The organism is Kitasatospora sp. NPDC088134 (assembly GCF_044741705.1).
Taxonomy (GTDB): domain Bacteria; phylum Actinomycetota; class Actinomycetes; order Streptomycetales; family Streptomycetaceae; genus Kitasatospora.
The window spans coordinates 229,659-285,449 of the sequence record NZ_JBIUTD010000007.1; the positions used below are offsets into that span (position 1 = coordinate 229,659).

General features: G+C 75.3%; 51 protein-coding genes (1 of these 51 cut by a window edge). 28 read left to right on the forward strand and 23 right to left on the reverse strand.

All coding sequences use genetic code 11. The features are described 5' to 3' along the window. Positions 1–595: the final stretch of a serine/threonine-protein kinase gene (locus ACIOHG_RS14385; protein ID WP_400949659.1), read on the forward strand. The gene continues 932 nt to the left of window position 1, outside the view; only the last 595 of its 1,527 coding nucleotides appear in the window; its start codon lies beyond the left edge, outside the window; its stop codon occupies positions 593–595. 7 nt (positions 596–602) lie between these two features. On the opposite strand, the gene ACIOHG_RS14390 is transcribed toward ACIOHG_RS14385, so the two are convergent. Next, a complete protein-coding gene (locus ACIOHG_RS14390; protein ID WP_400949662.1) occupies positions 603–2,159 on the reverse strand; it encodes a sensor histidine kinase in 1,557 nt (518 codons plus the stop codon). After that, positions 2,149–2,826 carry a response regulator transcription factor gene (locus tag ACIOHG_RS14395; RefSeq protein ID WP_400949664.1) on the reverse strand — a complete coding sequence of 226 codons (678 nt, stop codon included), beginning with the start codon at positions 2,824–2,826 and terminating at the stop codon, positions 2,149–2,151. Before ACIOHG_RS14395 ends, ACIOHG_RS14390 begins: the two co-directional genes overlap by 11 nt. 128 nt (positions 2,827–2,954) lie before the next feature. On the opposite strand from ACIOHG_RS14395, the gene ACIOHG_RS14400 reads away from it, so the two are divergent. Together ACIOHG_RS14400 and ACIOHG_RS14405 are read left to right on the forward strand one after the other, a co-directional pair. Beyond that, positions 2,955–4,355 (forward strand): DUF2079 domain-containing protein, encoded by a 1,401-nt coding sequence (locus ACIOHG_RS14400; protein ID WP_400949667.1) that lies wholly within the window; start codon positions 2,955–2,957, stop codon positions 4,353–4,355. Positions 4,356–4,506: 151 nt separating this feature from the next. Then, entirely contained in the window at positions 4,507–5,502 is a 996-nt protein-coding gene (locus ACIOHG_RS14405; RefSeq protein ID WP_400949670.1) for a hypothetical protein, read from the forward strand. Positions 5,503–5,568: 66 nt separating this feature from the next. Here ACIOHG_RS14405 and ACIOHG_RS14410 read toward each other — a convergent pair whose 3' ends face one another. The 6 genes from ACIOHG_RS14410 to ACIOHG_RS14435 all read right to left on the reverse strand — a co-directional run bounded on the left by ACIOHG_RS14410 (position 5,569) and on the right by ACIOHG_RS14435 (position 11,678). Next, positions 5,569–7,230 carry a condensation domain-containing protein gene (locus ACIOHG_RS14410; protein WP_400949673.1) on the reverse strand — a complete coding sequence of 554 codons (1,662 nt, stop codon included), beginning with the start codon at positions 7,228–7,230 and terminating at the stop codon, positions 5,569–5,571. A 4-nt stretch (positions 7,231–7,234) separates the two neighbouring features. After that, entirely contained in the window at positions 7,235–8,188 is a 954-nt protein-coding gene (locus tag ACIOHG_RS14415) for a hypothetical protein (protein WP_400949676.1), read from the reverse strand. Beyond that, entirely contained in the window at positions 8,185–8,952 is a 768-nt protein-coding gene (locus ACIOHG_RS14420; RefSeq protein WP_400949679.1) for a 4'-phosphopantetheinyl transferase family protein, read from the reverse strand. The genes ACIOHG_RS14415 and ACIOHG_RS14420 overlap by 4 nt, the downstream gene beginning before the upstream one ends. Positions 8,953–9,358: 406 nt before the next feature. After that, positions 9,359–10,246, reverse strand: a complete 888-nt coding sequence (locus ACIOHG_RS14425; protein ID WP_400949682.1) for a hypothetical protein — start codon at positions 10,244–10,246, stop codon at positions 9,359–9,361. 5 nt (positions 10,247–10,251) lie between these two features. Next, positions 10,252–10,605: an acyl carrier protein gene (locus tag ACIOHG_RS14430; RefSeq protein ID WP_400949684.1), complete on the reverse strand. Its 354-nt coding sequence runs from the start codon at positions 10,603–10,605 to the stop codon at positions 10,252–10,254. Positions 10,606–10,745: 140 nt separating this feature from the next. After that, on the reverse strand, positions 10,746–11,678 hold the full coding sequence (locus ACIOHG_RS14435) for a 3-oxoacyl-[acyl-carrier-protein] synthase III C-terminal domain-containing protein (protein ID WP_400949686.1): 933 nt from the start codon (positions 11,676–11,678) through the stop codon (positions 10,746–10,748). 224 nt (positions 11,679–11,902) lie between these two features. On the opposite strand from ACIOHG_RS14435, the gene ACIOHG_RS14440 reads away from it, so the two are divergent. From ACIOHG_RS14440 to ACIOHG_RS14450, 3 genes are all read left to right on the forward strand, one after another. Beyond that, complete coding sequence (locus ACIOHG_RS14440; protein WP_400949687.1) at positions 11,903–13,108, forward strand: glycosyltransferase; 1,206 nt, start codon at positions 11,903–11,905, stop codon at positions 13,106–13,108. Positions 13,109–13,366: 258 nt separating this feature from the next. Next, on the forward strand, positions 13,367–14,326 hold the full coding sequence (locus ACIOHG_RS14445; RefSeq protein WP_400949690.1) for an ATP-binding cassette domain-containing protein: 960 nt from the start codon (positions 13,367–13,369) through the stop codon (positions 14,324–14,326). 48 nt (positions 14,327–14,374) lie between these two features. After that, positions 14,375–15,139 carry an ABC transporter permease gene (locus tag ACIOHG_RS14450; RefSeq protein WP_400949692.1) on the forward strand — a complete coding sequence of 255 codons (765 nt, stop codon included), beginning with the start codon at positions 14,375–14,377 and terminating at the stop codon, positions 15,137–15,139. Positions 15,140–15,210: 71 nt separating this feature from the next. On the opposite strand, the gene ACIOHG_RS14455 is transcribed toward ACIOHG_RS14450, so the two are convergent. The 4 genes from ACIOHG_RS14455 to ACIOHG_RS14470 all read right to left on the reverse strand — a co-directional run bounded on the left by ACIOHG_RS14455 (position 15,211) and on the right by ACIOHG_RS14470 (position 20,102). Further along, a complete protein-coding gene (locus ACIOHG_RS14455; protein WP_400949695.1) occupies positions 15,211–16,518 on the reverse strand; it encodes a PLP-dependent aminotransferase family protein in 1,308 nt (435 codons plus the stop codon). Beyond that, positions 16,515–18,032 (reverse strand): alpha/beta hydrolase fold domain-containing protein, encoded by a 1,518-nt coding sequence (locus ACIOHG_RS14460; protein ID WP_400949697.1) that lies wholly within the window; start codon positions 18,030–18,032, stop codon positions 16,515–16,517. The genes ACIOHG_RS14455 and ACIOHG_RS14460 overlap by 4 nt, the downstream gene beginning before the upstream one ends. After that, positions 18,032–18,919 (reverse strand): methyltransferase domain-containing protein, encoded by an 888-nt coding sequence (locus tag ACIOHG_RS14465; RefSeq protein ID WP_400949699.1) that lies wholly within the window; start codon positions 18,917–18,919, stop codon positions 18,032–18,034. Before ACIOHG_RS14465 ends, ACIOHG_RS14460 begins: the two co-directional genes overlap by 1 nt. A gap of 91 nt (positions 18,920–19,010) precedes the next feature. After that, positions 19,011–20,102: an alpha-hydroxy acid oxidase gene (locus ACIOHG_RS14470; protein WP_400949702.1), complete on the reverse strand. Its 1,092-nt coding sequence runs from the start codon at positions 20,100–20,102 to the stop codon at positions 19,011–19,013. A 190-nt stretch (positions 20,103–20,292) separates the two neighbouring features. Between ACIOHG_RS14470 and ACIOHG_RS14475 the strand changes: the two genes are divergently transcribed. The 15 genes from ACIOHG_RS14475 (at position 20,293) to ACIOHG_RS14545 (ending at position 35,924) form a co-directional block, all read left to right on the forward strand. Further along, a complete protein-coding gene (locus ACIOHG_RS14475) occupies positions 20,293–21,702 on the forward strand; it encodes a class I adenylate-forming enzyme family protein (protein ID WP_400949704.1) in 1,410 nt (469 codons plus the stop codon). Positions 21,703–21,910: 208 nt separating this feature from the next. After that, complete coding sequence (locus tag ACIOHG_RS14480) at positions 21,911–22,177, forward strand: acyl carrier protein (protein ID WP_400949706.1); 267 nt, start codon at positions 21,911–21,913, stop codon at positions 22,175–22,177. Next, entirely contained in the window at positions 22,177–22,503 is a 327-nt protein-coding gene (locus ACIOHG_RS14485; protein WP_400949708.1) for an acyl carrier protein, read from the forward strand. The genes ACIOHG_RS14480 and ACIOHG_RS14485 overlap by 1 nt, the downstream gene beginning before the upstream one ends. Beyond that, positions 22,500–23,612 carry a beta-ketoacyl synthase N-terminal-like domain-containing protein gene (locus ACIOHG_RS14490; protein WP_400949711.1) on the forward strand — a complete coding sequence of 371 codons (1,113 nt, stop codon included), beginning with the start codon at positions 22,500–22,502 and terminating at the stop codon, positions 23,610–23,612. Before ACIOHG_RS14485 ends, ACIOHG_RS14490 begins: the two co-directional genes overlap by 4 nt. Continuing rightward, a complete protein-coding gene (locus ACIOHG_RS14495; RefSeq protein WP_400949714.1) occupies positions 23,609–24,181 on the forward strand; it encodes a hypothetical protein in 573 nt (190 codons plus the stop codon). The genes ACIOHG_RS14490 and ACIOHG_RS14495 overlap by 4 nt, the downstream gene beginning before the upstream one ends. 104 nt (positions 24,182–24,285) lie before the next feature. Then, positions 24,286–25,917, forward strand: a complete 1,632-nt coding sequence (locus ACIOHG_RS14500; RefSeq protein ID WP_400949716.1) for an AMP-binding protein — start codon at positions 24,286–24,288, stop codon at positions 25,915–25,917. Beyond that, positions 25,914–27,215, forward strand: a complete 1,302-nt coding sequence (locus tag ACIOHG_RS14505) for a beta-ketoacyl-[acyl-carrier-protein] synthase family protein (RefSeq protein WP_400949718.1) — start codon at positions 25,914–25,916, stop codon at positions 27,213–27,215. The genes ACIOHG_RS14500 and ACIOHG_RS14505 overlap by 4 nt, the downstream gene beginning before the upstream one ends. Then, a complete protein-coding gene (locus tag ACIOHG_RS14510; RefSeq protein ID WP_400949721.1) occupies positions 27,212–28,213 on the forward strand; it encodes a VOC family protein in 1,002 nt (333 codons plus the stop codon). Before ACIOHG_RS14505 ends, ACIOHG_RS14510 begins: the two co-directional genes overlap by 4 nt. A gap of 20 nt (positions 28,214–28,233) precedes the next feature. After that, entirely contained in the window at positions 28,234–29,211 is a 978-nt protein-coding gene (locus tag ACIOHG_RS14515) for a phytanoyl-CoA dioxygenase family protein (RefSeq protein WP_400949723.1), read from the forward strand. Beyond that, on the forward strand, positions 29,208–30,185 hold the full coding sequence (locus tag ACIOHG_RS14520; protein WP_400949726.1) for a thiamine pyrophosphate-dependent dehydrogenase E1 component subunit alpha: 978 nt from the start codon (positions 29,208–29,210) through the stop codon (positions 30,183–30,185). Before ACIOHG_RS14515 ends, ACIOHG_RS14520 begins: the two co-directional genes overlap by 4 nt. Further along, the gene (locus ACIOHG_RS14525) at positions 30,182–31,144 is read left to right on the forward strand and encodes an alpha-ketoacid dehydrogenase subunit beta (RefSeq protein WP_400949728.1); all 963 of its coding nucleotides are present in this window, start codon (positions 30,182–30,184) and stop codon (positions 31,142–31,144) included. The genes ACIOHG_RS14520 and ACIOHG_RS14525 overlap by 4 nt, the downstream gene beginning before the upstream one ends. A 68-nt stretch (positions 31,145–31,212) precedes the next feature. Further along, positions 31,213–31,995, forward strand: a complete 783-nt coding sequence (locus tag ACIOHG_RS14530; protein WP_400949731.1) for a DUF3050 domain-containing protein — start codon at positions 31,213–31,215, stop codon at positions 31,993–31,995. Positions 31,996–32,232: 237 nt separating this feature from the next. Then, positions 32,233–33,693, forward strand: a complete 1,461-nt coding sequence (locus ACIOHG_RS14535) for a carboxyl transferase domain-containing protein (RefSeq protein WP_400949734.1) — start codon at positions 32,233–32,235, stop codon at positions 33,691–33,693. A 255-nt stretch (positions 33,694–33,948) separates the two neighbouring features. After that, positions 33,949–35,070 carry a DUF6183 family protein gene (locus tag ACIOHG_RS14540; RefSeq protein WP_400949737.1) on the forward strand — a complete coding sequence of 374 codons (1,122 nt, stop codon included), beginning with the start codon at positions 33,949–33,951 and terminating at the stop codon, positions 35,068–35,070. Between the two features lie 122 nt (positions 35,071–35,192). After that, positions 35,193–35,924, forward strand: a complete 732-nt coding sequence (locus ACIOHG_RS14545) for a DUF6193 family natural product biosynthesis protein (protein ID WP_400949740.1) — start codon at positions 35,193–35,195, stop codon at positions 35,922–35,924. A gap of 37 nt (positions 35,925–35,961) precedes the next feature. Here the strand turns inward: ACIOHG_RS14545 and ACIOHG_RS14550 are convergent, their stop codons facing one another. Continuing rightward, positions 35,962–36,615, reverse strand: coding sequence for a DUF6518 family protein (locus ACIOHG_RS14550; RefSeq protein WP_400949743.1), 654 nt, complete (start codon positions 36,613–36,615; stop codon positions 35,962–35,964). 164 nt (positions 36,616–36,779) lie between these two features. Beyond that, positions 36,780–37,304, reverse strand: coding sequence for an HAD domain-containing protein (locus ACIOHG_RS14555; protein ID WP_400949746.1), 525 nt, complete (start codon positions 37,302–37,304; stop codon positions 36,780–36,782). Positions 37,305–37,540: 236 nt separating this feature from the next. Here ACIOHG_RS14555 and cbiE point away from each other — a divergent pair, with 236 nt between their 5' ends. Together cbiE and cobM are read left to right on the forward strand one after the other, a co-directional pair. Continuing rightward, on the forward strand, positions 37,541–38,809 hold the full coding sequence (gene cbiE / locus ACIOHG_RS14560; protein WP_400949749.1) for a precorrin-6y C5,15-methyltransferase (decarboxylating) subunit CbiE: 1,269 nt from the start codon (positions 37,541–37,543) through the stop codon (positions 38,807–38,809). Next, entirely contained in the window at positions 38,806–39,546 is a 741-nt protein-coding gene (cobM, locus tag ACIOHG_RS14565; RefSeq protein WP_400949752.1) for a precorrin-4 C(11)-methyltransferase, read from the forward strand. Before cbiE ends, cobM begins: the two co-directional genes overlap by 4 nt. 71 nt (positions 39,547–39,617) lie before the next feature. On the opposite strand, the gene ACIOHG_RS14570 is transcribed toward cobM, so the two are convergent. The 4 genes from ACIOHG_RS14570 to ACIOHG_RS14585 all read right to left on the reverse strand — a co-directional run bounded on the left by ACIOHG_RS14570 (position 39,618) and on the right by ACIOHG_RS14585 (position 44,084). Further along, entirely contained in the window at positions 39,618–40,016 is a 399-nt protein-coding gene (locus tag ACIOHG_RS14570) for a hypothetical protein (RefSeq protein ID WP_400949754.1), read from the reverse strand. Positions 40,017–40,378: 362 nt separating this feature from the next. Then, a complete protein-coding gene (locus ACIOHG_RS14575) occupies positions 40,379–41,008 on the reverse strand; it encodes a bifunctional 4-hydroxy-2-oxoglutarate aldolase/2-dehydro-3-deoxy-phosphogluconate aldolase (RefSeq protein WP_400949757.1) in 630 nt (209 codons plus the stop codon). A 74-nt stretch (positions 41,009–41,082) separates the two neighbouring features. Then, positions 41,083–42,705, reverse strand: a complete 1,623-nt coding sequence (locus tag ACIOHG_RS14580) for an amidohydrolase family protein (protein WP_400949759.1) — start codon at positions 42,703–42,705, stop codon at positions 41,083–41,085. Next, positions 42,705–44,084, reverse strand: a complete 1,380-nt coding sequence (locus ACIOHG_RS14585; protein ID WP_400949761.1) for an amino acid deaminase — start codon at positions 44,082–44,084, stop codon at positions 42,705–42,707. Before ACIOHG_RS14585 ends, ACIOHG_RS14580 begins: the two co-directional genes overlap by 1 nt. Before the next feature lie 244 nt (positions 44,085–44,328). Between ACIOHG_RS14585 and ACIOHG_RS14590 the strand changes: the two genes are divergently transcribed. From ACIOHG_RS14590 to ACIOHG_RS14605, 4 genes are all read left to right on the forward strand, one after another. Further along, entirely contained in the window at positions 44,329–45,429 is a 1,101-nt protein-coding gene (locus tag ACIOHG_RS14590) for a sugar kinase (protein WP_400949764.1), read from the forward strand. Next, positions 45,426–46,184 carry an IclR family transcriptional regulator gene (locus ACIOHG_RS14595; RefSeq protein ID WP_400949766.1) on the forward strand — a complete coding sequence of 253 codons (759 nt, stop codon included), beginning with the start codon at positions 45,426–45,428 and terminating at the stop codon, positions 46,182–46,184. Before ACIOHG_RS14590 ends, ACIOHG_RS14595 begins: the two co-directional genes overlap by 4 nt. Positions 46,185–46,216: 32 nt before the next feature. Then, positions 46,217–46,645, forward strand: a complete 429-nt coding sequence (locus ACIOHG_RS14600) for a RidA family protein (protein WP_400949768.1) — start codon at positions 46,217–46,219, stop codon at positions 46,643–46,645. Positions 46,646–46,881: 236 nt separating this feature from the next. Then, positions 46,882–48,042 (forward strand): serine protease, encoded by a 1,161-nt coding sequence (locus ACIOHG_RS14605; RefSeq protein ID WP_400949770.1) that lies wholly within the window; start codon positions 46,882–46,884, stop codon positions 48,040–48,042. Between the two features lie 74 nt (positions 48,043–48,116). On the opposite strand, the gene ACIOHG_RS14610 is transcribed toward ACIOHG_RS14605, so the two are convergent. Beyond that, entirely contained in the window at positions 48,117–49,910 is a 1,794-nt protein-coding gene (locus ACIOHG_RS14610; RefSeq protein ID WP_400949772.1) for an IPT/TIG domain-containing protein, read from the reverse strand. Positions 49,911–50,260: 350 nt separating this feature from the next. Next, positions 50,261–51,385 (reverse strand): cobalt-precorrin-5B (C(1))-methyltransferase, encoded by a 1,125-nt coding sequence (locus tag ACIOHG_RS14615; protein WP_400949774.1) that lies wholly within the window; start codon positions 51,383–51,385, stop codon positions 50,261–50,263. Between the two features lie 133 nt (positions 51,386–51,518). On the opposite strand from ACIOHG_RS14615, the gene ACIOHG_RS14620 reads away from it, so the two are divergent. Continuing rightward, the gene (locus ACIOHG_RS14620; protein WP_400949777.1) at positions 51,519–52,259 is read left to right on the forward strand and encodes a cobalt-precorrin-6A reductase; all 741 of its coding nucleotides are present in this window, start codon (positions 51,519–51,521) and stop codon (positions 52,257–52,259) included. Between the two features lie 18 nt (positions 52,260–52,277). Here ACIOHG_RS14620 and ACIOHG_RS14625 read toward each other — a convergent pair whose 3' ends face one another. The 3 genes from ACIOHG_RS14625 to ACIOHG_RS14635 are packed head-to-tail and all read right to left on the reverse strand — an operon-like array spanning position 52,278 to position 55,764. Continuing rightward, positions 52,278–53,885, reverse strand: coding sequence for a precorrin-2 C(20)-methyltransferase (locus tag ACIOHG_RS14625; RefSeq protein WP_400949780.1), 1,608 nt, complete (start codon positions 53,883–53,885; stop codon positions 52,278–52,280). Then, positions 53,882–54,508, reverse strand: coding sequence for a precorrin-8X methylmutase (locus tag ACIOHG_RS14630; protein WP_400949783.1), 627 nt, complete (start codon positions 54,506–54,508; stop codon positions 53,882–53,884). Before ACIOHG_RS14630 ends, ACIOHG_RS14625 begins: the two co-directional genes overlap by 4 nt. After that, positions 54,505–55,764 (reverse strand): cobalamin biosynthesis protein CobG, encoded by a 1,260-nt coding sequence (locus ACIOHG_RS14635; protein WP_400949785.1) that lies wholly within the window; start codon positions 55,762–55,764, stop codon positions 54,505–54,507. The genes ACIOHG_RS14630 and ACIOHG_RS14635 overlap by 4 nt, the downstream gene beginning before the upstream one ends. Positions 55,765–55,791 lie beyond the last annotated feature (27 nt).

Sequence of the window (55,791 nt, forward strand, 5' to 3'; positions counted from 1 at the left end):
GGGCCGGGCCGAGGACCTGTACTGGACGGCGCTGGACCTGGCGATCCGGCGCCACGCCCGGGGGCAGCAGGGCTGGGCCTGGGACGGTCTCGGCTCCTGCCGCTGGCGGGCGGAGGACCACGAGACGGCGGCCCGGTACTTCGGCATGGCCGAGCGGATCGCCGAGGAGACCGACGACCCGCTGCTGCGCACCTGGTGCCTGCACAACCTCGGCCTGTACCGGCACCGGAAGGGCGAACACGCCCGGGGCGCCGACCTGTTGGCGCAGGCGCTGGCCCTGGCGGAGGCGCACCGGTACGCCACCCCGGCCGGCTGGGTGCACTACCAGCTGGCCAAGGTCGCGGCCGAGGGCGGTGACCCGGCCGGGGAGCGCGCGTCCTACGCGGCCGCGGCCCGGGCCGGTCGGGACGCCGGCAACGACTCGCTGGCCGGCTGGAGCCTGGTCCGGCTGGGCGGCTGCGACGAGCGGGCGGGCGACGTCCGGGCGGCGGTCGAGCACTACGCGCTCGCCCGGGAGGCGGGTGGGCGGACGGCCAACCGGTGGCTGGTCCAAGAGGCCGAGGAGGCACTGCGGCGGCTCGGCGACGCGAGCTGACGTTCCGTCAGACTGCTTTCCGGGGAACGGTGTGCGGGAGGCGGACGACCAGGCGGGCGCCGGGGAGCCGGCCCGGGGGTTCGGCGGTGGCGGTGCCGCCGAACCGGTGCGCGATGGTGCGGACCAGGGCGAGGCCGAGGCCCGCGCCGCCGCTGTCCCGGTCGCGGGCGGCGTCCAGGCGGACGAACCGTTCGAAGACCCGTTCGCGGTCGGCGGCGGGGATGCCGGGTCCGTCGTCCTCGACGGTGAGGACGGCCCGGCCGTCCTCGACGGCGAGGGTGACGGCGACCCGGTGGCGGGCGTGCCGGGCGGCGTTGTCGAGCAGGTTGCGCACCAGGCGGGCGGGCAGCACTTCGCGGCCGGGCAGCACCACCTCGCCGAGCCGCCCCTCGAAGGTCAACTCCGGGTCGGTGTGGGCGCGTTCGGCGAGCTGTTCGGCGATCAGGTCGTGCAGGTCCACGCCGCCGCCGGAACCGCCCGGGTGTCCGGTGTCCTGCTCGACCCGGGCGAGCAGCAGCAGGTCGTCGGCGAGGTCCTGGAGCCGCTGGGTGTCGGTGAGCGCCCCGGCGACCACGCCGGGCCAGTCGGCGGCGGCGGGGTGGGTGAGCGGCACTTCGAGCGAGTTGCGCAGCGCGGCGAGCGGGCTGCGCAGTTCGTGCGAGGCGTCGGCGACCAGGCGGCGCTGTTCGTCCAGGGCGTGCTGGAGCCGGTCCAGGGTGTCGTTGGTGGTGCGGGCGAGCCGGTGGACGCCGTCGCGGGCCCGGGGCACGGGGACGCGTTCGTGGAAGGCGCCGTCCCGGACGGCGGCCATCTGGCGGCGGATCGACTCGACGGGGCGCAGCGCGAGTCCGGTGGCGAGCCAGGCGATCAGGGCGACGAACAGCGAGGCGGCGGGGGCGGCGTACTGGAGCAGCAGGCGGGTGACGGTGCTGCCGGTGCGGGCGGCGGTGAGCGGGTCGATCAGGACGTAGACGGTGAGCTGCTGGTCGGGCAGGTTCGGCCGGACGAACCCGCCGTTGCGGAACCCGTCGGCGTACCGGGCGAGTTGCTCGCCGGTCAGCTGCTGGGTGAGGGTCCGCACGAAGCGGTAGGGGCCGGGGCCGAGTTCGGCGAGCTGGTGGTTCGGGGGGTGCCCCTCGGGGTAGCGGACGGTGACGATGTCGTTCCCGAGCGACAGCGATCCCTCCTCGCCGGCCTGGTCGGGCCGGACCGGCGGCAGCCGCAGCGAAGGGTCCCAGGTGCGCGGGTCGGCGAGGTTGGCGGAGCGGAGCCACTGCCCGTCCTCGGTGGCCACGGCGTAGGAGATGCCCTGGTACTGCTCGTCGGGGGCGTCGGGGACCTTCGAGGTGACGTTCTCCATGGCGGTCCAGGCCCGCTCCAGGGCGACCCGGTCGAGCCGGCCGCGGACGGCGGCGCCGATCAGGGGCGCGGCGACGGCGAAGGCCAGCGCGGAGGCGAGCAGGGCGGCGAGCGCGGCGCGGGCCCGGATGCCGGGGGCGGGCCACCGGGGCCACCGGCGCCACCGGAAACGGCGGGGGCGGGGGCGGGGGCGGTCAGCGGGCATCGGGGGCCAGCCGGTAGCCGATGCCGCGGACGGTCTCGATCCGGGCGTGCGCGCCGGCCCGGTCGAGCTTGCGGCGCAGCGCGGCGACGTACACCTCGACGATGTTGATGTCGCCGCGGAAGGCGGAGTCCCAGACGGCGTCCAGGATGTCGCCCTTCGGGACGGCCTGGTCGGGGCGGCGCAGCAGGCACTCCAGGACGCCGAACTCCTTGACGGTGAGCCGCAGTTCGGTGCCGTCGACGGTGCAGCGGCGGGCGGCGGGGTCGATCCGCAGGTCGGCGGTGGCGAGGACGGCGGGGCGGCCGGCCGCGCCGCGCCGGAGCAGGGCGCGCAGCCGGGCGGTGAGCACCACGTAGGAGAACGGTTTGGCCAGGAAGTCGTCGGCGCCGCAGTCCAGGGCCTCGGCCTCGTCGTATTCGCCGTTCTTGGCGGTGAGCATCAGGATCGGGACGGAATTCTCCTCGGTGCGCAGCTGCCGGCAGATCCGGAAGCCGTTGAGGCCGGGCAGCATGAGGTCGAGCACCAGCAGGTCGTAGTGGCCGGAGCGGGCCAGTTCGAGCCCGGTGAGGCCGTCGGCGGCCACGTCGACGGCGTAGCCCTCGGCCCGCAGCCCCTGGCCGAGCGAGCGGGCCAGGCTTTCTTCGTCCTCGACCACGAGTAGGCGCACCGGACGAGGATAGGGCCTTTTCCGACGGCGGGAGAATCCCCTGGGCGTTGTGCCGGTTTTATCCGGGCTGAAGAAATCCTCAGGTTCTTTCAGAAGCGTTTCAGGGGCATTTTCCTAGCGTCGGCCGGATGCGATTCCCTTTCTCCGCGCCCGTGGTGGCGCTGCCGGTCCTGCTGTTCCACCTGGCGTTGTCGCTGCCCCGGCAGTGGCGGGTCGAGACCACCGGGTTCGACCTGGGGATCTTCGAGGAGGCGGTGCGCGGGTACGCGGGCGGCGGGCGGCCGGTGGTGGCGTTGAAGGGCGCCGGGTTCGACCTGCTGGGCGACCACTTCAGCCCGGCGCTGGCGGTGCTGGCGCCGTTCTACCGGCTGTGGCCGGCGGCGGAGACGCTGCTGGTGGCGCAGTCGGTGCTGTTCGCGCTGTCGACGCTGCCGGTGACGGCGCTGGCCGTCCGGCGGTTCGGCCGGGCCGCCGGGGTGGCGGCCGGGTGGGCGTACGGGCTGTCCTGGGGGCTGTGGCGGGCCTCGCAGTTCGACGTGCACGAGGTCGCGCTGGGGGTGCCGCTGGCGGCGGCCGCGACGGTGGCGCTGGCGGAACGGCGCTGGCGGGCGGCGGTGTGCTGGGCGCTGCCGCTGCTGCTGGTGAAGGAGGACCAGGGCCTGCTGCTGGCCGGGGTCGGCGGGTACGTGCTGCTGGCGGGCCGGCGGCGGGCGCTGGGTGCGGCGACGGTCGCGGCGGCCGTCCTGGGCACGGCGCTGGCGGTACTGGTCCTCGTCCCGGCGGCGAACCCGGTCGGCGAGTACGCGTACGACTCCTGGGCGGCGCCGGACGGCGGGAACCCGCTGGCGCGCCTGCTGCTCCCCGCGGAGAAGTGGAGGACGGTGGCGGCGCTGCTGGCCCCGACGCTGCTGCTGGCGCTGCGCTCACCGCTGGCCCTGCTGGCGGTGCTGCCGCTGGCGGCCCGGTTCTGGTCGCCGGTCGAGGCGTACTGGGGCACCGGGTTCCACTACAACGCGGTGCTGATGCCGGTGCTGTTCGTCGCGGGGCTGGACGGGCTGTGGCGCCTGACGGTCCATCAGGGTGGACGCCTGCTCTCCCCGCTCCGGGCCGTCCGGCCGGTGTGCGTGCTGGTCGGGGCGGTACTGCCGGCGCTGCTGACGGTGCCGGCGCCGGAGCTGTCCGGGGCGGGGCCGGAGGCGTCGGCGGTGCGTCGGGTGCTGTCGGTGGTGCCGGACGGGGCGCGGGTGGCCGCCGCGAACCGGCTGGCCCCGCAGTTGACCTCGCGCTGCACGGTCTCGCTCTTCCCGTACCTGGGACATCCGGACGGGGGCTCGACGGGGCTGGCGCCGGACGGCCGCGACCCGCTGTTCCGGCCGGTCGCGGAGTGGGCCGCCACGCTGGACGCGCCGGAGGACTTTCCGGTGCCCCGCGCGCGCGAACTGGAGGTCCAGCGGGCGCTGCCCGCCGCCGGGTACCGGCCGGTCGCGCGCGGCGGCGGGGTCACCGTCTGGCACTGGCAGCGCGGTTGAGGGGCGCGGCTGAGGGGGGCGGTCGGCGGGATCGGCCGGCGGCTGTTCCTCCGGCGTTGACCTCCTGGTGGTGGCCGCGTTCCTGCGCACTGGCTAGGCTTCGCGCTGACGCGGGCAGGTGTGCACCGCACCTTTCCACACGGGGGTTCACATGGCGCGGGGCGTCATCCGCGGGGCGGCCTCCACCGCCGTGCCGCTGCTCTTCGCGCTGCTGCTGGCCGCCCTGCTCACGGGTGCCTCCGCCGGGGTGTCGGCGGCGGCCCGGGGCACCGGGGCCTCGGCGGCGGCCCAGGGCAACGGGACGGTCGTCATCGGCATCTCCGGGGTGCCCGCCCGGGTCGCACCGGGCGAGGGTTTCACGGTCGCGTTCACCCTGGACTCGACCTCCCGGTACCGGGTGCTGGTGCGTTCGCTGGCGGTGGAGCTGGCCAACGGCACCGGTCCGGCGGCGGGGCCGGACGACCTCGCGGTGCAGTGGTGGGACGCCGCCACCGGTGCCTGGCGGGATTCCGACCGCAGCGGGTCGCAGTGGTGGAGCCCCGCCCCGGCCGCGCCGCTGGTGATCGCGCCGCACGGGAGCCTGACCGTCCGGGCCCGGGTGTCCCTGGGGCCCGCCGCCCCGGCCGGGACGTACCTGCTGGCGATGGACGGCCCGGCCGCGTACACGGTGGTCGACGGCGCGGGCCGGGACGTCGGCCCGCTGGACGGCCACAACCGCCCGCAGGCGGCGTTCCGTTGTGCCGTCCCCGGCCCGTCGGCCTCGGCCGCGCCGACGCCGAGTGGGCCGGCCGCGACCCGGCCCGGGCCGTCCCCGTCCGCTCCCGACACCGCCGGGCCGTCCGCCCCGGTGGCGGCGCCGAGCCCCGTCGTCCCGTCACCGGTCACCGGCGCCGACTTGGCTCTGCTGCCCGCCGACGACACCGGGGCGCCCGGGCCGAGCAGTGCCCCGGGCCCGTCGGCGCCCGCGCCGGAGCGCTCCCCCGCCGCGGCCGCCCAGCGGTTCCCGGAGGCGGCGGCGGTCTCCGTCGCCGGCCGCGGCTCGACCCTGCGGCTGGTCTTCGGCGTCGCCGCGATCGTGCTCGGCTGCTCGATGGGCACCGCCCTGCTGGTCCGCCGGCACTCGCACGCGCAGCACGGCGACCGCTGACCGGTGCCCCTCCCGGGCGGCCCCGGTCAGTCGCGTCCGGTGCCGGTCAGTCCCGTCCGGTGCCGGTCAGTCGCGTCCGGTGCCGGTGCCGGCGGGCAGGACGTAGCGCTGCGGGGCCATCACGGTGTCGCGCCAGGAGAGGTCGGCGACGATCGCGGCGTGCGCCCCGGTCGGCGACAGCTCGCACCCGGCGGGCACTGTGGCCGTCAACTCCCCTCCTTCGAAGGTCACTTCGACGTCCTTGACGCCCAGGACGGCGCGCACCCGGTCGGCGACGGCGTCCAGGTCGACCCAGTTGCTGCCGACCTGGTGCCAGCGGCCCTTCTCCCGGCGGCCGACCGGCAGGCCGCTGAGTTCGGCGAGTTCGCCGTCGGGGCCGAGGGCGACGGTGCGCCGCCCGGCCAGCTCGATCAGCCGGAGCAGGGCGCGGGCGAACTGCTCGGTCTCCTCCCGGTCGAGCACGTCGGGGTGGGCGTGCAGGCTGATCTCCAGGCAGGTGCCGGTCCGCCAGATGTTGATCATCAGTCGGGTGGGGAGGGGTTCGGTCGGGTACCAGGTGAGTTCGGGGTCGACCGGCGGGTCGGGGCGCAGGGCCGCGATCTCCTCGGGGACGGTGCCGCTGACGTCGTTCAGCACGACGTCGCGGACGAACCGGGCGCCGCGCCCGATCGAGGCTTCGTCGAGGATGCGCCAGAGCTGTTCGGTCTCGAAGGTGGCGTGCCAGTAGCCGGACAAGGCCTGGGCCTGGGTGCGGCCGATCAGGGTGTCCAGGTCGGGGCAGTCGGTGTCGAGGACGAGCAGCGCGTCCTGGGCGAGGGTGCCGATGTGCTCGGCCAGCGCGGAGCGGTGCCGGTTGGCGGAGAGCGCGGCCAGCACCACGGTCGGGCGGGCCGCCCGGTGCGCGGCGAGGACGGCGTAACAGGCCAGCAGGACGGCCGACTTGGAGCTGCCGGTGCGGCGCACGGCACGTTCCAGGGCGGCGGCGCCGGACGGGCTGCGGACCGCCAGGGTGTGCAGCATGATGTCGCCGGAGCGGACCCGGTCGTCGGCGAAGACGGCGGAGGGCTCCTCGTACAGGATGCGCTCCCAGTGCCGGAGGGCGGCCCGGGCGCGGCGCTGCCCGCCGGTGGAGCGCTCCTGCTCGGCGACCTCGATCGGGGTGGGTGCGGCGGGCGGCGGCAGTGCGGCGCCGGAGGCCAGCGCCATCCACTCCTGGAACAGCAACCCGGTTGCCACGCCGTCGAGTTGGGCGTGCGAGACGACCACGGCGAGCAGCACGGGGTGGCCGTCGCGGGTGAGCAGGCCGAAGCGGAGCGGGAAGTCGGCGGTGAGGTCGAACGGGTCGCAGCGCCGGTCCCAGCCGTAGGCGTCGGCCCGGGCGGCGGCGTCCTCGTCCGGGTCGAGGGCGATCACGTCCACGGTGAACTCACCGTGCTGGCGCTGGCGTTGCGTGGTCGGGAGCCGTTCGTCCGCGCCGGGGAAGACGGTCCGCAGGGCGGCGTGCCGCTCGGCGAGGGCGCGCAGCGCGGCCAGGCAGGCGGGCAGGTCGGCCTGCTCGGGGACGATCCAACTGGCCTGCTTGTTCAGCGAGGAGGGCTCGTTGCGCTCGCGCGAGGGGGTCTCGTTGCGCAGGCAGCGGAGCATGTTGTCCTGGCCGAGGGTGACCGGCCCCTCGGCCTCGGGCGCCTCGGCGTGGAACCGGACGGTGGTGGCTCGTTCCTTCGACACTCCGTCAGTCTCCGTTCGAGGTGGTGCTGTTCGTGGCAGTGCTGTTCGTGGCAGTGCTGTTCGCGGTGGTGCTGTTCGCGGTGGTGCCGTTCAGGGCGGCACCGATGGGCTGCGGCCAGTCGGCGGGGCGGGAGCCGTGGGCGTGCAGCAGGGCGAGGGCGATCCGGTCCAGGCCGAAGGCGGTGCAGGCGGTGTTGCCGGTAGCGCCGTCGGCGGTGAACGCGAACGCCTCGCCGAAGTGGTCCTTGTGGAGGTTGGCGGAGGCGATCGCCTGCGGCAGGCCGTCGGCCACCGGGACGCGCAGCTCGAACTTCAACTCCTGGGCGCGCTGGGCGGCCTGGTAGATCCGGCGGCCGCCGCCGAAGAACGGGTCGTCGGCGAGTTCGACGGACGGCTTCAGTCCGAGCGCCTCCAGCCAGTCGGCGACCCGGTCGAGCCAGTGCTCGCGCCACTGCTGGCAGTGCTCGGCGGTTCCGGCGGTGACCAGTTCGGCCATCCGGAAGGTCCGCAGCCGACCGGGTTCGGCGGTCGCCTCCTGCCGGAAGCACTGCGCCTCGACGCTGAAGCGGACCGGCTCGGCGAGGTCCCGGCCGTCCAGGGTGGCGTAGACGGGGTAGCAGGCGGCGGGGAGCAGCACCAGGTCGGAGATGCCCTGCTGGGTGTGCCAGTCGCCGCCCTCGGCGATCAGCGGGGAGAGCCGGCGCCAGTCCGCGGCGGTGCCGGTGTAGCTGTGCACGGTGCCGAGCAGGTGCGGGAAGGAGGCGGCGAAGCCGGCCCGTTCGATGGTGGCGCGGGAGATCACGGGCGGCACGACGAGCCGTTCGAAGGGTTCGTCGGCGGCCAGCCGGGCGATCGAGTCGCGGAGCGCGCCGAGCAGCTTCTCATAGGCGGCGGGCTGGAGTTGGACGCCGGGGGCGGCGGTGGGCAGCGGGGTGGCGTCGTCGGGGTGGCGGGTCATGGTCGGTCTGCCTCGGGGTCGGGGGCGGCGGGCGCCGGGGAGCGGGCGGGGTCGGTGGTCCGGGCCTGGGGCGCGAGGGGGGCGGGCTGCGCGAGGCCGGGGGCGTCGCCGGGGTAGCGGCGCAGGTCGGGCGGCGGGAGCGGTCGGGTGCCGGTGCGGGCGAGGGCGGCGCGGTAGCCGGACGGGGCGGGGAGGTCGCGAACGGTGCACGGGCCGAGCGGTCCGTGCAGCCGGTGCGGGCCGGGCCGGTCGACCGGTCCGGCGGGGGTGCGCAGCCCGTCGGCGAGCCGGCCGCCGCGCGCCTTGGTGTAGGCCTCCTTGCGGGTCCAGCGCCGGGTGAACTCCTCGGCGTCGCCACCGGTTTCGGGCTCCGGGTAGTAGCGGTGGGCGAGCCGGCGGGCGACCTGCTCGGCGGGCACCGGCTCCAGGTCGACGCCGATCGCGCCGCCGCCCGCGGGCCGGTGCTCGATGGCGAACAGCGCCCAGGGCCCGGCGGTGCTCAGGTTGACGGTCAGCCTCCCCTCCAGCCCGTCGGGTTCGGGACGGCCGTGCGGCCCCCGCCGCCACCGGACCCGCTCCGGCGGCAGGCCCGCCGCAGCGGCGGTGAGCAGCCGGGCGGCGGCGTGCGCGACCACGAAGCGGTACCGCTCCGGCCCGTCCGGCGCGGCCCTGGCCCGGGCCAGCTCGCCCGGATCGAGCAACTCCAGCAGGACCCGGGCCTGTTCGGCCCCGGTGTCGGTGGGGATCAGCCAGACCTCGGTCACGCCCGCCCACCTCCGGCCCGACGACCGACGGCGCCCGCCCCGGGGGCAGCACCGACGCCTTGCGGGCGCCGCACCCGGCCGCTCCGGACCACCGCCGGGCCGGAACCGGCAGCGACGGCGGCACCGTGCGGGGCAGACGGCACGGCCCCCTGCAACGGAGCGGGGACACCGGGCCTCCTACCCACCGTCCTCCGCACCACGGCCCGCGCCCCACTGTGCCGGACCGCCACCGGGCCGGAACCGGCAGCGGCGCCAGCACTGTGCGGGGGGCGCGGCAGCGGCGTGGGGGCGCCGGGCCTCCCGTGCACCGTCCTCCGCTCCCGGCCACGCCGGACCGCCGCCGCCGTGCCGCGTGCCCGGCGCGTCCCGAGGCTGTCGCGGACTGCTGCCCGCCCGGAGCCGCCCTTCACTCCGCTCCCCCCTCCGCCTGCGGGTCGCGGCCCCAGCAGGCCAGGTCGAACCGGCCGGTCTCCGGCTCGAAGTCGGCCAGGGCCAGCGGACGTTCGACGTGCCTGGGGTCGGCGAGGGCGGCGGACAGGGCGGACCAGCCGCCGGTGTACGGGTTGCCGGGGCGGGCGCGCAGGGCCGGTCTGCCGTCGGGCGGGTCGGTCGCGGCCAGTCCGGGGCCGAGCACCAGCAGGGCGTCGGCGGGCAGCTCCCCACACAACTTCCCCAGCACCTCGCCGACCTGATTACTCGTCAATCTACCTTCCTGCACAGTGAGTTGCAGTGGACGACCAGCGCCGTCCGACTCCCAGAGCAGCGCGGCGGCGGAGTGCCGGTCCGACAGCCGGGCGGGCCGGTGCGGGCGGTGGTGCAGGTCGGCCTGTTCGACGGCGATCAGCAGGGCGCGCCGGGCGCCGCCGGTACGGGCGTAGGCGTCGGCGATCCGGAGCGCGCTGAACGTGCCGCCCGCGCCCTCGTCGCAGAGGGCGAAGGCCAGCGGTTCGCCCGGGCACAGGTCGCTGAGCCGGTTGGCGGTGGACTGGCCGGGGCGGACATCGGGGCCGGCGTAGACCAGGACGACCAGGTCGACCGGGCGGGTGGCGTCGACCAGGTGCTCGACGGCGTGCCGGGCGAGGGTCAGGTAGGAGTGGCCGCGGGCCCCGGTCAGCGCGTCCTCGTCGAGTTCCAGGCCGTAGGGGCGGACCAGGTCGGCGGTGAAGGTGCGCAGGTCGGGGTCGGCGGCGAGCGGGGAGTGCCCGTCCAGGTCGAGGGCGTGGGCGGCGGTGAGGCGCAGCGGGGAGGCGGCGCGCGGCAGGGTGGTCGGGGGGAGCGGTCCGCGGACGCGCACGGTCGTCAGTCCTCGGCGATGACGTGTCCGGCGACGAAGCCCGCGAGGGTGCCGACCGAGCGCAGGTCGTCCTGGTCGATGCCTTCGACGTCGATCTGCACGTCGAGGTGGTCCTCGAGTTCCAGGATGAGTTCGAGGGTGGCGGCGGAGGTCAGCCCGACCTCGTCGAACAGGCAGGCGTTCTCGGTGACTTCGGACAGTTCGCGCTTGAGCACCCGGGGCAGCAGCAGCAGGATTCCGTCGAGGGCCCGGCCGCGCAGCTCGGGGTCGACAGCGGCGTCGGCGGCGTCGGCGGTATCGGCAGCGTCGGCGGTCGCAGTGTCCGCGATGGAGTTCTCGGTCAGGGCGGATTCGGTCATGGCGATGTCCTGTCTGGCCGCGCGGCCCGACCGGCGGGCCGCGCACGGCGGTTGACTGGGTGGCGAGGGTGGGCAGGGAGGGGCGGTCGGCACCGCCGCGCCGCCGGCCGTCACCGCCGAGGGCGTCGGCGGCGCGGGCCTCAGTGCTGGAGCACCATGGCGGCGAAGGTCGCGCCGATCCCGGCCGCGGCGACCAGGTAGCGGTCCCCGCGGCGGAGCAGGCCGCGGGCGGTGGCGGTGCGATGGTTGATCAGGACGTCCGCGGCGAAGCTGTGCCCCACCGCGGGGACGTTGTCCAGCACCACGCGTTCGGGCGGGTACCCGACCTCGCGGCAGATCCGTTTCCAGGAGATCTGGTTGACGTTGTGCGGGAGCAGCAACCGGATCGAGTCCCAGCTCTCGCCGGCCTCGTCCAGGGCCGCCCGCATCACGCCGACCATCAGCTCCGGGTAGCCGCGCTGGTAGCGCAGCAGCAGGTCCGGATCGTCGGCGAGCCGCCCGTCGAACTCGCCGTGCTGGTCGACCGCGTACGACAGCACGCGGTCGTGTTCGCCTTCGGCCCGCACCAGGCAGGCGGCCGCCCCCTCGCCGAACAGGGCGGTGTCCGGGACGATGCGGGCGTCCCGGGTGAAGGTCTTCTCGCCCGCCAGGATCAGCGCCATCGCCTCGGGGTCGGGTTCTGCCGCCAGCAGTCGACCGGCCACGTCCAGTGCCAGCAGGGTGCCGGCGCAGGCGTGGTGGGTGATGGTGAAGGCACGGGCGTGGCTCAGCCCCAGACGGCCGAGCACGTCGTGCAGCGGGTTGTGCGGGTAGGGCGCCGCGACCGGCAGGCTGCGCGCGTGCAGCACGTACTTGACGCGGTGTTCGTTGCCGCGCAGCGGGGCCAGGGCCTTCGCCGCGCCGATGAGCAGATCGGTCAGGTCTCCGTCACGGTCCACCCGCACCTGGTCGAGGCCGTGGAACCGGCGGAAGAGCCTGATCTGACGGTCCGTCAACCCCAGGTGCTCCCCGACCAGTTCGATCGGTTCGGCGGTGGGCGGCAGGTGAACGGCGACTGCTTCCAGAGCGGTCACGCGGGCTAGTATTCCGTCGCCCGACCGGCCCGCACAAGGGATCTCCGCCGCTTGGTTCGGACCAACCCCCAATGGTCTGCACCAATTCTCCGTCGTTGGCACACGACTCGTTCGAAATTCGCCCGGCCCGCGTCCGGCTCCGGCTCTCCCCGCCTCCTCGCCTCCTCCGTCCTCGCCTCCTCCGCCCTCCGTCCTCCGTCCTCCGTCCTCCGGAAGGAACCGCCATGCCTCCTGCCGTCCCCGATCCCCCGCTGCGCCTGCTGCTGGTGGTCCCGCCGCTGGCCGGGCACCTGCTGCCGGCCCGCGCCCTGGCGCTGGCCTGGGCGGCACGCGGCCACCGGGCGGCCTGGACGGGGCCGGAGTCGGCGCTGCGGCCGGTGCTCGGCCCGGACGCCGAGGTGCACCCGACGGGGGCCCGGGTGTTCCGGGAGCAGGCGGCGGGCGGCGCGGCGGCGGTGCGCTCGCTCTGGGAGGGCTTCGTGGTGCCGCACACCCGGTTCACGCTGGGCGCGGTGCGGCGGGCCGTCGAGCAGTGGCGGCCGGACGCGGTGCTGGTGGATCAGCACAGCCCGGCGGGTGCGCTGGCCGCGCACGGCGCGGGGGTGCCGTGGGCGACCTTCGCCCCGTCCACCCTGGAGATCGGCGATCCGCTGGGCGGCGACGGGGAGTTGACAGCCTGGCGGGACGCACTGCTGCGCGGGCTGTGGGAGCGGGCGGGGCTGCCGGCCGACGGGTTCACCGACCCGTGCTTCTCGCCCGGCCTGGTGGTCGCGGCGGGCAGCGCGGCCCTGTTCGGGCTGGACACCGTCCCGGAGCACTACGCGACGGTCGGCCCGCTGCTCGCGCCGCGTCCCGAACCCACCTTCCCCTGGGAGCGGTTGGACCCCCGGCGGCGGCGGGTGCTGGTCACCATGGGCACGCTGTCCGCCGAGGTGGCGGGCGGGTTCCTGGACCGGGCGGCCGCCGCGCTGGCCCAACTGCCCGACGTGCAGGCGATCGTGGCCGCGCCCGGCGGGAGCGCGCTGCCGCCCGGGGCGATCGGCCTGGAGCGGGTACCGGTGCTGGAACTGCTCGCGCGCGGGGCGGTGGACGCCGTACTGTGCCACGGCGGGATGAACACCGTCGGCGAATCCCTGGTCCACGGGCGGCCGTTGGTGGTCGCACCGATCCGCCACGACCAGCCGGTCACCGCCGCGCGGCTGGCCGCCCTGGGCGCGGCCGTGCCGGTCGACTTCGCCACCGCGACCCCGGACGAGCTGCGCGACGCCCTGCGACGGGCCCTGGACGCGCCGGAGGTCCGGGCCGCAGCCGAACTGCTGGGCCGTCAACTCCTGGACTGCGGAGGCGCGGTGGCCGCGGCCGAACGCCTGGAGCACTTCGTGCGCGCAGCAGGCCGGAACCGCACCGAGTTGTGGTCCAGACCATTGTGAACGGGCGGGTCGGGGCCCTAGGGTCGGCACCGGCATGCGGCCCACGCCCCCGTCGCCGCCCGCCCCTCCTTCTGCGTACCCGCGTACCCGCGTACCCGTGCATTCGTACGTCTGCACACCCGTCCGCCGTCGCCCTCCCCGGCACGGCGCGACGCGATGCGGCACGACGTGGCACAGCACCGCGCGCGGACCTCTCCCGTCGGCCGACCGGCCGGCTTCCCTCCCCCACCCCACCGAGAACGACCACAGGAGTCCGGGTTGATCGTCACCAAGGGGCTGCGCAAGTCCTTCCGGCCCCGTCGCGGCAGCTCCGTCGACGCGGTGCGCGGCATCGACCTCGCCGTCGAGGAGGGCGAGATCTACGGCCTGCTCGGGCCCAACGGCGCGGGCAAGACCACCACGCTGCGGATGCTCGCCACCCTGCTCGTCCCCGACGGCGGGACCGTCACCGTCGCGGGCGCCGACCTGCGGGCCGACCCGGGCGAGGTCCGCCGCCGGATCGGCTACGTCGCCCAGGGCGGCGGCACCACCGACCAGGCCACCGCCCGTGAGGAACTGGTCCTGCAGGCCCGGATGTACGGCATCCGCAAGGCCGAGGCCGTCCGGCGCGCCGAGGAGGGCCTGGCGGCCTTCGACCTCACCGAGTTCGGCGACCGCCCCTGCAAGACCTACTCGGGCGGTCAGCGCCGCCGCCTCGACCTCGCCCTGGGCGTCGTCCACCGGCCCCGGGTCCTGTTCCTGGACGAGCCCACCGTCGGCCTCGACCCGCGCAGCCGGGCCCAGGTCTGGGCCGAGGTCCGCCGCCTGCGCGAGCAGGGCATGACGGTGCTGCTGACCACCCACTACCTGGACGAGGCCGACGCCCTGTGCGACCGGATCGGCATCGTCGACCACGGCGGCATCGTCACCGAGGGCACCCCCGAGGAGCTCAAGCAGAAGATCGCCGGCGACTCCGTCACCATCGGCCTGACCGACGCCGGAGCGACCGCCGACGCCGAGCGCGCGCTGGCCGAACTCCCGTGCGTACGGCGCCTGGAGACGCTGCCGGGCGAGGACGGGCTGCGCCTGCACGTGGACTCTGCGGCCACCGCGATCCCGCAGCTGCTGGGCGCCCTGGTCGCCGCCGGCCTCGAACCGGAGCACGTCCAGCTCCAACGCCCCAGCCTGGACGACGTATTCCTGGCCCTGACCGGCCGCGCGCTGGTCCACAGCAGCTGATCACCTCTCCCCCTTCCGCCGTCCGGTACCGACGTCCCCGAGGTCCCCGTGAAGCTCGCCCGCGACACCTGGCTGGTCTACCAGCGCCAACTGCTCCTGATGGCCCGCTCCCCCGTGTGGATCGCCGTCGGACTGCTCCAACCCCTGTGCTACCTGCTGCTGTTCGCCCCGCTGCTGACCTCCGCGCTGGCCGCGTCCGGGGCGCACAGCACCGCCGACGCATACCGGATCTACGTGCCCGGACTGCTCTCGGCGCTCGCCGTGATGGGCGGCCTGTTCACCGGCTTCACGCTGCTCGGCGAGCTGCACGCGGGCGTCATCGAGCGCTCCCGGGTGACGCCGGTCAGCCGGGTCGCGCTGCTGCTCGGCCGGGCGCTGCGGGAGACCACCGCGCTGCTGATCCAGTCGGCGCTGATCGCCGTGCTGGCGATCCCGTTCGGCCTGACCGTCGGCCTGGTCGACCTGCTGCTCGCCATGGCGCTGCTCGCCCTGATGGCGCTGATGTCCTCCTCGGTCTCGTACGGCCTGGCCCTGCTGGTGCCCACGGACGCGGCGCTCGGCCCGGTCGTCAACACCATCGCGCAGCCGCTCGCCCTGCTCTCCGGCACCCTGCTGCCGATCGCGCTCGCCCCGGCCTGGCTGCGCACCGCGGCCTCCTGGAACCCCTGCTACTGGGGTGTGGAGGCCATGCGCGCCCTGTTCGCCGGGAACCTGGACGCCCCCGAGGTGTGGCGCGGCCTGCTGCTGACCGCGCTGACGATGGTGCTCGCCGTCGCCTGGGCGGCCCGGCTGTTCGCCCAACGCATCCGCTGAGCGCCTGCGCGGCACAGCACGGAGTAGGGCCCGGTGGAGTTCCTTCCGCCGGGCCCCGCTCCGTCGTGCGTTCAGGAGTCGGCCGGGAGCCGCTGCGCGACGAACGCGGCCAGTCGGCGGACGCCCTCGGTGATCTGCTCCGGCGTCAGGTAGGAGCAGGACAGTCGGAGTTGGCGGGTGCCGCCGCCGTCCGGGTGGAAGCCGTCCATCGGGGTCCACAGCACGCCGTGCTCGCGGGCGCAGTCGTCCAGGGCCCGGGCGTCGGCCCGGAACGGGACGGTGACGACCGCGAAGAAGCCGCCCCCGGGGTGGTTCCAGGAGACGCCGGGGACGTTGCGGAAAGCGGTTTCCAGTTGGGTCAGCAGGGTGTCCATGGTGTCGGCGTAGAACTGCCGGGCGGGCTCGTTGGCCTTCCGCAGTCCCGGGCCGCCGCTCAGCAGCATGCCGCCGATCACGGCCTGGCTGAGCGCCGAGGTGTTCACGGTGGTCATGCTCTTCAGCTTGGCCAACTCGTCCGCGAGCAGGCTGCCGGGGCGGTCGTCCGCCTCGACCCGCTGGTCCGCGACCACGTAGCCGACCCGGGCGCCGGGGAAGCAGGTCTTGGCGAAGGACCCGAGATAAATCACGTTGCCGCGGTCTCCGTCCAGCGCCTTCAGGGTGGGCCGGATCTGTTCCGAGCGGCCGAAGAAGCCGTACGGGTTGTCCTCGATCAGCAGGACGCCGGTCTCCTCGGCGACGGCCAGCAGACGGCGGCGGGCCGGTTCGTCGAGGGTGGCGCCGCTGGGGTTGGCGAAGTCCGGGACCAGGTAGCAGGCCCGGGGACGCCTGCCCGCCGCGTGCAGCTCGTGGACGGCCGCGGCCAGCGCCTCCGGGTCGAGGCCGCCGTGCGGGCCGGCCTCGGGCACCGGACGGACCGTCAGGTCGAGCAGCCGGGCCGCACCCGTCACGCCGACGTAGCAGGGCGAGGAGACCAGCAGCACGTCGTCCGGCCCCGCGCACAGGGCGCGCAGCACCAGCAGCATGCCCTCCTGCGCGCCGACGGTGACCACGATCGCCTCGGGGTCCACCTCGACGCCCTCGTCGGCGGCCAGCGCCCCGGCGATCAGCGGCGCGATCAGGCCCTTGGTCCGGCCGTACTGGAACACCTCCCGGCGGACCTGCTGCTCCGTCAGCCCGCGTTCCTCGCGCAGGTACCGGAGGTAGCGCTCCAGGTGGACGGGGATGTCGGCCGGGTCGAAGAACTCCTCGTGCGGGCGGCCGGGCCCGAAGGAGATCGCCTCCGGGTAGCGGCCGGTGACCTCGTTGAGGAAGGTCATCGCGTCCAGCAGCGGATCCGCGAGCGAACCGTGCAGCTCGGCGAGCCGCAGCACCCGACTCACCGCCCCGCCTCCCGCCCGGCCGCGTACGCCGCCACCAGCCGCTCGGCGGCGAACAGTTGGGCCGCCCGCCCGTCGTCCAGCAGCGCGGGCATGGCGAAGAACCCGTGCGGCATCCCGGCGTACCGCCGCAACTCCACCGCCACCCCGGCCCGCCGCAACACCTCGGCGTACTCCTCCCCCTCCGCGCACAACGGGTCGTACTCGGCCGTCACCACCGTCGCCGCCGGCAACCCCCGGTGATCCGCCGCCCGCAACGGCGAGGCCAGCGGATTCGCGGCGTCCCCCGGCTCCGCCAGGTAGTGCGACCAGTACCAGGCCACCGAATGCCGATTGAACAACGCGGGGTCCTCCGAATCACCCCCGACAACCCCCGCAGGGACACCTGCCACCTCGCGGACTTCCGTCCCCCCGGCAAAGCCTCCCACCCACCCCGCCGGAGCTTCTCCCACCTCCCACACAGAGCCTCCGGCGGACCGCTCGGCACAGCCCCCGACCACCCCCGCAGAGACGCCTGCCACGTCACAGGCTCCGCCGCTCCCCAGCTCCGTCGCCCGCCCCGCAGGAGCTTCGCCGCTCCCCCGCCCCCCGGCGGAGCCAGCCGTCTCCGGCCCTCCCGGCCGCCCCGCAGGAGCTTCGGGGCCGTTGCTCTCCAGCTCCGTCGCCCGCCCCGCAGGAGCTTCGCCGCTCCCCCGACCCCCGGCGGAGCCGACCTCCCCCGACCCTCCCGCCCGCCACGCAGGAGCTTCGCCGTCCCCCCGACCCCCGGCGGAGCCGACCTGCTCCGACCCTCCCAGCCGCCCCGCAGGAGCTTCGGAGCCGCTGCTCTCCAGCTCCGCCGCCCGCCCCGCAGGAGCCTCGCCGTCCCCCCGACCCCCGGCGGAGCCAGCCTTCTCCCGCTCTCCCGGCCGCCCCGCAGGGGTTTCGGGGCCGACGCGGTGGTCGGTGTTCGGGTAGATCAGGAGTTGGTGCAGGATCGGCGGGCCGCCGCGGTCGCGGGCGAGGAGGGTGAGGGCGGCGGCGAGGTTGCCGCCGGCGCTGTCGCCGCCGACGGCGAGGCGGGTGGGGTCGAGGCGGAGGTCGGTGGCGTGGCGGGCGATCCAGTCGAGGGCGGCCCAGCAGTCGTGGACGGCGGCGGGGAAGCGGTGTTCGGGGGCGTGCCGGTAGCCGACGGCGAGGACGGCGGCGCCGGTCGCGTTGGCGAGGGACCGGCAGATCGGGTCGCCGGTCTCCAGCGAGCCGAGCGCCCAGCCGCCGCCGTACAGGTAGAGCAGCGCGGGGCCGGCCGTTTCGTCGATCGCGGCCTTCGGCAGGTAGTGCCGCAGGGTGAGCGGTCCGCCGGGGCCGTCGATGGTGAACTCCCGGACGCTGTGGACCTGTTCGCCGGCGCCGGTGGCGGTCCGCAGGTCGGCGAGGTCGGCGGCGCGGGCCTCGGCGAGGGTGCGGGTGTACAGCGGCGGGGTGCCGGCCGCGGCGCGGCGGGCGCGCATCGCCTCGGCCTGGGGGTGCAGCGGCATCAGCTGGTTCCTCCGGGGGCGGTGGCCTCCAGGTAGATCGACTCGTCCTTGCGGAAGGCGGTGTCGAGGTCGGCGAGGTCGGGGCGGGCGCCGTCCTGGAAGGCGCGCCGTTCGATCGTGAAGTCTCGGTACCCGGCGCGGTCGAGGACGTACCGGAGTTCGGCCTCGTCGTAGATCCACCGGTGGCCGAAGTGGTAGAAGATCTGGTTCAGCATGAAGGCCCGGCGCTCCGGCATCGGCGGTCCGACCCGCATGGTGCGCAGGCGGCGGCGGTGGCGGCGGAAGAACTGTTCGCCGCCGTCGAGGTAGCCCTCGATGTAGCGGGCCAGGTCGGGGGTGGTGAGGCGGAGCAGCCCGCCGGGGCGCAGGACGCGGCGGACCTCGGCGAGCCAGGGGACGGCGACGCTGAGCGGGACGTGTTCGATCAGGTGCTCGGCGTAGACCCAGTCGACGCTGCGGTCGGCGAACGGGAGCGGCCGGGTGATGTCGAGCTGGGTGAACAGGCTGCTGCCGTCGATCCGGTAGAGCGGGCCGGGGCGGGTGGCGTCGCCGTCGGTGTGCAGGCCGACCAGGTCGGTGCCGAGGCCCTGCGGGTGGCGGGTGCGGAACGCGGCGAACTCGATGCCGGTGATCCCGAGGTCCTGGAAGTCCTGGTGGGTGTGCGGCAGTTCGGGCCGGATCAGTTCGATGCTGCGGCAGCGGGCGAGGTCCTCGGTGAACCGGTCGGTGCGGGCGCTGAGCCCTTCGGGGTCCTCCCAGTCCCAGTCCGCGAACAGTTCGGCGGCATCCGGACGGCCGGCCCCGGGCGGGACGGCCCCGGACGGGACGGCCCCCGGCGGGACGGGCTCGGCGGACGGGGCGGGCTCGGGTTGTGCGGTGGTCGCCACGGGGTCCTCTCGTGCGTGCGGGGTGGTGCGGCAGCCCTCTTTGACGGTGCTCCGTCACTCTCTCCTCTATATAGGGGAGAGCGACGCGTGCTCAGGACGGCGGCCAGGGGGCGAGTGCGGTGCGGTCGAGGTCGGCCAGCGCGGGGCGGCCGGTCAGCACCATGGTGTCGAGCAGTTCCTCGCGCAGCAGGTCGAGCACGGCCCGCGCGCCGTCGGCGCCGCCGTGCGCGAGGCCCCAGAGCACGGGGCGGCCGACCAGTGCGGCGCGGGCGCCGAGCGCGAGCGCCTTGGCCAGGTCGGCGCCGTGCCGCAGGCCGCCGTCGACCAGGACGGGCAGCCGTCCCCCCACGGCGTCCACCACCTCGGGGAGGACGGCGAGCGCGGGCGGGGTGCCGTCGAGCTGGCGGCCGCCGTGGTTGGAGACCACGATCGCGTCCGCGCCGTGCTCGACGGCGAGCCGGGCGTCCTCGGCGGTCAGGATGCCCTTGAGCACCAGCGGCAGCGCGGTGCGCGCCCGCAGCCAGGCCAGGTCGGCCCAACGCAGGCGGGGGTCGAACTGCTGCCGGGAGTGCTCCTCGATGCCGGACCGCCCGGCCGCCGACTCCCGGGCGGCGCCGGTCAGTTCGGGGGCCAGGTTGACGGCGGTCAGGTCGGCGGGCAGCGCGAAGGCGTTGCGCAGGTCGCGCAGCCGGCGGCCGACCTTGGGGGCGTCCACGGTGAGCACCAGCGCCCCGTAGCCGGCCTGTTCGGCGCGCCGGACCAGCGCGGTGAGCGCGTCCCGTTCGCGCAGCCAGTACAGCTGGAGCCAGCGCGGCGCGCCGGGTGCGGCGGCGGCGATCTCCTCCAGGGTGCGGCTGGCGAAGATGCTGGCGACCAGCAGGGCGCCGGCCCCGGCGGCGGCGCGCGCGGTGGCGCACTCGCCGTCGGGGTGGGCGAGCCGGTGGTAGGCCATCGGCGCGACGCCGTAGGGGGCGGCGAGCCGGGCACCGAGCAGTTCGGTGCCGCAGTCGGGGGCGGAGACGTCGACCAGGACGCGCGGGCGCAGCACGTGGCGGCGCCAGGCGGTCAGGTTGGCGCGCCGGGTCCATTCGCTGCCGGCCCCGCCCTCGAAGAAGTCCCAGATCACGGCGGGGAGGCGGGCTTTGGCCAGTGCGCCGTGCTCCGCCAGTGTCAGCGGAACCATCGCGAACGAACCTCCTGATGATCCGTCAACTCGTGCGAAAACGAGGGACAGCGTAGGGGGACGGTCCGCCACTGGTATAGACCTTGACCCTTGATGGACTCCCGTGCGAAGGTCGGCACCGACGGGGGTCATCACTGAAGCATCACAACTCTTCCGAACCTTGCTTCCCACACGAGCGCGTGGAGTTGCGTTGACGCTTACCCCAATCCCGGTGCGCGGCCGCACGGTTGCCGCGGACTGGGTCGACGAGCAGTTACTCGCCGGACCGGACGGCGAACCGTGCCTGCGCTTCGGCGCACCGGTGAGCAGGGGCACGCTCCGGGCCCTGGTGTCCGAGCGGCAGCGGCAGTTGGCCGCCGCCGGTCTCGGCGCGAACGGCACGGTGGCGCTGCGGATGCCTCCGTCGGCGGAGTTCGTCGCGGTCCTGCTGGCCGCCTGGCGCTCCGGCGCGCAGGCGGTCCTGCTGGACCACCGCCTGACCGCCGCCGAGGTGGACCGCGCGGTGGACCGGCTGCACCCCCGGGTGCTGGTCGAACTCGCCGACGGACGGCCCCGGTTCGAGCAGCTGCCGGGGGGTGCCCCGGCCGCCACCGGGCACGCCCTGGTACAGCTCAGCTCGGGCTCGACCGGCCCGTCCAAGGTGATCGCCCGGACGGCCGCCGACCTGCTGAGCGAACTCGACCGCTACGCCCGGCTGCCGGAGTTCCCGGCCCGCGGCGAGCGGACGGTGCTGCTCTCCTCGACGGTGCACGTCCTCGGCCTGGTCGGCGGGCTGCTGCACGCCCTGCACGCGGGCGTCGAACTGGTGGTGCCGCAGCGGATGACCCCCGCGGGCATCCTGGCGGCGATCGCCGAGGGCGGCGCGCCGACCACCGTGATCGGCGTGCCGTTCCACGCCGAGCTGCTGGCCGCGGCCGCCGCGCCGCCCGAACTGCCGCAGCTGCGGCGGATGATCGTGGCCGGCGAGCTGGTCCGCCCGCAGCTGCCCGCGGCCTTCCGGGCCCGCTACGGGGTGCCGCTGGGCACCATGTACGGGATGACCGAGGTCGGCGTGATCGGCACCGACCTGACCGGCCGGCACCATCCGGCGGTCGAACCGGTCCACGGCATGGAACTCTCGCTCGCGGGCGGTGAGTTGCACATCGCCCGGGAGCAGTCGCCGTACCTCGGCCTCAGCGACCCGACCCGCTGGTCGGACGGGCTGCTGCACACCCGGGACGCCGCGCTGATCGACGCCGGCACCGGCCTGGTGACGGTGCTCGGACGGCGCGACTCGCAGATCTCCATCGGCGGTCTCAAGGTCGACCTCAACGAGGTCGAGCAGGCCCTCGCCGGGCTCCCCGGCGTGGTCGAGGCCGTGGTGGTGTTCGCCGACGGCGCGATCGAGGCGTACGCCGCGACCGCCGAAGGCACCTGTTCCCCGCTGTCCGGACCGGGCGGCGCGGCCGAGCGGTTGCGCGACCTGCTCGGCGAGGAACTGGCGGGCTACAAGCTGCCCCGCCGCCTGCACCTGCTGCCGCAGCTGCCCCGGACCGCCACCGGGAAGCTGCTGCGGGACGCCGCCGCCCTGCGCCGACAGGCCGACGCCGCCGCCCGCTGATCCACCCCGCCCCACCTCCGTCCCACCCCGTCCCGGTGCGCCGCCGCCCCGGGCGGGCCGCCGGTCCAGACCCCGGCCGCCCGTCCGCCGGTCCGCGCTGCCCGGACACCGCACGCCCTTTTCCCCGGGCGGCCGCGGACACCGCACGACTCCGTACGACTCCGCACGGCCCCGACGAAACCCCGACGCGTTGAAGAGAGAGCAGTCCATGCAGGAGAAGATCCGCGAGTTCATCCTCACCACCCTGGCGTCGATGAACTACGATGTCTCGCAGGTCACTTCGGAGACCGACCTGGGCCCGGCCGGCCTCGACCTGGAGTCGCTGGCGCTGGCCGACCTCGCGGTGCAGGTCGAGGAGGAGTTCGGCATCCGCTTCGAGCTGGACGACATGGAGTCCACCGCGCTGATGACCATCGACGAGTTCAGTGCCGAGGTCGCCGCCCGGATCGAGAAGACCTCGGTGGGCAGCGCCTGATGGACGTCCGACCGCAGCAGGCCCGGCGGGCGGGGTTCGACCGCGCCGAGGCGCTGGCGATGCTCGCCCGCTACGGCGACCGCTCCCCCGAGCAGGTCGACGAGCACCTGGGCTCGCTGGAACTGACCTGGCTGATCGCCGAGGCCGAGCAGGCGTACCAGGTCCAACTCGACCTGGAGGACGACCGGTTGGACGCCATCCGGACGGTGGACGACGCGGTCGCCGCGCTCGGCGCACAGATCGCCGCTCAGCTCGACGCTCAGCTCACCGCGCAGCACACCGCCCACCGCCCGGGCGTTCCGGACCCGGGGGCCGCCGCGCCATGACCGCGACCGCTCTCCGGAACGGCCCGCCGCGGCGCGCCGTCCTGGTCGGCGGCGTCGGCGTCCGCTCCGCGTTCGGCGCGGGCCCGGCCGCGCTCACCGACGGCGTGCTGGCCGGCCGTCCGGCGTTCGCGCCGGTGGACCGGTTCGCCACCGCCGGGTACCGCACCGACCGGGCCGCGACCGGGCCCGGCTCGCCCCGGCTGGCCGACCTGCTGACCGCCGTGCTGGCCGAGGCGGGCGCCCTCTCCGGGCCACCCGACAGCGAACTGACCGACCGGAAAGAAGAGTTGCTGCTCGCCCTGCACGGCGACCGGCGGGCCGGACCGGTCGCCGCCGAGGTCGCCGCGCGCACCGGCCTGCGACCCCGGGTCTACACCGGGGCGTGCGTCGCCGCCGCCACCGCGGTCGCCGACGCCGCCGCGCTGATCGCCGCCGGCCGCCGCGAACGCGTGGTGGTGGCCGCCGGCTACCTGGTCGAGCCGGACACCTTCGCGGTGTTCGACGCCGGCCGGGCGCTGGCCGGGGACGGCGCGGTCCGCCCGTTCAGCCTGGGCCGGCAGGGCATGCTGCTCGGCGACGCGGTGGTCGCGGTGGTACTGGAGTCCGCCCCGGCGCTGCGTCGGCGCGGCGGCAACGCCCTTGCCGTGATCACGGGTTGGGGCCGCACCGGGGACGCCCACCACGTCTGCCGGCCGCGTCCCGACGGCGCCGGACTGGCCCGGGCGGTGCGCGCCGCACTGGCCCGGGCCGGTGTCGGGCCGGAGGCGGTCGGCTGGGTCAACGCCAACGGCGCGGGCTCCACGCTCGGCGACCTGGCCGAGGCCGCCGCCCTGCACGAGGTGTTCCCGGCCGGGACCCCGCCGGTCAGCTCCACCAAGTCCCTGCACGGCCACGCCCTGGAGGCTTCCGCGCTGCTCGAACTCGCCGTCACCGTCGGCGTGCTGGGCGCGGGCGCGCTCCCGGTCAACGCCGGCTGGCAGGCCGCGGACCCGGGCTGCGCGCTCGACCTGGTCCTGGACCGTCCGCGCCCGGCCGCGCCCGGCCCCGTCCTGACCGTCAACGCCGCGTTCGGCGGCGCCAACACCGCACTCCTGGTGGCCCCCGCATGACCGCCCCGAGACCCGACCTCACAGCCCTTTCCACCGAACTCCCCGCCGCGCCACCGCCGTCGGAGCTGCCGCCCCGGCTGCTCGACGGGCCGCTGCGGGTGCTCGCCGCCGCCCGCTGGCCGGAGCGGCCGGACGACGCGCTCCCGCCGATCGCGGGATTCGTCGAGTCCAGCTTCAGCCCGCTGGTGGCCGAGACCGCCGAACGCTGCCTGCGCCGCCACTACGGGCCACCGCCCGCCGCCGGCGCACCGCGCACCGCCCTGCTGCTGGCCAGCCCGACCGGCGACACCGGCACCGCAGACGCGCTCTCCCTGGCCACCGGGACCGGCCGCCGGGTCGCCCCGCTGCTGTTCTTCCAGTCCAACCCGAACGCCGTCCTCGGCCACCTCGCGGCCCGCTGGCAGCTCGACGGCCCGGTCGTCGCGCTCGGCCCCGGCTTCGAGGACGAGGCCGAACTGCACACGCAGGCAAGGCTGTTGATCGAGGACGGCGACGCCGACCAGGTCCTCGCCGTCACCGCCGTCCAGGGCCCGCCGGACCGCGCCACCGCCGTCCTGCTCGCCCCCTGAAGACCCCTGAAACCCCCGAAGACCCTGAAGGCCCCTGAAGGCCCCTGAAGGCCCCGCCCGTCCCCCTCCCCGCGGCTTCCCGCGCCCCGACCAGAACGGGACCCATGACCATCCGCTCCCTGCGCGCCGTCCTGTCCGAGGACAGCTCCGTCGGCGCCGGCAACGTCCTGACCACCCGGGTCGAGCAGGGCCTCGGCCTGGACTCGCCGACCCTGACCTTCGACACGCCCGTCGACGGCCACCCGGCCGGGCAGGCCCTGACGCTCCGTCAACTCGACCTGGCGGTACGGGCCAGGGCCGCCGCCCTGCACGGACTCGGGGTGCGCCGCCGCGACCCGGTCGCCGTACAGGCGTCCGCCGCGGCCGACCAGGTACTGGCGTTCCTCGCCCTGACCCGGCTCGGCGCGATCCCGGCCCTGCTCAACCCGGCGCTGGACGCGGACACGTCGGCCCGCTACCTGCGCCGGTTGAACGCGGTCGGGCTGCTCGCCGACACCGGGCACGCCAAGGCCCTGGCCGAGCACGACTTCGGCTTCGGGCCGGGCGCCGGGCTGCTCGCCGACACCGCCGAACTCGCCGACGGCGACCCGGAGTCCGCGCCCGCGCCGTACCGGCACTGGCCGAGCGATCCGGTGGCGATCACCCACTCCTCCGGCACCACCGGCCTGCCCAAGGCGGTGCTGCACTCGCACGCCAGCCTGTACGCGGCGATCCGGCACCGGCTGCTGCTGCCCCGCCCGCAGGGCATCGACCGGGTGCTCAGCGCGCTGCCGGCCGCGCACGCCGCGACCCTGATCGCCACCAACCTGGCGCTCTCCTTCGACGCCCAACTGCACCTGCTGTCGCAGCAGTCGGGCGCGGCGGTGCTGGACGCGATCGAGGAGTGGCGGCCGCAGGGCGTGTACGGCTTCGCCACCACCTGGGCCGACCTGGCCCGGCACGACCTGGCCGCCCGCGACCTGGCCTCGGTCGGCCTGTGGTGGAACACCGGCGACTGCGCGCACGAGGCGCACATCCGCCGCCTGGTCGCGCAGGGCTCCCGGGAGACCGCGACCCGGCAGGGCCGGGTCCGCACCGCCGGCTCGGTGTTCATCGACGGCCTGGGCTCCTCCGAGATGGGGCACTCGCACTTCCACATCACCCACACCGTCGACTCCGACCGGTACGGCCGCTGCGTGGGCCGCCCGCACGCCTTCGTCGACTGCGCGGTCCTCGACCCGGACGGCAACGAGCTGGGCCCGGGCGAGGTCGGCGAGCTGGGCACCCGCTCCCCCACCCTGTCGCCCGGGTACTGGAACGACTCGGTGACCACGCACCGCACCCGGGTCCGCGACTACTTCCTCACCGGCGACCTGATGTACCGCGACGAGGACGGCTACTACTACCACGTGGACCGGGCCGTCGACACCGTCGACCTCGGCGGCGGCCGCCGCCTGCACACCGCCGCCAGCGAGGAGCGGGTCCTGGCCGCCTGCCCGGACGTGCTGGACTGCACGGTGGTGGCGTTCCGGGACGGCGAGCGGGTGGTCGCCGACGTGCTGCTGCAGCTCGACCCGGCCGCCGACCAGGACGCCGACCGCACCGCCGAGGTGCTGGCCGCCCTGGAGCCGCACGTCGCCGGGACGGTCCGCGCCGTGCTGGCCGTCCCGGACGCCCGCATCCCGCTCGGTCCGACCGGCAAGGTCCGCAAGGTGCTGCTGCGCCAACGCCACCTGGCCGAGACCGGCGCCCGATGAGCGGCCCTGGCCTCCCGGGCCGCCCGGCGGCCTCCCGGGTCGACGCGCAGATCACCGGCATCGGCTGGGTGACGCCGCTGGGCCGGGACGTCCCGGGGGCGTTCCGGGCGCTGGCGGCGGGCCGCTCCGGGCTGGTCGTCCCGCCGGAGGGGCACCCGGCGGCGGGCTGGCTGAAGGTGGCCGGCCTCGCCCCGGAGGTGCCCGCCACCGAGGTGCTGCCGCCGACCGAGACCCGGGTCGCCGACCGCTTCCTGCTGCTGGCCCTGGCCGCTGCCGACGACGCCCTGGCCGACGCGAAGCTGACGGTCCGTCAGGACACCGATCCGGAGCGGGTCGCGGTGGTGCTGGCCACCGGCGGCGGCGGACTGGAGAGCTACGAGCAGCAGGCCGCCGGGCGGCGCGAGCGCGGCCGGGCCGCCGTCAGCCCGTACCTGCTGCCCGGCATGCTGTCCAACATGGGGGCGGCCCGGATCGCCATCAAGCACGGTATCCGGGGCTACAGTTCGGCCGTGATCACCGCCTGCGCGGCGGGCGCGCAGGCGGTCGCCGAGGGCCTGCGGCTGATCCGCGGCGGCGAGGCCGACGTGGTGGTGTGCGGCGGCGCGGAGGCCCCGCTGCACCCGACCATCGCCGCAGCCTTCGACAACTCCCGGGCGCTGGCCGCTGGTTGGGACGATCCGGCGCAGGCGTCCCGGCCCTTCGACGCCCGCCGCAACGGTTTCGTGCTGGGCGAGGGCAGTGCCGTCCTGGTGCTGGAGCGGGCCGAGCACGCGGCCGCCCGGGGCGCCTGCGCCTATGCGTCGGTGGCCGGTTGGGGCGCGGCGACCGACGCCCACCACCCGACCATGCCGCGCCCGGACGGGGCAGGCGCGGTCTCCGCGATGCGGGCCGCGCTGCGCTCGGCGGGCCTGGAGCCGTCGGCCGTGGACTACGTCAACGCGCACGGCACCGGGACCAAGTTGGGCGACCGGGCGGAGACCGCGGCGCTGCGCGAGGTGTTCGGCGGGCACGAGCCGTGGGTGAGCTCGACCAAGGGCGCCACCGGCCACCTGCTGGGCGCGGCCGGGGCGGTGGAGGCCGCGGTGTGCGCGCTGGCCGTCGCGGAGGGCCTGCTGCCCCCCACCCGCAATCTCGAACAGCCGGACGAGGCCTGCGCGTTGCGGCACGTCCGGGGCGCGGCCGAGCACACCGTCGTGCGGCACGCCCTGTCCAACTCGATCGCCTTCGGCGGCCACAACCTGAGCCTGCTGCTCGGGCCGCCGGGCATTCCGGCCAAGCACCTCGGAGGGTACTCATGACCGTGCCGGGCATCGCCTACACCGAACTGTACGTGGAGGACGCCCACAAGTACGCCGCGCAGCTGCGCGACGACTGGGGTTTCACGCTGACCGCGCCGACCGCCGTGGCGCCGGGCACCGCCCAGGTGCTGGCGCACCAGGGGTCGATCCGGGTGCTGGTGACCTCGGCGGTGGAGACCGAGCACCAGGTCGCCGAGTGGGTGCGGCGGCACGGCGACGGCGTCGCGGTGATCGCGCTGCGGCACACCGACAAGGTGGCGGCCGCGGCGGCGGCGGAGCGGGCGCTGAACGCGGGCGGCGGCTGCCTGGACGGGGCGGGCACCGTCTCGGGTTTCGGGGACCTGGCGCTGCGCTTCACCGACGCGGTCGACCTGCTGCCGGCGGGTGAACTGCCGGGCGCGGGCGCGCTGTCGCTGCTGGACCACGTGGCGATCGTGGTGCCGGGCGGGCAGTTGGAGCGGTCGGTGGAGTGGGCGGTGCGCGGCCTGGGTTTCCGGGAGATCTTCCGCGAGTACGTGGAGGTCGGGGACCAGGCGATGGACTCGCGGGTGGTGCAGAGCCCGTGCGGGGCGGTGACCTTCACCCTGCTGGAGCCGGACACCTCGCGGGCGGCCGGGCAGATCGACGGCTTCCTGGCGGCGCACGGCGGCGCGGGCGTCCAGCACCTGGCCTGGGCGACGGCCTCGATCACCGATTCGGTGCGGGAGCTGGCGGCCCGGGGGGTGGCGTTCCTGAGTACGCCGGGCGCGTACTACGAGGCGCTGGAGGGGCGGCTCGGCCCGACCGCCATCCCGGTGTCGGAGCTGCGGGAGACCCACGTGCTGGTGGACCGCGACCACGGCGGCGAGCTGTTCCAGATCTTCGCCCGTTCGACCCATCCGCGCCGGACCTTCTTCCTGGAGCTGGTCGAGCGGCGCGGCGCCGGCACCTTCGGCACCGCCAACATCAAGGCCCTGTACGAGGCGGTGGAGCGCGAGCGCGCCACCGCGGACAGCTGACCGGAGCGGAGAGCACCGACATGACCACCACCATCGAGCCGTTCGCGCTGACCGAGGAGGAGTCGGCGCTGCTGCCGACCACCGAGGAGGTGCTGGAGTACGCGGAGCGCGGCTGGTACCTGTCGCGGCGGCTGTTCTCGGACGCGGAGCTGGACCTGCTGCAGGCCGCGACGGAGCGCTACTACGCGGGCGAGCGGGACCGCGAACTCCCGGCCCGGCCGCCGCACTTGGCGTCCTGGAAGCCGTCGGACGGGCCGGTGCAGCGGCACAACGACTACGTGCACTACGAGCACGCGGAGATCGGCCGGATCCTGCGCAAGCCGCTGCTGGGCGCGGTGGCGGCGCGCCTCGCGCAGGCGGCGGAGATCCGGCTGTTCCAGTCGACGCTGATCTACAAGCCGCCGGTGCCGGGCGAGCCGAGCAACGTGGTGCCGTGGCACTTCGACAAGCACTACTGGCAGACCTCGACCTCGCAGCGGATGCTGACGGCGTTCCTGCCGTTCCACGACTGCACGGAGGAGATGGGCACCATCACCATGGTGGACGGCAGCCACCGCTGGGAGGAGCGGCCGGGCGGGGACGACTCGACCCGGCACTTCGCCGCCCGGGACCGCTCCGAGCTGGAGCAACTGCTGCGCGAGAACGCGGAGTTCAACGGCTGCGAGGTGCACACGGTGCCGGTGGTGATCCCGCGCGGGCACGTGTCCTTCCACCACTGCCGCACGTACCACGGCTCGGGCCCGAACCGGTCGGCGCAGCCGCGCCGGGCGGTGTCGCTGCACCTGCAGGACGGGTCGAACCGGTACCGCTCGTTCCTGAAGGCGGACGGTTCGCCGGTGGTGTACAACCACGACGCGGTGGTGCGGCGGGACGCGGACGGCCGACCGGACTACGCGGACCCGGAGTTCTGCCCGGTGCTGTGGCGGTCGGAGCCGCGGTCGTCGGATTCGCAGCCGTCGGGGTCGCAGCCCTCGGAGTCGCGGCGGTCGGGCCGGTGAGCCTGCCGCACCTGGCGGACCCGGCGGGGCGCTACCGGGCGATGCGGCTGATCCGCTCGTTCGAGGAGCTGGCGCTGGAGTGGGTGCGGTCGGGACTGATCGTCGGCGGCACCCATCCGTACATCGGGCAGGAGGCGGTGGCGGTGGGCGTCTGCGCGGCGCTCGATCCGGCCGATCGGCTGACCTCCACCCACCGGGGGCACGGGCACGTGCTCGCCAAGGGCGCCGACCCGGCCCGCCTACTGGCCGAACTGGCGGGCCGCGAGGGCGGGTTGAACCGGGGCCGGGGCGGGTCGATGCACGCCGCGGACTTCTCGCTGGGCATCCTGGGCGCGAACGGCATCGTCGGCGCGGGCGCGCCGATCGCGGTGGGCGCGGCCTGGGCGGCGCGGCAGCGGGGCGAACCGACGGTGGTGGCCTCGTTCTTCGGCGACGGCGCGCTCAACCAGGGCGTGCTGCTGGAGGCGTTGAACCTGGCGTCGATCTGGCGGACCCCGGTGGTGTTCGTCTGCGAGAACAACGGCTACGCGACGACGCTGCCGGCCGGGGCGGCGGTGGGCGGTTCGGCCTGCGGCCGGGCGGCGGCGTTCGGCATCCCGGCGGAGACGGTGGACGGGATGGACGTGGAGGCGGTCCGGGCGGCGGCGCGGCGGGCGGTGGAGCGGGCCCGGTCGGGCGGCGGCCCGTCGTTCCTGGAGTGCCTGACGTACCGCTTCGAGGCGCACCACACCATGGAGCGGCGGTTCCGGCTGTCGTACCGGACGGCGGCGGAAGTGGCGTCCTGGCGGGAGCGCGATCCGCTGGTGGCGGCCCGTGCCGACCTCCCCGGGGCGGACACAATCGACACCGAAGTGTCACAACTACTGGCGCGGGCCGCCGTTTTCGCGCAAGAATCTCCCGTCCCCGACCCGTCGTCGGCGGCGGACTTCCTGTACGCCAGCGGGCTGCGGCCCCGATCGGGAGCGACCCTGTGACGCTGTTGTCGTACGCCAAGGCGATGAACCGCGCACTGGCGGACGCCCTGGAGGCGGACCCGGCGGTGTGCGTGTGGGGGGAGGACGTCGGCGCGGGCCTGGCCGGCCTGACCCTGGGCCTGCAGCAGCGCTTCGGGGCGGGGCGGGTGGTGGACGTGCCGCTGTCGGAGCAGGCGTTCACCTCGGCGGGCGTCGGCGCGGCGCTGGCCGGGATGCGGCCGGTGATCGAGTTGCAGATCCCGTCGCTGCTGTTCCTGGTCTTCGAGCAACTGGTCAACCAGGCGCACAAGTTCTCCCTGATGACGGGCGGTCAGGCCCGGGTGCCGCTGACCGTGGTGGTGCCGGGTTCGGGTTCGCGCAGCGGCTGGGCGGGCCAGCACTCGGACCACCCGTACGGCCTGTTCGCGCACGTCGGCGTGAAGACGCTGGTCCCGGCGACGCCCACCGACGCGTACGGGCTGCTGAGTTCGGCGATCCGGGACGACGACCCGGTGGTGCTGTTCGCCCCGGCGGGCGCGCTGGGCGTGCGCGAGGACGTGACGGCGCCGCTGGCGCCGGTGCCGCTCGGCTCGGCCCGGACGCACCGCCGGGGCGAGGACGTCACGGTGGTCGCCGTCGGCCACCTGGTGCACCAGGCACTGGCGGTGGCCGAGGAGTTGGCGGACGAAGCTTCGGTCGAGGTGCTCGATCCGCGCACCCTGTACCCGCTGGACCGGGCGGCGCTGGTCGAGTCGCTGTCCCGCACCGGCCGACTGGTGGTCGCCGACGACTCGAACCGCTTCGCCGGGTTCGCCGCCGAGGTGCTGGCGATCGCCGCCGAGGAGTGCCGGCTGCTCGCCCCGCCGCGCCGGGTGACCCGCCCGGACGGCGCGGTCCTGCCGTTCGCCCTGGGGCTGGACCGGGCCCTGCAACCTTCCCACGAGCAGCTTCGGGACGCCGTCCGCGCCGTCCTGAAGTGAACCACCGCAACGTCCAGCCGCGTTGCTCCTCTCTTTTCCCCGACACCACACCCACGAGGAGTGCAGCCATGAGTGACCGTTACCACTGGGACCGCAGCCACCCGGGCCTGACCGCGCTGCGGGAGTCCATCGAGGAGGTCCGCCGCGAGGTGGTCACCCACCCGATGTACCTGTCGCTGGACACCCTGGAGAAGGTGCGGACCTTCCAGCAGACCCACGTGTTCGCCGTCTGGGACTTCATGTCCCTGCTCAAGTGCCTGCAGCGGCAGCTCACTTGCGTCACCCTGCCGTGGCTGCCGGACGGGCCGACCGCGAGCCGGCGGCTGATCAACGAGATCGTGCTGGTCGAGGAGAGCGACGAACTCGGCGACGGCTACATCAGCCACTTCGAGCTGTACCTGGACGGCATGGCCAGGGCGGGCGCGGACACCGCCCCCGTGACGGCCTTCCTGGCCGCGATCCGCTCCGGCCGGACGGTCGCCGAGGCCGCGAAGGACGCCGAGATCCCGGCCGCCGCCGCGGAGTTCGCGGGTGTCACCTTCGACATCATCGAGAACGCGCCGGTGCACTGCCAGGCCGCCGCGTTCGCCTTCGGCCGGGAGGACCTGATTCCGGAGATGTTCGAGCAGGTGGTGCGGATCGACGACGCCGAGGGCCGACTGGGCGTCTTCAAGGACTACCTGGCCCGGCACATCGAGGTGGACGGCGAGCAGCACACCCCGATGGCGATGCAGATGCTGATCGACCTGTGCGGGGACGACCCGCAGCGCTGGGAGGAGTGCGGGGCGACCGTCCGCGCCGCGCTGCGCGCCCGGGTCGCGCTGTGGGACGCGATCACCGCCGAGCTGTAGCGGCACCGGAGCGGGCCGGGGGGACTCCGCCCCTCGGCCCGACGCCCCCCTCGGCCGCCCTGGCCGAGGCACCGGCCGGGGCACCGACCGGGGCCGCTTTTCGCCCCCGGCGGGGGTCGCTCCGTCCGGTGATCCTGATCACCCCTGGGCGGGGTGCCCACGGGCGGGCGGCCTCCGCCCGTAGGGTCGGGAGCGCACAGCGCCCCTTCCCCGCCCCTTCCCCGCCGGAGGCCCCAGGTGACGGCACGTCAGCTCCTCGATCTGCTGGTCGACCCCGGGAGCTTCGACAGCTGGGACGCGCCGATCACCGCCGAGCACGCCGACCCCGGCTACCGGGACGCGCTCGCCCGGGCCCGGGCCCGCACCGGCCTGGACGAGGCCGTGCTGACCGGCCGCGCCCTGCTGGACGGCCGCCCGATCGCCCTGGTCGCGGGCGAGTTCGGCTTCCTCGGCGGCTCGATCGGCGTCGCCACCGCCGAGCGCATCACCCGCGCCGTCGAACGGGCCACCGCCGAACGCCTGCCCCTGCTCGCCCTCCCCGTCTCCGGCGGCACCCGGATGCAGGAGGGCTCGGCCGCGTTCCTCTGCATGGTCCGGGTCACCGCCGCCGTCCACGCCCACCGCTCCGCCGGCCTCCCCTACCTGACCTACCTGCGCAACCCCACCATGGGCGGCGTCTTCGCCTCCTGGGGCACCCTCGGCCACCTGGTCCTCGCCGAACCGGCCGCCCGCCTCGGCTTCCTCGGCCCGCGCGTCTACGAGGAACTGCGCGGCGAACCCCTCCCGCCGGACGTCCAGCGCGCCGAGACCCTGGCCGCGAACGGCCGCCTGGACGCCATCGTCCCGCCCGAACGGCTCCGCGACTTCCTCGCCCGCGCCCTCACCGTCCTCACCGCCCGGCCGGGTTCGAGCCCGGAACCGCCCCCGGCCGCCCCGCCCGTCCCGCTTCCCGCCGACGACGCCTGGGAGTCCGTGCAGCTCAGCCGCCGACCCGGCCGCCTCTCCGCGCTCGAACTCCTCGAACACACCGCCGAGTTGCTGCTCCCGCTGGACGGCGACAGCTCGCTCGTCCGGGCGCTGGCGCTGATCGGCGGGCGGCCCGTGATGGTGGTCGCCCAGCAGCGCCCCGGGCCGGGGCAGCCCGAAACCCCGTTCACCGCCGCCGACCTGCGCGCGGTGCGCCGCCAGGCCCAACTCGCCGAAGAACTCGGCATGCCGCTGCTCACCGTGGTCGACACCAGCGGCGCCGAACTCTCCGTCGCCGCCGAACTCGACGGCGTGGCCCTGGAGATCGCGCACTGCCTGACCACCCTGGTCGGCCTGCGCACCCCCGTGCTGGCCGTCCTGCTCGGCCAGGGCAGCGGCGGCGGCGCGCTCGCCCTGCTGCCCGCCGACCGGGTGATCGCCGCCCAGCACGCCTGGCTGGCCCCGCTGCCGCCCGAGGGCGCCTCCGCGATCGTGTACCGCGACGGCGAGCACGCCCCGCAACTCGCCCGCGCCCAGGGCATCACCGCCACCGCCCTGACCGCCACCGGCCTGGTCGACCAGGTCGTCCCGGAGACCGACGGCCCCGCCGACCTCCGCGACCGCCTCGCCACCGCCGTCACCACCGCCCTCACCGAACTCGCCGCGCTCCCCACCCCCACCCGCCTCGCCACCCGCGCCACCCGCAACCGCCACCTCGGCGGACCCGCCTGACCCGCCCCCCCGGGGCCCGCTCGCACCCGGCCCCACCCGGCCCCCACCGCCCCGCCCCGCCTGCTCGACGCACGCGAGGACGGCGAGGGCGCCCCCGACAGTGCCCCGCTCCCGACGGCCACAACGGCCACCTGCGCCCGTTCACCTGCCTCCCGCTACCCACGGCCCCGCCCCGCCTCTTGTCCCACTTCCTCCCCCGTGCCCGGACTCCGCCGGAACCGGCGGCCCGGGCCGCGCCCGCGTAGGCTCCTCGGCATGGACGACCGACTCCGCGACCTGCTGGCGAAACTGCCCCGGCTCACCTCCGTCTCCGCCGTGGACGGGCTCGCCGCCGACCTGCTCGCCGCCGGCGCCGCCGAGGCCGTGCTCGGGTTCGGCCTCGCGGTGGCGGGGCGGGCCGGTGATCCGCGCGTCTGGCAGTACCGGGCGGCGTTCGACTCGGTGTTCGGGCTGCTGGCGGCCGCGCCCGGCGCGGAGAACGCCGAACGGGCGCTGCGCCTGCTCTCCGCGCTGCCGCCCGGCGACCGCCGCGAACTCCGGCGGCGGGTCTCGGTCCTGGCCGCCGACCGCCCCGTCGAGGAACTGGCATCCGCCTTCGCCGAACCGGCCCCGGAGGAGCTGCGCGCCTTCCTGGCAAGGGAGTTGCGGCTGCGCGGGACGGACCTCTCGACCGTCCCCCTGCTCGCCGCCCGGGCCGCCGTCGAGCAACCCGCTTACCAGCAGTGCCCGTTCGGCCTCGCCGCTGCGGACGACCTCCCGGAACTTCCGCCCTACCCGGGCGCGGAGCCCGGCGCCGGCGGCCTGGCGATCGTCCCGTCCGGCGCCGAACTCCCCCCGCTGGCAAAGGCTTCGGGGCACGCGGCCCGCGAGGTGACCGCCCCGGACGACTTCACCGCTCTCGGGGCCGCCACCGCCGGATGGGCCGCAGGTTCCAACGGCCGTACCGAAGCACGGGTGTTCGCCCTCCCCGCCCCGCTGGAACCCGATACGCCCGAGGCGCTGCGCATCCTCCTCCCGTCCCTCGGACTGGACTGCCTGCGCGACCGCAACGACCGCTCCGGCCTGGCGGTGCGGGCCACCGACGCCACCGCCGTCTGGGAGTTGCTGTTCGCGGTCGCGCTGCACGGCGGCGCCTACTCCTCCGGTGTCGACGGGGCCCGGGCCCGGCTGGTCGCCTGGCAGTCGCTGTCCGCACTGGCCGACTGTCCCCGGTCGGCGGACCTGGCCGCGATCGAGCGGCGGGCCGAGCGGTGCGCCTGGTTCGCGTTCGAGGCCGCCACCGGCTGGTTCGACCAAGTCGCCTGGGACCTCGGCCTGCTGGCGCTCTCCCCCGACCGCACCCGGCTCGCCGTCCTCGCCGCGACCGACACCGACTGACACCAACTGGCACCGACTGGCACCGACTGGCACCGACCGACACCGACCGACCCGGCGGGGAGCCACCGGAGAACCTTGGGAACCGTTGCCGGGGCAGGTGCGAACGGCCCAGAATCGGGCGGGTGAGAAGAAAGCGCCCGGCCGCCCCGGCCCCCGTCCCCGTGTCCGTGCTCCTCCAACAGGAGGCGAACCGCCAGGGGTTCGCCCTGGCCCTGCGCACCCGTCCGGGCGACGACCCCGTCACGAGCACCGCGCTGGACACGCCGCGCGGCAGCTTCCAGGTCTCGACGTACGACGGCCGGACGTTCCAGGTCAGCCTCTGGGTCCCGGGTGCGCTGATCGGTGACGGCGGGGCCGACGATCTGCCGTCCCTGGTGCGGACGATGCGCGACTGGCAGGACGGACGTCCGCTGCGCGAACTCCAACAGGCTTGGCGGGCCTTCCCGTTGCTGCGGACCGCGTTCGGCCACGAGGAGGGGCACGCCGTCGAGGACGCCTGGCAGAACCTGCTGCTGATCCGTCGCGCCGACCACTGGCACGACCCCGACCTGATCGCGGCAGCGGCCGCCCAACCGCGCCTGCGGGCGCTGTTCCCCCGGCTCGACATCAAACCGCTGCCCGGCCTGCTCGACTATCCCTGCCGCAGCCTCCTGCAGTTCCACCGGGTGACCCGCGCCCCGTGGCCGCCGATCGACACCCCGTTCGTCGGCCTCGGCCTCGGGGGCGGCTACTTCGTCCATGCCCCGGACTACACCCCGCTCGGCCGCACCGTCACCCCCGCCGAGGCCGTCGCCGTCCTCCTCACCCACCTCCCCGCCGACTGCGGCCCGGCCCACGAGGGCCAACGCCCGTAGCGGACCTCCCGGGCGGGGAGCCGTCGCCGGTGCGCCCTCAGCCGAGGAGCGCCGTCAGGATCAGCCGGTGGAAGACGAAGTAGGCCAGGAGCGAGAAGAGGACTGCGGTCAGGAGGGACAGCGCGCGTTCCCGGTGGGTGCGGCCCATCAGCAGGGGCACCAGTACCAGAACGGCGAGGCAGCCCCATGCCTGGGGAGCGTAGTGCAGGACCCAGGCATAATAAACGGCCTCCGCTCCGAAGACGCCCGCCAGCGCGGCCAGGGCGACGACGCGCCGGCGCGGGTCGGCACCTCGCCACATGAAGCCCGCCACCCCGAAGAGCGGCCCGGCGACGAACGCCATGCCGACCCAGACCAGGGGGGCGAACAGCGAGCCCATGCCGTCGCGCGCGACCTCCGCGTAACCGTAGTAGCCGACGACCAGGCCGATCTCGGCGAGCAGGCCCGCGACGGCGGCCACGAGCAGGCCGACCCGGCGGGCCGACAGCGCCCCCGCGACGAACGCGACGACGGACCAGACCGCACCGGAGTTGGCGATCTGGGCCCACGCGTCCGGCAGCCAGCCCTGCAGCAGATTGGTCAGGACCCCGAGCAGGAGCCCCCCGACGGACGCCAACACCGTTGCCAGGGCCCAGGTCCGGGCTCTTCCGCTCGTTCCGGGCGCTGCGACGACGGCAGGGGACGTGCTCATGGTGGTGCTCGCTTCTCTGTCGGAGGCTGCATGGTCCACACCTCTCGGTGCAGTGGTAAGAATGTGCGACAGCGCCCTCCGGTTCCCGAGATCAGCCCCGTCCTTGCCCGCTCTCGGTACGCACGATCGCCGCCGGCCCCACCGCCACGGGCCGTCCCACCGCCCTACCGGCCCGCCTCCCGCAGCCAGTCGTCCAGTTCCTCGAAGTCCCGCCCGGTCAGACCGGTGCGCGGATCGACCCGGTGCAGCAGGGCGGGCCCGGCATGCTGCTCGGCGACCCACGCCCGGTCGACGGCGGTGATCTCGTCGTCCACCCAGGCGAACGCCCCGCCCGCCGCCCTCGCCACCAACGCGGGCGTCTTCCAGTGCAGCCCGACCGGCAACCACCCGAACCTGCCCGCCCCGTCGTCGAGTTCGTCCAGCACGGGCAACTCCGGCAACCCGAGCACCGGCGCCACGCACGCGTTGGCGTCCGCCATCCAGGTCGTCGCCCACACCACCCGCGCGGGCAACCCGGCGATCCGCGCCCCGACCGCCGGATCGATCCGCGCCAGCAGCGGATTCCACTCCCCGGTCAACTCCCTGACCTGCCGCTCCGTCAGGTGCTCCCGGTACCCGCCGCCGTCACCCCCGAACGGGATCAACGGCCCGTCGACATCCAGGAACAGCAGCGGCAACAGGGACTCCATCCCCCGATTCTCCCGCACCCCGCCCGCGACCGCCGCGCACCCGCCCCGGCGCCGACCGCGCTGCGCGTCGTCGAGCTCCCCGAGCCTCCGCGTCCCCGTGCGCACCGGGCGAGGCCGGTGCCCGTCCCCGGTGTGGCCAATGTCGCACGGCGGATCTCCGCAGCTCGTGGGGGGTACGGCGGCGGTCTGCGGGTAGGCTGCGGCTGCCCCGTCCCCGAGCCGTCTGGAGTGTGTGCGTGTCTGCGATCACGGTCGTGGGGGTGGGGGCGGACGGCTGGCCGGGGCTGTCGGCGGCCGCCCGGGAGGCGCTGGTCGCGGCGGGGGCGGTGCTGGGCGGGCCGCGCCAGTTGGCGCTGCTGCCCGCCGAGGTGACGGCGGAGCGGGTCGCGTGGCCCTCGCCGCTGCGGGCCGCGGTGCCGGGGCTGGTGGAGCGTTTCGCGGGGCGCGGGCTGGCGGTGCTGGCGAGCGGCGACCCGATGCACTACGGGATCGGCCGGACGCTGCTGGAGTGCGGCGTGCCGGCGGAGCGGCTGCGGGTGCTGCCGCAGCCGTCCTCGGTGTCGCTGGCGTGCGCCCGGCTGGGCTGGCCGGTGGAGGAGACCGAGGTGGTGACGCTGGTCGGCCGGGCCCCGGAGGCGCTGCACGCGGCGCTGTACCCGGGCCGCCGGGTGCTGGTGCTGAGCGCGGACGCGGCGACGCCGGCCCTGGTGGCGCGGCTGCTGGTGGAGCGCGGCTACGGGCCGAGCCGGGTCCGGGTGCTGGAGCAGTTGGGCGGCCCGGCGGAGGCGGTCCGGGAGGGTGTCGCGCAGGACTGGTCGGTGCCGGCCGGTGATCCGCTGAACGTGCTGGCGGTGGAGTGCGCGGCGGCCGAGCCGGACGCGCCGCGCCAGCAGCTGGTGCCGGGCCTGCGGGACGAACTCTTCGAGTCGGACGGCCAGTTGACGAAGCGTCACATCCGGGCGGCGACACTGGCGGCGCTCGGTCCGGCGCCGGGCGAGCTGCTCTGGGACGTCGGTGGCGGCTCCGGTTCGATCGGCATCGAGTGGCTGCGGGCGCACCGCGGCTGCCGGGCGGTCAGCGTGGAGCGCGACCCGGTGCGGGTGGGGCGGATCGTCCGCAACGCGGCCGCGCTGGGGGTGCCGCGGCTGCGGGTGGTGGAGGGCGCGGCGCCGGGGGCGCTGGCCGGGCTGGAGCGTCCGGACGCGGTGTTCGTCGGCGGCGGCCTGACGGTGCCGGGGGTGCTGGAGGCGTGCTGGGCGGCGCTGCGGCCGGGTGGGCGGCTGGTGGCGAACACGGTGACGCTGGAGTCGGAGGCGCTGCTGACGCAGTGGTACCGGCGGTACGGCGGCGAGTTGGTGAAGCTGTCCGTCGCGCATGCGGTGCCGGTGGGCGGGTTCACGGGGTGGCGGCAGGCGATGCCGGTCACCCAGTGGAGCGTGGTGAAGGGCACCGGCGGGGCCGGTGCCGAGGCGAGCGTGGACGTCCCTGCCGGAGGAGCGAAGTGACGGTCTATTTCATCGGTGCGGGCCCGGGCGCGGCCGACCTGATCACGGTGCGCGGGCAGCGCACCCTGGCCCGCTGCGGGGTGTGCCTGTACGCGGGGAGCCTGGTGCCGACGGAGCTGCTGGCGGACTGCCCGCCGGACGCCCGGCTGGTGGACACCGCGAACCTGGACCTGGACCGGATCCTGGCGGAGATCGTCCGGGCGCACCGCGCGGGCCTGGACGTGGCGCGGCTGCACTCGGGCGACCCGTCGGTGTTCTCGGCGATGGCGGAGCAGATGCGCCGGCTGGACGCGGCGGACATCCCGTACGAGGTGGTGCCGGGGGTGCCGGCGTTCGCGGCGGCCGCGGCGGCGCTGAAGCGGGAGCTGACGGTGCCGACGGTCGGCCAGACGGTGATCCTGACCCGGGTGGCCCGGCAGGCGACGCCGATGCCGCCGGGCGAGGAGCTGGCGGTGCTCGGGAAGAGCGGCGCGCTGCTGGTGCTGCACCTGGCGGCGCGTTACGCGGACAGCGTGGTGGAGGAGTTGCTGCCGCACTACGGGCCCGACTGCCCGGCCGCGGTGGTGGCGATGGCCAGCCGCCCGGACGAGTTGGTGCTGCGCGGCACGCTCGGCGACATCGCGGTCCAGGTGAAGGCCGCGGGGGTGATCCGCACCGCCGTGATCATCGTGGGCCGGACCCTGGCCGCGACCGAGTTCCGCGACAGCCACCTGTACTCGACCGCCCGCAGCCGCTGACCCGGGTGCCGCCGAAGAGGTGCCGGCCCCGCACGGACGTGCGGGGCCGGCACCTCTTCGGATTCCGGCGATCAGCTGTGGACGGTCACGCAGGCCCATCCGCCGGTCCACGCCCAGCTGGTGCAGATCCGGGTGTTGTTGGGGTAGTTGCCGGTGTGACCGGAGCTCCAGTTGTAGCCGACCGGGCTGTTCTGGGTCGACGAGGCGTAGCCGTAGTAGTACTGGGCGCTCTGGCCCGGAATCTCGATCCTCAGGTCGGCGATGTAGTCCGAGGTGGTCGAAGGGGCCTTCGAGTAGCTCGACGTGATCTTGGTGACGTTGAGCCCGGAGCCGACCACCTGGATGCAGTTGCTACCGCCGTCGGTGCACCCGGTGGCCGTCGCGTGCGCGGGCATGGCGGTGGCCAGCCCCATCCCGACCACCGCGGCCGAAACGGAGGCGATCCGAACCAGTTTTCCCTTGATCTTCATTGCGTTCCCTCCCGTTGGGAAATTCACTGGGACGAACCTACCGTCCTCGAACTTTCCCTTCCAGGGCCGGGGCGGCGACCGTCTCAAAAACGCTCCCTCCCCCCGCAGGATAGTCGGACATTCCAGGAAATTGACGACCCGAAGAAGAACAAACGAAGCCCTTTTGGCCAGAAAAGACAACTCGGGGCCCGCTGTTTACCAAGGCATTTCCTTGCCAATTCGACAGAAAGTACGGGTCGGGGCAATCGCACCAAAGGCTGTACATCGGCCGAAAAGTTTCAACACCCATACGGATCCACATGTGCGCCAAAACGACCCCGCGGTCCCCTTCAGGGCCTCTGGGACATTCCGTCGGGAAATGCTCAGGACAGTGAGGCGGTGAACTCCTTCGCGCGGCGGGTGATCTCGGCCCAGTCGCCGACGGCGACGGCCTGCGGGGGGACGACGTCGGTGCCGGCGCAGACGGCGAGGGCGCCGTGGTCGAGGAAGGCCCTGGCGTTGCCGGCGTTGACGCCGCCGGAGGCGACCAGCGGGACGCCGGGGTAGGGGCCGTTCAGGTCCTTGAAGTAGCCGGGGCCGAAGACCTTGGCCGGGAAGATCTTGACGGCGGCGGCGCCGAGGTCGACGGCGTCGGCGACCTCGCTGGGGGTGAGCGCGCCCATCACCACGGGGGTGCCGGCCGCGCGGGCGGCCTCGGCGACGGCGGGGCGCAGGCCGGGGGTGACCAGGAAGGTCGCCCCGGCGGCGATGCCCGCGCGGGCCTGTTCGGCGGTGAGGACGGTGCCGACGCCGACCCGGTGGCCGGCCTGCGCGGCGGCGGCCAGGTGGCGGGTCACCTCCGGTGTGGTGAAGGTGAGTTCGGTCCAGGCGATGCCGCCGGCGGCGAGGGCCTCGCAGAGTGCCGCCGCGTCGGGTATCTCCGGGGCCCGGACGACCGCGATCACCGGTCGGGCCGCCAACTGTGCCCGCAGCTCGGCGTTTTCGCTTCCCATTCCTGCCAACTTCCCTTGTCGGTGCGTGTGCTGTCTCAAAAGGCCCGGGCCCTGGTCCGGGTTCAGCCCCGGGTTCAGTCCCGGGTTCGGCCCCGTGCCCGGACCAGGTGGTCGCGGGGGTCGCGGCGCAGCGCCCGCCCGCCGAGGTCGCCGGTGGGTCTGCCGTCCCGGAGCGCGGCGACGCCGTTGACCAGGACGTGGGCGATGCCTTCGGCGGGCTGCCGGGGCAGGTCGTAGGTCGCGGTGTCGCGGACGGTGTCGGGGTCGAACAGGACCAGGTCGGCGTGGTGGCCGGGGCGGATCAGTCCGCGCCGGTCGAGGCCGAGTCGGCGGGCGGGGCGGCCGGTCATCCGGGCGACGGCCTGTTCGAGCGTGAGGACGCCCAACTCGCGGGCGTAGTGGGCGAGGTAGCGCGGGAAGGTGCCCCAGGCCCGGGGGTGGGGGCGGGCGCCGACCAGCAGGCCGTCGCTGCCGGCGGTGTGCGCGGGGTGCCGCATGATGGCGCGGACGTTCTCCTCGTGGCCGACGTGCTGGAGGATGGTGGTGCCCAGCTCGTCGGCGCGCAGCAGTCCGAAGAAGATCTCGGTGCCGGTGCGGCCCTGTTCGGCGGCGAGTTCGGAGATCCGGCTGCCGACGACGCCGGCGAGCGCGCTGTTGCGGACGCCGGAGATCTGGATGGTGTCCCAGTCGGTGACGACGCCGTGGCAGCCGTCGCTGCCGTGTTCCTCGACGTCGGCGCGGACGCGTTCGCGGGCGGCGGGGTCGGCGAGCCGGGCCAGGGTGGCTTCGGGGCCGCCCTCGGTGGCCCAACTGGGCAGCAGGGCGGCGAGGGTGGTGGAGCCGGGCAGGTAGGGGTAGCTGTCGAGGGTGAGGTCGACGCCGTCGGCGAGGGCGGTGTCGACCAGGTCGAGGAAGGCACCGGCCCGGCCCTCGTTGACGCCGAAGTTCATGGTGGCGTGGGTGAGGTGGAGCGGGCAGCCGGAGCGCCGGGAGATCTCCACCATTTCGGCGTAGCCCTCCAAGGCGCCCGCGCCGTAGGAGCGTTGGTGCGGGGCGTGGAAGCCGCCGTGCCGGGCGACGGTGGCGCACAGGGCGGTGAGTTCGTCGGTGTCGGCGTACATGCCGGGGGTGTAGCTGAGGCCGGTGGACATGCCGACCGCGCCTTCCGCCAGCCCCTGCTCCAACAGGGCCTGCATCCGGTCGAGTTCGACGGTGGTGGGGCGGCGGTTGTCCCAGCCCATGGCGAGCATCCGGAGGTTGCCGTGCGGGACGAGGTAGCAGGCGTTGACGGCGGTGGCCCCGTCGAGGCGGTCGAGGTAGCCGCCGACGGTGCGCCAGTTCCAGTCGAAGTCCTCGGGGTCGCCGTTCCAGCCGGCGAGTTGGCGGCGCAGCGCGGTGAGTGCGGGGTCGTCGGTGGGGGCGTAGGACAGGCCGTCCTGGCCGAGGACGTCGAGGGTGACGCCCTGGGTGATCCGGGAGGGGTGGTCGGGTTCGACGAGCAGGCGCAGGTCGGAGTGGGCGTGCATGTCGATGAAGCCGGGGGCGAGCACCAGGCCGTCGGCGTCGATGACTTGACGGCCCGTCAGGCCGTGGCCGATCTCCTCGATCCGGCCGTCGGTGACGGTGACGTCGGCCCGGTGGCGGTCGGCACCGGTGCCGTCGACGACGGTGGCGGCGCGCAGCAGCAGGTCGGCCATCAGAAGTACGTCCGGACCAGGTCGACGACGCGGGGGTGTGCGGCGTCGGCGTGGTCGAGGACGGGGATCAGGCTCCACTTGTCGAAGGCGGTGCAGGGGTGGGAGAGGCCGAGGCGCAGGACGGCGCCGACGGGGGCGGCGGGGCCGGCGTCGCGGAGGAAGGCGTGCTGGTCGTTGAGGGCGGTGACGGTGGCGCCGGCCAGGTCGCCGCCGCCGCGCACGCGTTGGGGTTCGGGCAGGCCCTCGTCGAACGGGAGGTCGCGCTTCCCGGCGTCCAGCAGGGAGAGTTGGGGTTCGGGGTGGGAGACGACCCGAGCCCAGCCGTGCATGGCGGAGCGCAGCGGGGTCGCGTCGGCGTCCCGGGCGAGCGGGGAGATGCCGCGGTAGAAGCCGTCGTCGTGGGCGAGGTAGGCGCCGGCCCGGACGACGACCACGGTGCCGGGGACCTGTGCGGCGAGCGGGGTCAACTCCTGGGCGACGGTGTCGAAGTAGGCGCTGCCGCCGGCGGTGACGACCGGGGTGGCGGTGGGGTAGTCGGCGGCCAGGCGGCGGTGCAGGTCGGCGAGGTCGGCGAGGTAGCCGCGGACGGCGGCGAGCGCCGGGTCGGAGGCGTCGTGGGCGAGGGCGCCCTCGTAGCCGCCGACGCCGGCCAGTCGCAGGGTGGGGGCGGTGCGGACGGCGGCGGCGACCTCCAGGGCGGCGGCGACGCCGCGGGCGCCGGTGCGGCCGCCGGGGCCGCCGAGTTCGACCAGGACCTCGACGGGGCGTTCGGCTCCGGCGGCGCGCAGCGCGGCGTCCATCTGCCGGACGCTGTCGGCGGAGTCGGCCCAGCAGGTGAAGGCGAAGCCGGGGTCGCGGTCGAGTTCGGTGGCGATCCAGGCGAGTCCGGCGGGGTCGAGCAGGCTGTTGGCGAGCAGCAGGCGCTGGACGCCGAAGGCCCGGGCGACCCGCAGTTGGGGGAGGTTGGCGAGGGTGATGGCGTGGGCGCCGGCGGCGAGTTGGGCCTGCCAGAGGGCGGGGGCCATGGTGGTCTTGCCGTGCGGGGCGAGCCGGACCCCGGCCTCGGCGCACCAGGCGGCCATGGTGCGCAGGTTGTGGTCGAGGGCGGCGGCGTCGAGGGTGAGCAGCGGGGTGCCGAGCGCGTCGAGGCCGGGGCGGGTGGCGAGCCATTCGCGGACGGTCAGGCCGGCGGCGTCGGCGGGGATCGCCTTGAACCGGAAGTCGAGGCGTTCCTCGGCGAGGGCGGCGACGGCGACGGTGTCGAGGCCGGGGCACGGCGCGGGGTCGGCGAAGTACGGCCGCCCGGGGGGTGTTTGCTCCGCCGGGATGCCCGTGCCGCCGGTTCCCCCGGCTCCCCCGGTTCCGCTGGTTCCGCTCATCGCCGTGCCTCCGTTCCGACCCCGACCCGCCTGCGAGCTGGGGAGTTGCAACATGCGCAACCTCTATTGCGCATGTTGGTGCTACGGTTCTAGCATTCACGCCGGACGGTGGTCAACGGACCGCGACGCGGCCCGTCCCCCTTCCCACCAGGCACGCAGCACCGGGGCTCACCGCCGAGGCCCGGCCGGGGCGGGCCCGTGCGGTGGGGCGGGGCGCGGGCCCGAGGGCGAGGGAGCGGGATTGATGGCGGATCAGGACGGCGGGGCGGCCGCCGCCCGGGCGGTGTGCCTGGGCGAGTCGATGGCGGTGCTGCTCCCCGACCGGCCCGGCCCGTTCGAGGCCGTCGGCGCGTTCCGCCCCTCGGTGGGCGGCGCGGAGTCCAACGTGGCGGCGGCGCTGGCGGGCCTGGGCGTGCCGACGGCGTGGATCAGCCGGGTCGGCGCGGACGGCTTCGGCCGCCGCCTCACCGGCGAGCTGGCCGCCGCGGGCGTGGACGTCTCCGCCGTCGCCGTCGACCCGCACCGCCCGACCGGCGTGTATCTGAAGGAGACCGGCGGGTCCGGCCTGCCGCACGACCTCGGCCCGGGCCGCTCCCGCCTGCACTACTACCGGGCCGGCTCGGCGGCCTCCGCGCTCGGCCCGGCGCTGCTGGCCGACCCGGCGGCGGCCGCGCTGCTGGCCGCGGCGCCGCTGCTGCACCTGACGGGCATCACGCCCGCACTCTCGGACGGCTGCCTGGCCCTGGTGCGCGCGCTGCTGGCCGAGCGCCGGCCGGGGCGGCTGCTCTCCTTCGACCTGAACTGGCGCCCGGCGCTGTGGCGGCACCGGGACGCCTCGGTGCTGCCGGAGCTGCTGGACGCGGCGGACGTGCTGCTGCTCGGCGCCGACGAGGCCGGGGACGCGTTCGGCACCGGCGACCCGGCGGCGATCAGAAAGCGCTTTCCCGCTCCCGCGACGGTCGTCGTCAAGGACTCCGGACACCTCGTCACCGCGCTCGACCGGCGCGGCGGTTCGGTCACCGAGCCGGCCCTGCGGGTCGAGGTGGTGGAGCCGACCGGCGCGGGCGACGCCTTCGCGGCCGGCTACCTGGCCGGCACCCTGCGCGGCCTGGACGTCCGCTCCCGGCTGCGGCTGGGCCACCTCGCGGCGGCGGGCGCGCTGACCGCCGCCACCGACCACGGCGCCCTGCCGGACGCCCGGACGGTGGCGGCGCTGCTGGCCGCCGACGCGCGCGACTGGGCGGCCACCACCGTCACCGCGACGGGCATCCACTCCCCCGCCCTGACCGCCACCGCTCCGGCCCCGGCCGGCCCGAACACCCTCGAACCCTCGGAACGCCCATGAGCCAGACCGTCACCCGCGCACTGCGCCTGCTCGCCGAACTCGGCGAGGGCGAACGCTCCCTCGACCAGCTGGCCGAGCTGATCGGCGTGCACAAGACCACCGTGCTGCGGCTGCTGCAGAGCCTGGAGGAGGAGCGCTTCGTCTACCGCGACGGCCAGTACCGCTACCACCTGGGCGCGGGCCTGTTCGCGCTCTCCAGCCTGGCCCTGGAGCAGCGCGGCATCCGCCGCACCGCCGCCCCGCACCTCGCCGAGCTGAACGCGGCGACCGGCCAGACCGTGCACCTGGCCGCGTACGAGGGCGGCGAGGTGGTCTACATCGACAAGTACGACTCCCGGCACCCGGTGCGGATGTACTCGCGGATCGGGCTGCGGGCGGCGCTGCACAACACGGCGGTCGCCAAGGTGCTGCTGGCCGACCTGCCGCCGGCCGAGCGGCGCCGGGTGGTCGACACGATCGAGTTCACGGTGCACACCCCGAACACCCTCACCAGCCCGCACGCGCTGCTCGCCGAGCTGGAGCAGGTCGCCGCGCAGGGCTGGGCGCAGGACCACGCCGAGCACGAGGCGTTCATCAACTGCGTGGCGGCGCCGATCCGGGACGCCTCCGGGCGGGTGGTCGCGGCCGCCTCGATCTCGGTGCCGGACGTCCTGCTGCGCTACGAGCAGGTCCTCGACCTGCTCCCCGCACTCCTCGCCTGCACCCGGGCGATCTCCGCCGACGCGGGCCTGCCCGCGCACCGTCCGCATCCCTGACGATCCGTCACGACCGCACTGGAGCACCGCACATGAGCGACAAGAACGACAAGAACGGCAAGACCGAGATCCGCACCGACGGCGCCCCGGCCCCGGCCTGGATGTTCTCCCAGGGCGTCCGCAAGGGCCCGATCCTCCAGGTCTCCGGCCAGGGCCCGCAGGACCCGGCCACCGGCGAGTACCTCCACCACGGCGACGTGAAGGCCCAGACCCGCCGCACCCTGGAGAACGTCAAGGCCATCGTCGAGGCCGGCGGCGCCACCGTCGAGGACGTGGTGATGTTCCGCGTCTACCTCACCAAGCGCGCCGACTTCCCCCTGATGAACGAGGTCTACGCCCAGTTCATCGAGGAGAACATCCCCGCCGGCGGCGTCAAGCCCTGCCGCACCACGATCTTCGTCGAACTCCCCCAGGAGCCCATGCTGGTGGAGATCGACGCCCAGGCCGTCGTGACCGACTGACGACGAGGACGCGGCCGGCACCGCCCGGGGGCCCGCCCCCGACCGGCTGACGCCCTGGCCGTCCCCGGCCGGAAGCGTCGGCCGTCCGGGCGGTGCCGCTCCGCACGGCAGGCCGGACAGCGGTGGTCGGCGGCGTGGACGCGTTGGCACGGCACCCCCCGCCGACCGCTACCATCCCTCCTTGATCAATCGTGTCGGGAACATGCCCACACGACAGGACCCGGGGGTTGAACACAGTGACCACAAGTTTCGTGCGCCGGTGCGCCGCGGCGGCCCTGGCGGCCACTGCGGTGTTCGCCGCCTCCTCGCCGGCGACCGCTGTCGTCGGCGGGCACGCCGTCGCGGCAGGCCAGGCCCCGTACCTCGTCGCTCTGCAGAACGGCCCGCGCCCCTGCGGCGGCACCGTCGTGGACGCCACCACCGTCCTGACGGCCGCGCACTGCGTGGCCGGAGCCCGCCCCGCCGGGATGAGCGTGCGCGCCGGGAGCCTGAGCCGGACCTCCGGCGGCCGGACGGCGGCCGTGGCCGAGATCCGGCTGCACCCCGACTACGACGCCCAGGCCATCGACTACGACCTCGCGATCGTGAAGCTGGCCACCCCGCTCGTCCTCGACGGGAAGAGCACCGCCGCGCTCCCCCTGATCGGCTCCGGCGAGCACCTGGGCGGCGGCACCGTCGTCACCGCGTACGGCTGGGGCGCGACCGCCGAGGGCGGCGCACCCGCGGCCACCGCACAGCAGGCGGACGTGCCGGTCGTCGCCAACGACACCTGCAAGCAGAGGTACGAGGGGTTCAACGACATCACCGACCGGATGCTCTGCGCCGGGGCGGACACCACGGGCGACGCCTGCCAGGGCGACTCGGGCAGCCCCCTGGTCCACGACGGCCGACTGGCCGCCCTCGTCTCCTGGGGCTACGGCTGCGGCCGCTCCGCCTACCCGGGCGTCTACACCGACATCGCCGAGCTGCGCCCCTGGATCGACGCCAACCGGGGCCCCGCCGCTCCGGCCGCCCCGGCCCACGCCCCGACCGCCGCACCCGTCGGCGCCGACCACGGCTGCCCCGCCGACAGCGTGTGCCTCTACAAGACCGACGACGACTACCGGAACAACCGGCCGGCCGTCTCCGACAACCTCGCCCTGCGCAGCGCCACGACGGTGACGGCGATCCCGGCCGGCGGCTACGCCGAGATCGTCAACAACACCCGGCCCGTTCCCGAGTACAGCTCCGAAGGCACGATCGTGGCCGGCCTGCTCGGGCTGTGCGTCTACCTGCCGGCCGAGACCGAGTCACCCGGCACCGACACGGCCACCGCCTCCGGTTCCGTCGACACCCTGGTCGTCGGTCCCACCCAGGCCTCCGTGGGCTCGCTCATCGTCCCCTGCCCGGCGCAGTAGCCGGCGGAGCGGACACGCGGTGGGGGCCGCCGCCGGGTGGTTCCCGGTGGCGGCCCCGGTGGCTGTGGGCCCGGTCAGCCGATGCGGACGAGGCCGGCGGTGGCGGTGGCGCCCTGGTGGGCGGGGTCGCCGGCGTAGGTGGCGGTGTAGCCGAGGTTGAGCAGGACGGTGACGACCGGGCAGGGGCCGGTGCAGGTGGCGACACCGGACGCGTTGGTGGTGGCGGTGCAGACGGGGGTGGTGCCGACGGTGAAGGTGATCGTGGCGCCGGGGACGGGCCTGCCGGTGGTGGTGTCGGTCAGGGTGGCGGACAGGTCGAGGTTGACGTTCAACTGGCCGGGCGCGATCGAGAGCAGCAGCGGGTTCGCCGTCAGCTTCGTGGCGTCCTTGGTGTAGGTGTAGCGGTCGGCGGCCGTGGCGGTGCTGGTGCCGCCGGGGGTGGTGACGGTGACGTCGACCGGCCCTGCGGCCGGGGCGGCGGGGGCGGTGGCGGTGAGCGTGCTGTCGTCGACGACGGTGAACGAGAGGGCCGGGGCGGTGCCGAAGGCGACGGCGGTGGTGCCGGTGAGGTGGCTGCCGGTGATCGTGACGGCGGTGCCGCCGGCGGCGGGGCCGGTGGCCGGGGCGAGGCCGGTGACGGCCGGCGCGGGGACCCGGTAGGTGTAGCTGCCGGCGGGCACGGTGCGGCCCTTGGAGGTCAGGGCGACACCGACGGTCCCGGCGGCGTGCGCGGGCGCGGTGGCGGTGACGGTGCTGTCGTTGACGACGGTCACGCCGGTGGCGGGGGTGCCGTCGAAGGTGACGGCGGTGGTACCGGTCAGGTGGGTGCCGGTCAGGGTGACGGTGGTAGCGCCGGTGGTCGGACCGTGATCGGGCGCCAGACCGGTAACAGCGGGCAGGACGGCCTTGCCCATCGCCAGGCCGTACGGGCGGGCGCCCGTGGGGACGGTGGCGGTGACGGTGCGCGTAGCGGTGTCGATCACCGACATGGTGCCGGAGAAGGCGTTGGCGACGTAGACGCGGGTGCCGTCCGGGTCGGCCAGGACGGCGCGCGGCCCGCCGCCGACCGGAACGGTGGCGGTCACGGTGTTGGTCACGGCGTCGATGACCGAGACCGCGCTGCCCGTCCAGTTGCCGACGTAGACGCTCCCGCCGTCCGGGGTGACGGCGATCCCCTGGGGCTGCGAGCCGACCGTGACGGTCGCGGTGACCGTGTTGGTGGCGGCGTCGATCACCAGCACGCTGCTGTTGTTGTACCGGGCGACGTAGACGCGGGTGCCGTCGGGGCTGACGGCGATCCCGGACGGGGAGGCGGCGGGGACGGTGGCGGTGGTGGCCAGCGTCGCGGTGTCGACCACCGACACCGCGTCGGCGAAGAAATCGCCGATGTAGAGCCGACCGCCGTCCGGGGACAGCGCGATGGCGGCCGGGTAGCCGCCGGTGGGCAGGGTGGCGGTGACGGTCAGGGAGGAGGTGTCGATCACCTCGACCCCGCCGGGACTGCCCGTGTGGGCCACGTAGACGCGGGCGCCGTCCGGGGAGACGACCACCGACTGGGGCGACTGGCCGACCGTGACGGTCGCGGCGAGCGTGTTGGTGGCGGTGTCGAGCACCGAGACGGAGTTACCGCCGTAGTCGGTGACCCACGCCTGCGAGCCGTCCGGGGTGAGCGCCACGTCGGCGGGCCCCGTACCGGCAGGAATGGTGGCCACCGTCGCCCCGGTCGCCGAGTCGACGGCGGAGACGGAGTTGTCGGACAGGTTGGCGACGTAGATCAGTTGGCCCGGGCCGGCGGCGTGCGCGGGCACGGCCGGCAGTACCGCGGCGGCGGTACCGAGCAGTGCGGTGGCCAGCGAGGCCGCCGCCACTCGCCGCAGTCTCCCCCAGCGCCCCGGGCGTATCGCCGTGTGATCGGTGGTCAGTGCCATGTGTTCCGCCTCTCGCGGGATGCAGAAGCCCGGCCGAACGGCCGGACCCTGTCAAATCACGCTAGCTGCACTGAACTTGACGCATCATCGGATGAATGATGATGAACGTTTCTGATCATTCACAATCGGAATGTGACCATCCGGGGCTGGAGCGGCAGACCGCGCCGACCTCCACCGGGGACTGCTCCGACTCGTCCGCAGCACCATCCGCCTGTGCCGCCCGGAACCTCGTGCCGAAACGGACCGGTCGAGCCCGCTCGACGATCTGCAGGCGCCTCCGCCACCACGCCTCAGGGGCCCAGGGGTTCGGCCCGGCCCACCACCGCGCCCGCGCGGTCGACGCAGATCACGTCGACCGCGACGGGCGCGCCCCGCAGCACCTCCAGCGCCACCCGGCGGGCGTGCCGGGCCACCGCGTCACCCAGCGGGACGCCCGCCGCCGCACACACCTGGACCGCCTCCAGCGCGGTGTTGGCGGCCGCCACCCGGGCCGCCAGCTCCGGTGGCGCGCCCGCCTCCCGGGCCAGGTCGGCCAGGTGCGCGGTGTCGACCTGGGAGCGCCCCGAGTGCAGGTCCAGGTGGCCCGCCGCGAGTTTGGAGAGTTTGGCGAAGCCGCCGCACACCGTCAGCCGCGGCACCGGGTGCCGGCGCAGGTACTTGAGCACCGCGCCCGCGAAGTCGCCCATGTCCAGCAGCGCGTCCTCGGGCAGCCCGTACGCGGCGGCGACCACCTTCTCCGAGGTCGAACCGGTCGCGCCCGCCACGTGGGTGCGCCCGGCGGCCCGGGCCACGTCGATGCCGCGCCGGATCGAGTCGATCCACGCCGAGCACGAGTACGGGACGACGATGCCGGTGGTGCCGAGGATCGACAGCCCTCCGAGGATGCCCAGCCGCGGGTTCCAGGTCCGGCGCGCCAGCTCCTCGCCGCCGTCGACCGACAGCTCCACCTCCACGTCCCCGGACGCCCCGAACTCCCCCGCCACCTCGGCGATCGCGGCCCGGATCAGCTGCCGGGGCACCGGGTTGACGGCCGGCTCGCCGACCGGCAGTGGCAGGCCCGGCTTGGTGACCGTCCCCACCCCCGGCCCGGCCCGGAACACCACCCCGCTGCCCGCCGCACCCGCCCGCACGGTGGCCCGCACCAGTGCGCCGTGCGTCACGTCCGGGTCGTCGCCCGCGTCCTTCACCACCCCGGCCGTCGCCCGGCCCGCCGCCAACTCCTCGACGGCCAGCGCGAACGCGGGCCGCTCCCCGCGCGGCAGCACGATCTCCACCGGATCGGGGAACCTGCCGCCCAGCAGCGCCGTGTACGCGGCCTTGGCCGCCGCCGTGGCACACGCCCCCGTCGTCCACCCCGGCCGCAACCCGCTGCTGCGCAACTGCCCGGCCCGCCCACCGCTCACGTCCGCGCCCATCTCCCGCTCCTTCCGCTCACCCGGCCGCCCGGCCGTGGCACCGGCCTCCGGCACCCGGCCCCCGCCCCGCAATATCCCGCGCCCGGCCCCGGTTAGAGTGAAAAGTCCGCCCCACCGGCCCCGGGAGTCCCGCATGCACGTCCTGATCCTCGGCGGCACCACCGAGGCCCGCCGGCTGGCCGACCAGCTGGCCGCCGATCCGGCGCTGCGGGTGACCAGTTCGCTCGCCGGCCGGGTGGACCGGCCCCGGCTGCCCGCCGGGGAGGTCCGGATCGGCGGCTTCGGCGGCCCGGCCGGCCTGGCCGCCTGGCTGCGCGCCCACCGGGTCGCCGCCCTGCTGGACGCCACCCACCCGTTCGCGGAGACCATGAGCCGCAACGCGGCCCTCGCCGCCGCCGAGACCGGCACCCCGCTGCTCGCGCTGCGCCGCCCCAGCTGGCAGCCCGTGGCCGGCGACCGCTGGCACCCGGTACCGGACCTGGCGGCCGCCGCGGCCGCGCTGCCCGGGCTCGGCCGCCGGGTGTTCCTGACCACCGGCCGCCAGGGCATCGCCGCCTTCGCCCGCCTCGACGGGCTGTGGTTCCTGGCCCGCTCGGTCGAACCGCCGGCCGCGCCGATGCCCGCCGCGACCGAAGTCCTGCTGGAGCGCGGCCCGTTCAGCCTGGACGGGGAGCGCGCGCTGCTGCGCGCGCACCGCATCGAGGTGCTGGTCACCAAGGACAGCGGCAGCGCCGCGACCGCGCCCAAGCTGACCGCCGCCCGCGAACTCGGCCTGCCCGTCGTGGTGGTGCAGCGCCCGCAGGCCCCGCAGGGCGTCCGCACCGCCCCGGACGGCGCCGGGGCGGTCGACTGGCTGCGCACGCTGGGAATCTGATGGACCGTCAGCGGTGGCTCACTCCTCGGGGTAGCGGCGCGGCGTCCACACCACCTGCTGCCCGCCGCCGCGCCGGACCCACCGGGTCCGGGTGGAGCCGATCAGCAGCAGGGTGCGCATGTCGACCTCGGCCGGGTCGAGCGCGCCGAGTTCCACCGTCCGGACCCGCTCGGTCGGGCCGCCGACGTCCCGGGCCAGCACCACGGGCGTCGCCGAGTCGCGGTACTCCAGCATCAGGTCGCGGGCCGAACCGACCTGCGTGGTGCGGGACTTGGAGCCGGGGTTGTACAGCGCCACGACCAGGTCGGCCTCGGCGGCGGCCCGCAGTCGGCGGGCGATCACCTCCCAGGGCTTGAGCCGGTCGGAGAGCGAGATCACCGCGTAGTCGTGGCCGAGCGGGGCGCCGACCCGGGACGCGGCGGCGTGCGCGGCGGTCATGCCGGGCAGCACGCGCACGGGGACGTCCCGGTAGGGGTCCTCGCAGGCGGCCTCCAGGACGGCGGTGGCCATGGCGAACACGCCGGGGTCGCCGGAGGAGACCACCGCGACCCGGCGGCCGCGGCGCGCCAACTCCAGGGCGAACTCGGCCCGGACGCCCTCGACCTTGTTGTCGGAGCTGTGCCGGACCTGCCCGGGACGGACCGGCACCCGGTCGAGGTAGGTGGTGTAGCCGACCAGGTCGGTGGCGTTCGCGAGCGCGCCGCGCGCCTCGGGGGTGAGCCAGAGCGGCCCGGCCGGACCGGTGCCGACCACCACGACCTCGCCGCCGCCCTCGGCGTCCCGCTCCGGGACCCGCGCCGGGGCCAGCGCCTCGAAGGGCTCCCCGGCGGTGTCGAGGGCGGCGACCCGGCTGGGCACCACCGCGACCGAGAAGTACGGGACGCCCTCGGGGTCGATGTCGGCGAGCGCGCCGGTCCGCTCGCCCGCCATGGTGGCGCGCTCCACGTACCGGGCCTCGTCGAGGCGCCCGGCCCGCTCCAGGGCGCGGCGCACGGCGGGGAAGGTCCGGCCGAGCTTCATCACCACGGCGGAGTCGGTGGCGGCCAGCCGGGCCGTCAGCTCCTCCTCGGGCAGGGTGCCCGGAATGATCGTCAGGACTTCCTCGGCCTCGACCAGCGGGGTGCCCAGGCGGGCGGCGGCGGCGCTGATCGAGGTGACGCCGGGCACCACCTCGGTCGGGTAGCGGTGCGCGAGGCGCTTGTGCATGTGCTGGTAGGAGCCGTAGAACAGCGGGTCGCCCTCGGCGAGCACCACCACGTCGCGCCCGGCGTCGAGGTGCGCGGCGAGCCGTTCGGCGGCCTCCCGGTAGAAGTCGTCGAGCGCGCCCCGGTAGCCGCCGGGGTGGTCGGTGGTCTCCACCGTGACGGGGTACATCAGGCGCTCTTCGAGCTGGCCGCCGGTCAGGTACCGCTCGGCGATCGCCCGGGCGTTCGAACGGCCGTGCCGGGCGCAGTGGTAGGCGACGACGTCGGCCTTGCCGATCAGCTCGGCGGCGCGCACCGTCAGCAGCGACGGGTCGCCGGGGCCGACGCCGACGCCGTAGAGCCGCCCGGTCCGGGCCGTCCCGCCGGCCGTCCCGGTGACCGCCCCGGGTTCGACTCCCGCAGTTTCCTGACGCTCGGTCATTCCTGTTCGCTCGCAATCGCGTTGATGGCGGCGGCGGCGATCGCGCTGCCGCCCCGGCGGCCCCGGACCACCAGGTGCTCCAGTCGGGCGGGGTGGTCGGCGAGGGCCTGCTTGGACTCGGCGGCGCCGATGAAGCCGACCGGGACGCCGATCACGGCGGCGGGGCGCGGGGCGCCTGCCTCGATCAGCTCCAGCAGCCGGAACAGCGAGGTGGGGGCGTTGCCGACGGCGACGACGGCGCCCTCCAGGCGGGGCAGCCAGAGCTCCATGGCGGCGGCGCTGCGGGTGGTGCCCAGCTTCCGGGCCAGCTCGGGGACGGCCGGGTCGGTGAGGGTGCAGAGCACCTCGTTGTCGGCGGGCAGCCGCTTGCGGGTGACGCCGCTGGCGACCATGTTGACGTCGCAGAGGATCGGCGCGCCGGCCCGCAGCGCGCGGCGGGCGTCGGCGACCGCGCCGGGCGACCAGAGCAGGTCCTCGACCAGGTCGGTCATGCCGCAGGCGTGGATCATCCGGACGGCGACCTGCGCGATGTCGGCGGGCAGGCCGGCCAGGTCCGCCTCGGCGCGGATGGTGGCGAAGGACTGGCGGTAGATCTCCGCGCCGTCCTTCTCGTACTCGATCATTTCTTGGGCCTCCGCCATTCGGCATTGCGCGCCTCGGCCACTGCCTCGGCGGTCTCGTTCTCGGTGGTGTCGCGCACGGAGCCGTCCACGGTGACGCGGTGCCCGGCCGCGGTGGCCAGCACGTCGACCCAGCGCCCGGCGGGGTGTCCGCAGCGGCGGCCGCAGCCGGACCAGTGCACGGGCAGTCCGGTGGCGGGCACGTCGGCGACGGCGCGGGCGGCCTGCGCGCGGACGTCGGCAAGCGCTTTCCCGCAGCCGGGCAGCCCGGTGCAGGCGGTGACGCCCTCCCAGGGGCCGCCGGACTCGACCCGGAACCCGGCGGCGGCGAGGCGCGGCACCCAGGCGGCGTCCGCGCCGGGCACCACGACGCCGCGCCAGGGCGTCAGCCGCACCGCGCGCACCGCGTCCGCGTGCGGGGAAGCCGCCTGGTCGAGCGCCTGCGCCAGCAGCCGCCACTGGGCGCTGTCCGCCCGGCCGAACCGCAGCCCGACCGAGACGCCGCCCGCCCCGACCGCGGTGTCCCCGACCGCGCCGAGGGCGGGCCGTTCGCCGGCGAACGGGGGCAGCGGGACATCGCCCTCGGGGAGTTCGTCCTGCACCTCGCGCAGGTGCCAGGCCCGGCCGGCGGCCAGGTCGAGGAAGTCGCGGGCGGCGGCGAGCGCGGCGGGCACCGGCGCGTCGACCGTCCGGCCGCGCCGGGCCCGGCCGAGGCGGAGCAGGGCGCGGCCGCCGCCGACTGCGATCAAGGTCACATCGGCGTTCAGCGCGGCGACGTCGCCGCGGCCGTCGTCGAGCGCGAACAGGAACTTTCCGGACAGTCCGGCGGCCCACGGCGCGGCGCACAGCGCCTCGTCCAACTCCCGTACCCAGGAGGATATTTCGCTCCCCCCGAGGCCCCGGCCGTCGAGGCCGGCCAGCGGGGAGGCGACCAGGTTGCGGACGCGTTCGTGGGTGTCGGAGGGCAACAGGCCGACGGCGCGCAGCCGTTCGGCGAGTTCGGCGGCGCAGCCGTCGGCGAGGCCGCGGAGCTGGAGGTTGCCGCGCGAGGTGATCTCGACCTCGCCGTCGCCGAGGTCGTCGGCCGCGTCGGCGGTGGCGAGCAGCTGATGATGCGTCAAGTAGCCACCGGGGAGCCGGAGTCGGGCCAGGTGGCCGTCCTCGGCGCGGTGCAGGCGGAGCGCGCCGGGGCAGGCGTCGGCGCGGCCTCGGTCGGGCCCGACGGGGAGTGCCCGGTGGGCGTCGGGTGTGGGTGGCATGGCGGCGAGCATACCCACCGGCCCGGG

Bases quoted from the DNA above. Each gene is read 5' to 3' on its own strand.
- ACIOHG_RS14500 (WP_400949716.1), top strand. From the start codon at position 24,286: ATGACCATCCGCTCCCTGCGCGCCGTCCTGTCCGAGGACAGCTCCGTC.
- ACIOHG_RS14505 (WP_400949718.1), top strand. From the start codon at position 25,914: ATGAGCGGCCCTGGCCTCCCGGGCCGCCCGGCGGCCTCCCGGGTCGAC.
- ACIOHG_RS14390 (WP_400949662.1), bottom strand. From the start codon at position 2,159: ATGCCCGCTGACCGCCCCCGCCCCCGCCCCCGCCGTTTCCGGTGGCGC.
- ACIOHG_RS14585 (WP_400949761.1), bottom strand. From the start codon at position 44,084: ATGAGCGGAACCAGCGGAACCGGGGGAGCCGGGGGAACCGGCGGCACG.
- ACIOHG_RS14440 (WP_400949687.1), top strand. From the start codon at position 11,903: ATGCCTCCTGCCGTCCCCGATCCCCCGCTGCGCCTGCTGCTGGTGGTC.
- ACIOHG_RS14575 (WP_400949757.1), bottom strand. From the start codon at position 41,008: ATGGGAAGCGAAAACGCCGAGCTGCGGGCACAGTTGGCGGCCCGACCG.
- ACIOHG_RS14570 (WP_400949754.1), bottom strand. From the start codon at position 40,016: ATGAAGATCAAGGGAAAACTGGTTCGGATCGCCTCCGTTTCGGCCGCG.
- ACIOHG_RS14590 (WP_400949764.1), top strand. From the start codon at position 44,329: ATGGCGGATCAGGACGGCGGGGCGGCCGCCGCCCGGGCGGTGTGCCTG.
- ACIOHG_RS14510 (WP_400949721.1), top strand. From the start codon at position 27,212: ATGACCGTGCCGGGCATCGCCTACACCGAACTGTACGTGGAGGACGCC.
- ACIOHG_RS14530 (WP_400949731.1), top strand. From the start codon at position 31,213: ATGAGTGACCGTTACCACTGGGACCGCAGCCACCCGGGCCTGACCGCG.
- ACIOHG_RS14630 (WP_400949783.1), bottom strand. From the start codon at position 54,508: ATGATCGAGTACGAGAAGGACGGCGCGGAGATCTACCGCCAGTCCTTC.
- ACIOHG_RS14540 (WP_400949737.1), top strand. From the start codon at position 33,949: ATGGACGACCGACTCCGCGACCTGCTGGCGAAACTGCCCCGGCTCACC.
- ACIOHG_RS14460 (WP_400949697.1), bottom strand. From the start codon at position 18,032: ATGCCGCTGCACCCCCAGGCCGAGGCGATGCGCGCCCGCCGCGCCGCG.
- ACIOHG_RS14480 (WP_400949706.1), top strand. From the start codon at position 21,911: ATGCAGGAGAAGATCCGCGAGTTCATCCTCACCACCCTGGCGTCGATG.
- ACIOHG_RS14600 (WP_400949768.1), top strand. From the start codon at position 46,217: ATGAGCGACAAGAACGACAAGAACGGCAAGACCGAGATCCGCACCGAC.
- ACIOHG_RS14415 (WP_400949676.1), bottom strand. From the start codon at position 8,188: ATGACCCGCCACCCCGACGACGCCACCCCGCTGCCCACCGCCGCCCCC.
- ACIOHG_RS14470 (WP_400949702.1), bottom strand. From the start codon at position 20,102: ATGGTTCCGCTGACACTGGCGGAGCACGGCGCACTGGCCAAAGCCCGC.
- ACIOHG_RS14400 (WP_400949667.1), top strand. From the start codon at position 2,955: ATGCGATTCCCTTTCTCCGCGCCCGTGGTGGCGCTGCCGGTCCTGCTG.
- ACIOHG_RS14515 (WP_400949723.1), top strand. From the start codon at position 28,234: ATGACCACCACCATCGAGCCGTTCGCGCTGACCGAGGAGGAGTCGGCG.
- ACIOHG_RS14635 (WP_400949785.1), bottom strand. From the start codon at position 55,764: ATGCCACCCACACCCGACGCCCACCGGGCACTCCCCGTCGGGCCCGAC.
- ACIOHG_RS14615 (WP_400949774.1), bottom strand. From the start codon at position 51,385: ATGGGCGCGGACGTGAGCGGTGGGCGGGCCGGGCAGTTGCGCAGCAGC.
- ACIOHG_RS14620 (WP_400949777.1), top strand. From the start codon at position 51,519: ATGCACGTCCTGATCCTCGGCGGCACCACCGAGGCCCGCCGGCTGGCC.
- ACIOHG_RS14430 (WP_400949684.1), bottom strand. From the start codon at position 10,605: ATGACCGAATCCGCCCTGACCGAGAACTCCATCGCGGACACTGCGACC.
- ACIOHG_RS14485 (WP_400949708.1), top strand. From the start codon at position 22,177: ATGGACGTCCGACCGCAGCAGGCCCGGCGGGCGGGGTTCGACCGCGCC.
- ACIOHG_RS14550 (WP_400949743.1), bottom strand. From the start codon at position 36,615: ATGAGCACGTCCCCTGCCGTCGTCGCAGCGCCCGGAACGAGCGGAAGA.
- ACIOHG_RS14595 (WP_400949766.1), top strand. From the start codon at position 45,426: ATGAGCCAGACCGTCACCCGCGCACTGCGCCTGCTCGCCGAACTCGGC.
- ACIOHG_RS14495 (WP_400949714.1), top strand. From the start codon at position 23,609: ATGACCGCCCCGAGACCCGACCTCACAGCCCTTTCCACCGAACTCCCC.
- ACIOHG_RS14555 (WP_400949746.1), bottom strand. From the start codon at position 37,304: ATGGAGTCCCTGTTGCCGCTGCTGTTCCTGGATGTCGACGGGCCGTTG.
- ACIOHG_RS14490 (WP_400949711.1), top strand. From the start codon at position 22,500: ATGACCGCGACCGCTCTCCGGAACGGCCCGCCGCGGCGCGCCGTCCTG.
- ACIOHG_RS14625 (WP_400949780.1), bottom strand. From the start codon at position 53,885: ATGACCGAGCGTCAGGAAACTGCGGGAGTCGAACCCGGGGCGGTCACC.
- ACIOHG_RS14405 (WP_400949670.1), top strand. From the start codon at position 4,507: ATGGCGCGGGGCGTCATCCGCGGGGCGGCCTCCACCGCCGTGCCGCTG.
- ACIOHG_RS14580 (WP_400949759.1), bottom strand. From the start codon at position 42,705: ATGGCCGACCTGCTGCTGCGCGCCGCCACCGTCGTCGACGGCACCGGT.